The organism is Massilia sp. UYP34 (genome assembly GCF_056279385.1).
Genome location: NZ_JBWBRF010000003.1, coordinates 169,183 through 225,466, shown reverse-complemented (window position 1 = coordinate 225,466; position 56,284 = coordinate 169,183). Strand labels below are relative to the sequence as shown.

49 protein-coding genes and 1 riboswitch (2 of these 50 running past the window's edge) are annotated in these 56,284 nt (G+C 68.1%); of the genes, 31 read left to right on the top strand and 18 right to left on the bottom strand.

What is annotated here, in order from left to right; all coding sequences use genetic code 11:
- The 8 genes from nuoN to ACZ9AQ_RS07605 all read left to right on the top strand — a co-directional run.
- Positions 1–1,105, top strand: the 3' portion of a protein-coding gene (nuoN, locus tag ACZ9AQ_RS07640; RefSeq protein ID WP_429203161.1) for an NADH-quinone oxidoreductase subunit NuoN. The gene continues 410 nt to the left of window position 1, outside the view; the window shows 1,105 of its 1,515 coding nt (coding positions 411–1,515); its start codon lies off the left edge, out of view; it ends in the stop codon at positions 1,103–1,105.
- Between the two features lie 3 nt (positions 1,106–1,108).
- Positions 1,109–1,432: a DUF2818 family protein gene (locus ACZ9AQ_RS07635; protein WP_429203159.1), complete on the top strand. Its 324-nt coding sequence runs from the start codon at positions 1,109–1,111 to the stop codon at positions 1,430–1,432.
- Positions 1,433–1,623: 191 nt separating this feature from the next.
- A complete protein-coding gene (locus ACZ9AQ_RS07630; RefSeq protein WP_429203158.1) occupies positions 1,624–2,190 on the top strand; it encodes an NUDIX domain-containing protein in 567 nt (188 codons plus the stop codon).
- Between the two features lie 5 nt (positions 2,191–2,195).
- Positions 2,196–2,921 carry a hypothetical protein gene (locus ACZ9AQ_RS07625; RefSeq protein ID WP_429203156.1) on the top strand — a complete coding sequence of 242 codons (726 nt, stop codon included), beginning with the start codon at positions 2,196–2,198 and terminating at the stop codon, positions 2,919–2,921.
- The gene (gene ispD / locus ACZ9AQ_RS07620) at positions 2,918–3,664 is read left to right on the top strand and encodes a 2-C-methyl-D-erythritol 4-phosphate cytidylyltransferase (protein ID WP_429203154.1); all 747 of its coding nucleotides are present in this window, start codon (positions 2,918–2,920) and stop codon (positions 3,662–3,664) included. The genes ACZ9AQ_RS07625 and ispD overlap by 4 nt, the downstream gene beginning before the upstream one ends.
- Before the next feature lie 19 nt (positions 3,665–3,683).
- On the top strand, positions 3,684–4,199 hold the full coding sequence (ispF, locus tag ACZ9AQ_RS07615; protein ID WP_429203152.1) for a 2-C-methyl-D-erythritol 2,4-cyclodiphosphate synthase: 516 nt from the start codon (positions 3,684–3,686) through the stop codon (positions 4,197–4,199).
- A 208-nt stretch (positions 4,200–4,407) separates the two neighbouring features.
- The gene (locus tag ACZ9AQ_RS07610) at positions 4,408–5,709 is read left to right on the top strand and encodes an MFS transporter (protein WP_429203150.1); all 1,302 of its coding nucleotides are present in this window, start codon (positions 4,408–4,410) and stop codon (positions 5,707–5,709) included.
- A gap of 2 nt (positions 5,710–5,711) precedes the next feature.
- Positions 5,712–6,020 carry a hypothetical protein gene (locus tag ACZ9AQ_RS07605; RefSeq protein WP_429203148.1) on the top strand — a complete coding sequence of 103 codons (309 nt, stop codon included), beginning with the start codon at positions 5,712–5,714 and terminating at the stop codon, positions 6,018–6,020.
- A 40-nt stretch (positions 6,021–6,060) separates the two neighbouring features.
- Here the strand turns inward: ACZ9AQ_RS07605 and ACZ9AQ_RS07600 are convergent, their stop codons facing one another.
- Complete coding sequence (locus ACZ9AQ_RS07600; protein WP_429203146.1) at positions 6,061–6,246, bottom strand: hypothetical protein; 186 nt, start codon at positions 6,244–6,246, stop codon at positions 6,061–6,063.
- 6 nt (positions 6,247–6,252) lie between these two features.
- Positions 6,253–6,612 (bottom strand): NADH-quinone oxidoreductase subunit A, encoded by a 360-nt coding sequence (locus ACZ9AQ_RS07595; RefSeq protein WP_208277760.1) that lies wholly within the window; start codon positions 6,610–6,612, stop codon positions 6,253–6,255.
- Between the two features lie 300 nt (positions 6,613–6,912).
- On the opposite strand from ACZ9AQ_RS07595, the gene ACZ9AQ_RS07590 reads away from it, so the two are divergent.
- Positions 6,913–7,467 (top strand): NADPH-dependent FMN reductase, encoded by a 555-nt coding sequence (locus ACZ9AQ_RS07590; protein ID WP_429203144.1) that lies wholly within the window; start codon positions 6,913–6,915, stop codon positions 7,465–7,467.
- Between the two features lie 39 nt (positions 7,468–7,506).
- Positions 7,507–8,406: an ion transporter gene (locus ACZ9AQ_RS07585; protein ID WP_429203142.1), complete on the top strand. Its 900-nt coding sequence runs from the start codon at positions 7,507–7,509 to the stop codon at positions 8,404–8,406.
- A 50-nt stretch (positions 8,407–8,456) separates the two neighbouring features.
- Here the strand turns inward: ACZ9AQ_RS07585 and ACZ9AQ_RS07580 are convergent, their stop codons facing one another.
- Complete coding sequence (locus ACZ9AQ_RS07580) at positions 8,457–9,311, bottom strand: hypothetical protein (protein ID WP_429203140.1); 855 nt, start codon at positions 9,309–9,311, stop codon at positions 8,457–8,459.
- Between the two features lie 201 nt (positions 9,312–9,512).
- Between ACZ9AQ_RS07580 and ACZ9AQ_RS07575 the strand changes: the two genes are divergently transcribed.
- Entirely contained in the window at positions 9,513–10,112 is a 600-nt protein-coding gene (locus ACZ9AQ_RS07575; RefSeq protein ID WP_429203138.1) for a phasin family protein, read from the top strand.
- 10 nt (positions 10,113–10,122) lie between these two features.
- On the opposite strand, the gene ACZ9AQ_RS07570 is transcribed toward ACZ9AQ_RS07575, so the two are convergent.
- The 3 genes from ACZ9AQ_RS07570 to ACZ9AQ_RS07560 form a co-directional block, all read right to left on the bottom strand.
- A complete protein-coding gene (locus ACZ9AQ_RS07570) occupies positions 10,123–11,343 on the bottom strand; it encodes an acyltransferase family protein (RefSeq protein WP_429203137.1) in 1,221 nt (406 codons plus the stop codon).
- A 79-nt stretch (positions 11,344–11,422) separates the two neighbouring features.
- On the bottom strand, positions 11,423–11,890 hold the full coding sequence (locus tag ACZ9AQ_RS07565) for a LytR/AlgR family response regulator transcription factor (RefSeq protein WP_429203135.1): 468 nt from the start codon (positions 11,888–11,890) through the stop codon (positions 11,423–11,425).
- A 43-nt stretch (positions 11,891–11,933) separates the two neighbouring features.
- Complete coding sequence (locus tag ACZ9AQ_RS07560; RefSeq protein WP_429203133.1) at positions 11,934–12,209, bottom strand: hypothetical protein; 276 nt, start codon at positions 12,207–12,209, stop codon at positions 11,934–11,936.
- 129 nt (positions 12,210–12,338) lie between these two features.
- Between ACZ9AQ_RS07560 and ACZ9AQ_RS07555 the strand changes: the two genes are divergently transcribed.
- Positions 12,339–14,789: a hybrid sensor histidine kinase/response regulator gene (locus ACZ9AQ_RS07555; RefSeq protein WP_429203131.1), complete on the top strand. Its 2,451-nt coding sequence runs from the start codon at positions 12,339–12,341 to the stop codon at positions 14,787–14,789.
- Between the two features lie 48 nt (positions 14,790–14,837).
- Here the strand turns inward: ACZ9AQ_RS07555 and ACZ9AQ_RS07550 are convergent, their stop codons facing one another.
- The 3 genes from ACZ9AQ_RS07550 to ribA form a co-directional block, all read right to left on the bottom strand.
- On the bottom strand, positions 14,838–15,860 hold the full coding sequence (locus ACZ9AQ_RS07550; protein ID WP_429203129.1) for an FHA domain-containing protein: 1,023 nt from the start codon (positions 15,858–15,860) through the stop codon (positions 14,838–14,840).
- Complete coding sequence (locus ACZ9AQ_RS07545) at positions 15,857–17,320, bottom strand: S1 family peptidase (protein WP_429203128.1); 1,464 nt, start codon at positions 17,318–17,320, stop codon at positions 15,857–15,859. The genes ACZ9AQ_RS07550 and ACZ9AQ_RS07545 overlap by 4 nt, the downstream gene beginning before the upstream one ends.
- Positions 17,321–17,382: 62 nt before the next feature.
- Complete coding sequence (gene ribA / locus ACZ9AQ_RS07540; protein ID WP_429203126.1) at positions 17,383–18,108, bottom strand: GTP cyclohydrolase II; 726 nt, start codon at positions 18,106–18,108, stop codon at positions 17,383–17,385.
- A 239-nt stretch (positions 18,109–18,347) separates the two neighbouring features.
- On the opposite strand from ribA, the gene ACZ9AQ_RS07535 reads away from it, so the two are divergent.
- A complete protein-coding gene (locus ACZ9AQ_RS07535; RefSeq protein WP_429203124.1) occupies positions 18,348–20,630 on the top strand; it encodes an ATP-binding protein in 2,283 nt (760 codons plus the stop codon).
- Between the two features lie 17 nt (positions 20,631–20,647).
- Here ACZ9AQ_RS07535 and ACZ9AQ_RS07530 read toward each other — a convergent pair whose 3' ends face one another.
- From ACZ9AQ_RS07530 to ACZ9AQ_RS07520, 3 genes are all read right to left on the bottom strand, one after another.
- Entirely contained in the window at positions 20,648–21,955 is a 1,308-nt protein-coding gene (locus ACZ9AQ_RS07530; protein ID WP_429203122.1) for a hypothetical protein, read from the bottom strand.
- Positions 21,956–21,996: 41 nt separating this feature from the next.
- Positions 21,997–22,395, bottom strand: a complete 399-nt coding sequence (locus ACZ9AQ_RS07525) for a response regulator transcription factor (protein ID WP_429203121.1) — start codon at positions 22,393–22,395, stop codon at positions 21,997–21,999.
- Positions 22,396–22,624: 229 nt separating this feature from the next.
- Positions 22,625–22,846: a DUF3820 family protein gene (locus ACZ9AQ_RS07520; protein ID WP_429203119.1), complete on the bottom strand. Its 222-nt coding sequence runs from the start codon at positions 22,844–22,846 to the stop codon at positions 22,625–22,627.
- A 61-nt stretch (positions 22,847–22,907) separates the two neighbouring features.
- Between ACZ9AQ_RS07520 and ACZ9AQ_RS07515 the strand changes: the two genes are divergently transcribed.
- Positions 22,908–23,327, top strand: a complete 420-nt coding sequence (locus ACZ9AQ_RS07515) for a DUF1810 domain-containing protein (RefSeq protein WP_429203117.1) — start codon at positions 22,908–22,910, stop codon at positions 23,325–23,327.
- A 19-nt stretch (positions 23,328–23,346) separates the two neighbouring features.
- On the opposite strand, the gene ACZ9AQ_RS07510 is transcribed toward ACZ9AQ_RS07515, so the two are convergent.
- Entirely contained in the window at positions 23,347–23,772 is a 426-nt protein-coding gene (locus ACZ9AQ_RS07510) for a DUF7684 family protein (protein ID WP_429203115.1), read from the bottom strand.
- Positions 23,773–23,922: 150 nt separating this feature from the next.
- Positions 23,923–25,851, bottom strand: a complete 1,929-nt coding sequence (locus ACZ9AQ_RS07505; RefSeq protein WP_429203114.1) for a PAS domain-containing hybrid sensor histidine kinase/response regulator — start codon at positions 25,849–25,851, stop codon at positions 23,923–23,925.
- 390 nt (positions 25,852–26,241) lie between these two features.
- On the opposite strand from ACZ9AQ_RS07505, the gene ACZ9AQ_RS07500 reads away from it, so the two are divergent.
- The 10 genes from ACZ9AQ_RS07500 (at position 26,242) to ACZ9AQ_RS07455 (ending at position 43,246) form a co-directional block, all read left to right on the top strand.
- Positions 26,242–27,723 carry an NYN domain-containing protein gene (locus ACZ9AQ_RS07500; protein ID WP_429203112.1) on the top strand — a complete coding sequence of 494 codons (1,482 nt, stop codon included), beginning with the start codon at positions 26,242–26,244 and terminating at the stop codon, positions 27,721–27,723.
- Between the two features lie 114 nt (positions 27,724–27,837).
- A complete protein-coding gene (locus ACZ9AQ_RS07495; RefSeq protein ID WP_429203110.1) occupies positions 27,838–28,269 on the top strand; it encodes a hypothetical protein in 432 nt (143 codons plus the stop codon).
- A 103-nt stretch (positions 28,270–28,372) separates the two neighbouring features.
- Positions 28,373–29,845 carry a sodium:solute symporter gene (locus tag ACZ9AQ_RS07490; RefSeq protein WP_429203108.1) on the top strand — a complete coding sequence of 491 codons (1,473 nt, stop codon included), beginning with the start codon at positions 28,373–28,375 and terminating at the stop codon, positions 29,843–29,845.
- A gap of 34 nt (positions 29,846–29,879) precedes the next feature.
- Positions 29,880–31,736 (top strand): signal peptide peptidase SppA, encoded by a 1,857-nt coding sequence (gene sppA, locus ACZ9AQ_RS07485; protein WP_429203106.1) that lies wholly within the window; start codon positions 29,880–29,882, stop codon positions 31,734–31,736.
- Positions 31,737–32,109: 373 nt separating this feature from the next.
- Entirely contained in the window at positions 32,110–33,423 is a 1,314-nt protein-coding gene (locus tag ACZ9AQ_RS07480; RefSeq protein ID WP_429203104.1) for an efflux RND transporter periplasmic adaptor subunit, read from the top strand.
- Positions 33,424–33,571: 148 nt separating this feature from the next.
- A complete protein-coding gene (locus tag ACZ9AQ_RS07475) occupies positions 33,572–36,667 on the top strand; it encodes an efflux RND transporter permease subunit (protein WP_429203102.1) in 3,096 nt (1,031 codons plus the stop codon).
- Entirely contained in the window at positions 36,664–39,933 is a 3,270-nt protein-coding gene (locus tag ACZ9AQ_RS07470) for an efflux RND transporter permease subunit (RefSeq protein WP_429203100.1), read from the top strand. Before ACZ9AQ_RS07475 ends, ACZ9AQ_RS07470 begins: the two co-directional genes overlap by 4 nt.
- Positions 39,930–41,381, top strand: coding sequence for an efflux transporter outer membrane subunit (locus ACZ9AQ_RS07465; protein WP_429203099.1), 1,452 nt, complete (start codon positions 39,930–39,932; stop codon positions 41,379–41,381). The genes ACZ9AQ_RS07470 and ACZ9AQ_RS07465 overlap by 4 nt, the downstream gene beginning before the upstream one ends.
- A 61-nt stretch (positions 41,382–41,442) precedes the next feature.
- Positions 41,443–42,408 (top strand): HDOD domain-containing protein, encoded by a 966-nt coding sequence (locus ACZ9AQ_RS07460; RefSeq protein ID WP_429203097.1) that lies wholly within the window; start codon positions 41,443–41,445, stop codon positions 42,406–42,408.
- Between the two features lie 40 nt (positions 42,409–42,448).
- Positions 42,449–43,246, top strand: a complete 798-nt coding sequence (locus tag ACZ9AQ_RS07455) for an EcsC family protein (protein WP_429203096.1) — start codon at positions 42,449–42,451, stop codon at positions 43,244–43,246.
- Between the two features lie 104 nt (positions 43,247–43,350).
- Here the strand turns inward: ACZ9AQ_RS07455 and ACZ9AQ_RS07450 are convergent, their stop codons facing one another.
- The gene (locus ACZ9AQ_RS07450) at positions 43,351–44,649 is read right to left on the bottom strand and encodes a GGDEF domain-containing protein (RefSeq protein WP_429203094.1); all 1,299 of its coding nucleotides are present in this window, start codon (positions 44,647–44,649) and stop codon (positions 43,351–43,353) included.
- A gap of 158 nt (positions 44,650–44,807) precedes the next feature.
- On the opposite strand from ACZ9AQ_RS07450, the gene ACZ9AQ_RS07445 reads away from it, so the two are divergent.
- The 5 genes from ACZ9AQ_RS07445 (at position 44,808) to ACZ9AQ_RS07425 (ending at position 50,391) form a co-directional block, all read left to right on the top strand.
- Positions 44,808–46,946 carry a S46 family peptidase gene (locus ACZ9AQ_RS07445; RefSeq protein ID WP_429203092.1) on the top strand — a complete coding sequence of 713 codons (2,139 nt, stop codon included), beginning with the start codon at positions 44,808–44,810 and terminating at the stop codon, positions 46,944–46,946.
- A gap of 127 nt (positions 46,947–47,073) precedes the next feature.
- Positions 47,074–47,676 carry a nicotinamide riboside transporter PnuC gene (gene pnuC, locus ACZ9AQ_RS07440; protein ID WP_429203090.1) on the top strand — a complete coding sequence of 201 codons (603 nt, stop codon included), beginning with the start codon at positions 47,074–47,076 and terminating at the stop codon, positions 47,674–47,676.
- Positions 47,673–48,191 carry an AAA family ATPase gene (locus ACZ9AQ_RS07435; protein ID WP_429203088.1) on the top strand — a complete coding sequence of 173 codons (519 nt, stop codon included), beginning with the start codon at positions 47,673–47,675 and terminating at the stop codon, positions 48,189–48,191. Before pnuC ends, ACZ9AQ_RS07435 begins: the two co-directional genes overlap by 4 nt.
- Before the next feature lie 253 nt (positions 48,192–48,444).
- Complete coding sequence (locus ACZ9AQ_RS07430; RefSeq protein ID WP_429203086.1) at positions 48,445–49,389, top strand: HDOD domain-containing protein; 945 nt, start codon at positions 48,445–48,447, stop codon at positions 49,387–49,389.
- A 309-nt stretch (positions 49,390–49,698) separates the two neighbouring features.
- Positions 49,699–50,391 (top strand): hypothetical protein, encoded by a 693-nt coding sequence (locus ACZ9AQ_RS07425; protein ID WP_429203084.1) that lies wholly within the window; start codon positions 49,699–49,701, stop codon positions 50,389–50,391.
- 56 nt (positions 50,392–50,447) lie between these two features.
- Here ACZ9AQ_RS07425 and ACZ9AQ_RS07420 read toward each other — a convergent pair whose 3' ends face one another.
- Together ACZ9AQ_RS07420 and ACZ9AQ_RS07415 are read right to left on the bottom strand one after the other, a co-directional pair.
- Positions 50,448–52,589 carry a TonB-dependent siderophore receptor gene (locus ACZ9AQ_RS07420; protein ID WP_429203082.1) on the bottom strand — a complete coding sequence of 714 codons (2,142 nt, stop codon included), beginning with the start codon at positions 52,587–52,589 and terminating at the stop codon, positions 50,448–50,450.
- An 80-nt stretch (positions 52,590–52,669) separates the two neighbouring features.
- Positions 52,670–52,767, bottom strand: a riboswitch (TPP riboswitch).
- A gap of 57 nt (positions 52,768–52,824) precedes the next feature.
- Complete coding sequence (locus tag ACZ9AQ_RS07415) at positions 52,825–53,730, bottom strand: DUF535 family protein (RefSeq protein ID WP_429203080.1); 906 nt, start codon at positions 53,728–53,730, stop codon at positions 52,825–52,827.
- Positions 53,731–54,037: 307 nt separating this feature from the next.
- On the opposite strand from ACZ9AQ_RS07415, the gene ACZ9AQ_RS07410 reads away from it, so the two are divergent.
- A complete protein-coding gene (locus ACZ9AQ_RS07410) occupies positions 54,038–54,745 on the top strand; it encodes a glutathione S-transferase (protein ID WP_429203079.1) in 708 nt (235 codons plus the stop codon).
- Between the two features lie 60 nt (positions 54,746–54,805).
- Here the strand turns inward: ACZ9AQ_RS07410 and ACZ9AQ_RS07405 are convergent, their stop codons facing one another.
- Positions 54,806–56,011, bottom strand: a complete 1,206-nt coding sequence (locus ACZ9AQ_RS07405) for an MFS transporter (protein WP_429203077.1) — start codon at positions 56,009–56,011, stop codon at positions 54,806–54,808.
- A 112-nt stretch (positions 56,012–56,123) separates the two neighbouring features.
- On the opposite strand from ACZ9AQ_RS07405, the gene ACZ9AQ_RS07400 reads away from it, so the two are divergent.
- On the top strand, positions 56,124–56,284 hold the 5' end (the start) of the coding sequence (locus ACZ9AQ_RS07400; protein WP_429203076.1) for a LysR family transcriptional regulator. It continues 736 nt past the right edge of the window; 161 of the gene's 897 nt are visible here — the first part of the coding sequence; the start codon lies at positions 56,124–56,126; its stop codon lies off the right edge, out of view.

Below are 56,284 nucleotides of genomic sequence, written 5' to 3'. Positions count from 1 at the left end.
GGGTAACAGCATGCTGTCGATCTACCTGGGTCTCGAGCTGATGTCGCTGTCGCTGTACGCCCTCGTTGCGCTGCGCCGCGACCACGCGATCTCGACCGAGGCAGCGATGAAGTACTTCATCCTGGGCGCCCTGGCGTCGGGCTTCCTGCTGTACGGCATCTCGATGATCTATGGCGCGACCGGTTCGCTCGACATCACCACCATCGCCCAGGTGACCGCCGCCGAGGGTGCGAACCGCACCATCCTGGTGTTCGGCCTGGTGTTCGTGGTGGCGGGCCTCGCGTTCAAGCTGGGCGTGGTGCCGTTCCACATGTGGGTGCCGGACGTGGTGCAGGGCGCGCCGACCGCCGTGACCCTGTTGCTGGGCGGCGCGCCGAAGATCGCCACCTTCGCCATCGTGATCCGCCTGCTGGCCGAGGCGCTGCCGTCGATGGCCTTCGACTGGCAGCAGATGCTGCTGGTGGTCGCCGTGCTGTCGCTGGCCTTCGGCAACGTCACCGCGATCGCGCAGACCAATATCAAACGCATGCTGGCGTATTCCACAATCGCGCAGATGGGCTTCGTGGTGCTGGCCCTGGTGGTCGGCAACGTCGACGGCGACACCACCAATGCCGCCTCCGCCTACAGCGCCGCGATGTACTACACCATCATCTACGTGCTGACCACGGTGGGCACGTTCGGCCTGATCATGATGCTGGCGCGCGTCGGCCATGAGGCCGAACTGATCAGCGACTTCAAGGGACTCGGCAAGCGCAGCCCATGGTTCGCGGTCGTCGCCACGATCCTGATGTTCTCGCTGGCCGGCGTGCCGCCGATGGTGGGCTTCATTGCCAAGTATGCCGTGATCCAGGCCGTCGCCCAGGCCGGCATGGTGTGGCTGGCCGTCGTGGCCGTGATGTTCTCGCTGATCGGCGCGTTCTACTACCTGCGCATCGTCAAGACCATCTGGTTCGACGAGGCGGAGGACACGAACGTCATCGCGACCCCGACGGACATGCGCGTCATCATGTCGCTCAACGGCGTCGCCATCTTCGTGCTGGGCATGCTCCCGAGCGGCCTGCTGGCGGTCTGCTACAGCGCCATGCAGGCGACCCTGGCCAATTAAGCCATGGACAGCTCGCTGGCCGCATCGCTGGTGATTGCCCTCGCGCTGGCGGGGGCCAATCTGCCGTTCGTCAACGAGCGCCTGTTCGCTCTGGTGCCGGTCCCCGGCAAGGCGGTGGTGGGGGAGCCGCGCAACAAGGCCCTCGCGCTGCGCCTGCTCGAACTGGTGGTGCTGTACTTCGTGGTCGGGCTGGTCGCGCGGCTGCTCGAATCGCGCATCGGTTCGGTCTTCGCGCAGACCTGGGAGTTCTACGCGGTCACCGGCTGCATGTTCCTGGTGCTGGCGTTTCCGGGCTTCGTGATGCGGTACCTGCGCAAGCGGCGTTAAGCCAATAAAGTTAGAGCAAGCACGTCGTTCCCGCGCAGGCGGGAACCAAAGTTTCTCAGCGTATCGATGACGCATGCGAACTTGGGTTCCCGCCTCCGCGGGAACGACGTTTTTGGAGCCAACGAAAATGCCATGCGCCGGCTCCGCCGCCGACGCGTTTGGCTTATGATATTTCTACCTGCGTAACGAGAATGGAGCCCACAGTGTCGGAACTCAAAGAAACCCGCATCGACGGCGGCGTCGTCTACGATGGCCATTTCCTGAAGGTCGAGAAAGACCGCATCCGCCTGCCAGATGGTACGGAAAGCCAGCGCGAATTCTTCCGCCATCCGGGCGCGGTCGTGATCCTGCCGCTGCTGCCCGACGGCCGCGTGCTGCTCGAGCGCCAGTTCCGCTATCCGAACGCGCAAGTGTTCATCGAGTTCCCTGCCGGGAAGATCGACCCGGGCGAAGACCACCTGGAATGCGCCAGGCGCGAACTCAGGGAAGAGACCGGATACACGGCCGAGCGCTGGCGCTTCGTCTGCACCATCCATAACGCGATCGCCTATTCCGACGAGCACCTCGAGATCTTCCTGGCCGAAGGCCTGAGCGCCGGCGAGCAGCAGCTCGACGCCGGCGAGTTCCTGGAACTCTTCAGCGTCACCGTGCCCGAGCTGCTCGACATGGTGCGCAAGGGCGAGATCACCGACGTCAAGACCATCATCGGCGCCTTCTGGCTCGAGAAGATCCTGGCCGGCGACTGGACGCCTGCCTGACCATCATGCGGCCGCGTCGGAGCCTGGTTGCGCCGGCGACCGCGCTGGCGGCGGCCCTTGCAATCGTCGTGGCCGCCCCGGCCGCGGCCCAGGCCCGCACCCCGTTCCAGGCGTCGTGCGAGGACACCATCGGCGAGACGATTTCGGTGCTGTCCAGCCGCAGCGACGGCTACCGCATCGACAACACGCGCTCGTACTTCGACCTGACGCGCCTGAAGGGCAGCGTGCGCCGCGGTTCCTGGGTGCTGGGACTGACGCATACCGAGGCGCGGGTCAGCATCAAGGTCGGCGGGCGCATGCTGACGGACCGGGCCAGCGGCTATGAATGCGTGGCGCCGCGCATTGACGTCAACCTGTATTACGCGCCGATCGTGATCTATGTCAGCCGCGAATTCCCGCCGGGATCGTGTTCTTACCGGGAAGTGCTGGCCCATGAGATGCGCCACCTGCAGACCTACCAGGCGTTCCTGCCGCAGGCCGAAGCCATCGTGCGCGCGCGCCTGGCGGCGCGCTTCGCCGGCACGCCGTTGTATGCGCCCATCGGCCAGGCAAGATCCCTGCTCCAGCGCGAAGTGGACCGCAGCTGGATGCCCTACATTAAACGTGAGATGGAAAAGGTCGAAGTCTTGCAGGCAGCCATTGATACGCCGCAGGAATACGCCCGCCTGGGCAAGGTTTGCGCAGGTGAGGTACAGTCTTTGCTTAGACAGGCACCACGAAGCAGTTCATGACCACCGAACAAGCAAACGAGACGAATACGGCAGCGCCGCAGCATGTCGCCCTCATTCCGGCGGCCGGCGTCGGCGCCCGCATGGCGGCCGGCAGCCCCAAGCAATACCTGGCCATCGGCGCCAAGCCCATGCTGCGCCACACGGTCGACGCGTTTCTATCCAGCCCGCTGATCGCCCACACCTACGTAGTGGTCAGCGCCGACGACCCCTTCATCGACGGCGTGCTGCCCGACGCGGGGGAGCCGGCGGGCCGCGTCACCGTGCTGCGCTGCGGCGGCGCCACGCGCATGGAATCGATCCGCAACGGCCTCTATGCGCTGTCCGGCGCGCTCGGCGCGCAAGACCGCGTGCTGGTCCACGACGCCGCGCGGCCCGGACTGAACGCCGCGCTGATCGAGCGCCTGATCGTCGAAACCGGCGACCACGCGGCCGGCGGCCTGCTGGCGCTACCGGTGGTCGATACCGTCAAGCGCGGGGACGCGGCGAGCGGGGGCAGCGTCGCCACCGTTGCGCGCGACGGGCTGTGGCTGGCCCAGACCCCGCAGATGTTTTCCTACGCGCTGCTATGCCGCGCACTCGATGCGGCACTCGATCCGGCCGCGATCACCGACGACGCCAGCGCGGTCGAGGCGCTGGGCCTGGCCCCGAGACTGGTCGAAGGCCATCCGCGCAACCTGAAAGTCACGCTGCCATCCGACATCCGCATCGCCGAGATGTACCTGGCGCTCGATTCCACCATTTGAACGACACGAATTCCACATCATGGCACTCGCATCCTATAATCCCCATCCTCCGTTTCGCATCGGCACCGGCTACGACAACCACGCGCTGGTCGAAGGTCGCAAGCTGATCGTCGGCGGCGTCACCATTCCGCACCGCCTGGGTCTCCAGGGCCATTCCGACGCCGACGTGCTGCTGCATGCGATCATCGATTCGCTGCTCGGCGCGGCCGCGCTGGGCGACATCGGCAAGCATTTCCCGGACACCGACCCCATGTTCGCCGGCGCCGATTCGCGCACCCTGCTGCGCGAAGTCGCGCACCGGGTGCTGAACTCGGGCTACACCATCGGCAATATCGACGCCACCATCATCGCCCAGCAGCCGAAGATGGCGCCGCATATCCCGCTGATGGTCTCGCGCATCGCCGAGGACCTTGGGGTGTCGCCGCAGCAGGTGAACATCAAGGCCAAGACCAACGAGAAGCTCGGCTACCTGGGCCGCGAGGAAGGCATGGCGGCGCAATCGACCGCGCTGCTGATCCGCGCCGCAACGGACTGACGGGCACATCGAAAAACCTGCTGCGCGTTGCATTTTCGGTCGGCGATGCTCGCTGTACTCTAGTACAGCTGCGCTTCTCGACCTGCGCGGCCCAACCTGCGCGGCCCGACCTGCGCGGCCCGACCGAAACTGCTGCCGCTCGCGACGGTTTTTCGAGGTGCCCTGACGGGCTTCGGCAAAGGTCGAAAAGGCAATCTATAATTGCCGGATGACCGACGCCACCCCGACACTATCCGCGCGCGCGGCCTGGACCCTGATCCTGGTCGCCAGCGCCGTCATGATGATCACGATGGGCGCGCGGCTGACCAGCGGCCTGTTCCTGTCGCCGCTGAACACGGCGACCGGGCTCGGCGTGGCCAGCATCAGCTTCGTGATGGCGGTGGCCCAGCTGATGTGGGGCGCGGCCCAGCCGGTCTTCGGCGCCGTCGCCGACAAATACGGGCCGGGCAGGGTGATCGCCCTCGGCGGCCTGATGCTGGCGGTGGGCACCGCCGCCACGCCCTTCGTCGATTCGCAGTGGGCGCTGCTGCTCACGATGGGCTTTCTGTCGGCGGCCGGCGCCGGCGCCGGCAGTTTCTCGATCCTGATCGGCGCCACCGCCCAGCGCCTGCCCGTCGAGCGGCGCGCCTTTGCCTCGGGGTTCATTAACGCCGGCGGCTCGTTCGGCCAGTTCGTGTTCGCGCCGCTGATGGGCGCCATCATCGCCGGCGCCGGCTGGATCTGGGCCATGCTCACCATGGCCGCCGCCACCTTGCTGACCATTCCGCTGGCCTGGCCGCTGCGCGGCAGGAAAGCCGCCGCCGCTTCTGCCACCGTGCCTGCCGCCGCTTCTGCCACCGCTCCGGCTGCCGCTCCTGCCACCGCCCCAAGCGCCGCCGCGCCCGCTCCAGCCGCGATCTCGCTCGGCCAGCAGCTGGGCCAGGCCATGCGCGACCGCAGCTATATCTGCCTGCACCTGGGATTTTTCACCTGCGGCTTCCACATCGCCTTCCTGGTCACCCACCTGCCGGGCGAGGTCGCGCTGTGCGGCCTGCCGACCAGCGTCTCGGCCACCGCGCTGGCGCTGATCGGCCTGTTCAACATCGCCGGCAGCCTGGGCGCCGGGATGCTGGCCTCGCGCTACCGCATGAAGTCGCTGCTGTTCTGGATCTATGCCAGCCGCGCCGTGCTGGTCGGCGTGTACCTGCTGGCGCCGAAGACCGAATGGACTTTCTACCTGTTCGCGGCCGCGCTCGGCGCCACCTGGCTGGCCACCGTGCCGCCGACCGCCGGCCTGGTCGGCAAGCTGTTCGGCGTGCGCTACCTGGCCACGCTGTTCGGCATGACCCTGCTGTCGCACCAGATCGGCGGCTTCCTCGGCGCCTGGCTGGGCGGCCTGGCCGTGGTGCACACGGGCGACTACAGCTGGATGTGGTATGCCGACATGGTGCTGGCGCTGGCGGCGGCCCTGGTGAACCTGCCGATCCGCGAAGCGGCCGTGGTGCGTGCGCCAGGTCTGGCGGGAGCCTAGGGGTGGCGCGCGACGCCTGGGCTTACCGCGAGGTGGCGGTCGAATCGGCGTTCGATGCGCGCACCGGCAAGCCGCGCATCCGGCCGGTGTCGGGACAAGCCTTTGCGAGCGATATGCGGGTGCAGTGTTCGCGCAGCCTGCTCGATACGGCGCGCTATCCGGTGGGCACGCGCTTCCTGCTGTCGGTGCGGATCACCGACCGCCAGGGCGGCGCGCCGTTTCTGTATGCGTGGCATGGCGACCCGGTGGTCGTCATGAGCAAGGCGAAGGTAACGCGCTTCTTGCAGATGTACCGGCGCTTGCGCCTGTAGGGTGGACGAAAAAAAGGCCGCTGGTCGCGGCCCTGGATAGTCAGTCGACGCCGGGAGGAGGGACGCCGGCCCCGGCGGCCAGCACGAACAGGCTCAGGGAGATCCCGGCGCCGGCGATGGTCGCCAGCAGCGCCGCCGTGCGCGGCTTGGCGTTCTTGTGCGAGCGCCAGGCGGCATCGAGCAGGCCGATGCCGATCACCAGGTTCACGAACAGCATGGCGTCCATTGCGAATCAGTCCCAGTCCAGCGCGCCCTTTTTCCACTCGTAGGCCAGGCCGATCGTCAACAGGCCCAGGAACACCATCATGGCCCAGAATCCGGTCGAGCCGATGTCGGTGACGACCACTGCCCACGGCACCAGGAAGGCCACTTCGAGATCGAACAGGATGAACAGGATCGCGACCAGGTAGAACCGCACGTCGAACTGCATGCGCGCGTCGCCGAAGGCCTCGAAACCGCACTCGTAGGGGGACAGCTTCTGTTCATCGGGGCGATGCGGGCCCAGGACACGGCCCAGCACCTGGGGCGCGACACCGACCAGGATGCCGATGATGATGAACATGAGGACGGGGAAGTATTCTTCGAGGTTCATGGTTCTGCTGCGCGGTCAGGCGCGTGGGTTGATAAAGTCGGTGGTGCGGTGGTCCTGGAACGTCGCGCCGCGCTGGTCCGGCATCGGATGCGGCGCAGACGGGCGAAGTTGGGCCCGATTCTAACTGGATATGAACCTGTTGCCAACCGTGCATTTGCGCGCCGTTGCAATGCAGTTGCGGCGCTGACGCGGGTCGCTTACGAGGGTATTGACAGGTATTTTCCTTCCCCGACGCACCCGGCGGGCGAAAGCCGCTATCATCGGGGGTTGGCAAAACGACCTCACCCACCAAGGAATACCATGGCCTCGAAAAAGATCGCCGTCCTCGTCGGCAGCCTGCGCAAGGACTCGTACACCCGCCGCGTCGCCCATAGCCTGATCGCGCTGGCGCCGGAAGGACTGGAGCTCGCGATCGTCGAACTGCGCGACCTGCCGCTGTATAACGAGGACGACGAGACCGATCCGCCCCCAGGCGCGTTCGCGGCCTTTCGCGCCGCCATCCGCGAGGCCGACGGTATCCTGTTCTGCACCCCGGAATACAACCGCTCGGTGCCGGGTGCGCTGAAGAACGCGATCGACGTCGGCTCGCGCCCCTACGGCAAGGCGGCGTTCGCCGACAAGCCGTGCGCCATCGTCAGCGTCTCGCCGGGCGCGCTGGGCGGCTTCGGCGCCAACCACCACCTGCGCCAGATGCTGCCGTTCCTGAACATGCCGGCCATGCCGGCGCCGGAAGCCTATGTCGGCGGCGTCGCCGCCAAGTACGAAGAGGACCGGCTGGTCGACGAATCGTCGCGCGCGTTCTTCGGGAAATTCATGGCCGCCTTCGGCGCCTGGGTGGAGCAGCATGCCAGATAAGGGCCTGCGTTCGCGGGCGCCGGCGGAGCCACGCTGCCGATGATCCGCGCGACCGACAGCAGGATCCTGCCGACGCCGCCGCGCGACCTGCCCACGCTGCTGGGCCGCCCGCCGGACGGCTGGCGCGCGCGCATGTTCGACGTCATCTTCGGCACCGACACGCCGGCCGGCCGCCGCTTCGACATCGTGCTGGTGATCCTGATCCTGCTCAGCATCCTGGTCGTGATCCTCGACAGCGTGCCGTCCATCTACAGCCAGTACTCCGGCATCACCTCGGTGCTCGAATGGGGCTTCACCCTGCTGTTTACGATCGAATACATCGCGCGCCTGGTGTGCGTGCAGCGCCCGGTGCGCTATGCGCGCAGCTTCTACGGGATCATCGACCTGGTGTCGGTGCTGCCGACCTACCTGTCGCTGCTGCTGCCCGGCAGCCAGGTGTTCCTGGACGTGCGCATCCTGCGCCTGCTGCGCGTGTTCCGCATCTTCAAGCTGACCTTGTACATCGAGGAATACACCCGCCTGGGCGAAGCCCTGGTCTCCAGCCGGCGCAAGATCATGGTGTTCCTGTCGGTGGTGCTGATGCTGATCCTGATCCTCGGCACCGTGATGTACGTGGTCGAGGGACCGGAAAACGGCTTCACCAGCATCCCGATGTCGATGTACTGGGCCACGGTGACCATCACCACCGTCGGCTACGGCGACATCGTGCCGCACACGCCGGTGGGCAAGGCGATCGCCTCGTTCATGGTGCTGCTGGGCTGGGGCATCCTGGCGGTGCCCACGGGAATCGTCTCGGCCGAGATGACGTCGCAAAAGATGTCGCGCCACGCCCCGCGCGGCGCGCCGCGCGAATGCGGCGCCTGCGGCAGTGGCGACCATGACCCGCGCGCCCACTTCTGCAAGGACTGCGGCGCGCCGCTGGCGCCGGCCAGGGAATAGGGCGCGGCGCACGCCGCGCACCACGATGGCAGGCAGCGCACCGCGACCGGTCAGGCCATGGCCGCGTGCCGCGTGAACCGCGAAGGTGCATGCACTGGCCTATTCACTGGCCCACTCACTTGGCCATCCACTTGCCCATCCACTTGCCCACTGAGCGGCGCACGCGGCGGCGCCGGGCGCGCCAGCGTGACCGGCGGCGGCATGGCGGCATCGCGCTCGAGCCAGTAATTGAACTGGCCGAAGCTGGGCAGCGCGCCGGCGTCGACGTCCTGGAAGAAGTCCTCCAGCATCTGGCGGTAGGCGGCGCGGCGCGAAAAGCCGTCGTGGCTGGCCGCATAGCGCGCGGCGGCGGCGTGGAAGATCGCGCGCATCCGCTCGTCGGCATTGGTGCCAGTGCCCGCGCCCTTGCGCGGACGTCCGCGCTTGATGCCGGCGGTGACGGCGCGGGTGCGCCCCGGCGCGCCCGAATTGCCGTAGTCCGGCAGCAGGGCGTCGGGCGTCTGGCCGCGCTCCCAGTAACGGCGCAGGTAGCGCAGGATGCTCGATTTCGACATGCCGTGGGCGGCGGCGTAGCCGGCCATCAGCGTGGTGCGCTGGCGCGGATCGACCAGCGCCTGGCGGTCGGCATGCAGGGCGCGCACGGCCGACCAGGCCTTGGCCTGCAGGTTCAGGTAGCCCTGCGGCACCGGTTCGCGCGGCGGCGGCGCGGCGAACGGATCGACCAGCAGGCGCCGCGCCTGGCCGGACGTCAGCGCTTCTTCCAGCGCCGCCACCCGCACCGGCTCGGGCATGACCGCATGGCCGCCCAGTTGATAAGTCCAGGCCAGCGCCTGGTCGATCCACAGCACGCGGACGGTGCGCCCGGGCGTGCCTGCGAATTCGACTACATCGTTCGGTCCAATCATCTCTCTACCTCCCATAAAGCCTCGGAATCCAGGGTGCTTTCTGACATGCAAGGATCGGGCCAGCCCGGATGCGCGTGAGCCTGCACGTTTGGTGCACCTCAACCGTGCGGGTGTGGGAGCGCTTTAGTCTTCGTTGTTCGTGCCCAGGCACGCCACGTATTCATTTCACGTTCGATTCCATTTATTCAAAGAGAGGCCTGCATGTATCCGTTTCCCCAATCCGTGACTCCGGCCGTGCGCACCCATATGGACGCCCAGACCGCCTTCGTCAACGACATGTCCAAATCCCTGTTCCGTTCTTTCCAGCAGATGTGTGAGCTCAACATCCAGCTGGCCCAGAGCATGCTCGAGGAAACCACGCTGGCCAGCCGGCACGTGTTGAGCGTCGACCGCCAATCCGAACTGCTGGATGCGGCGTCGGCGCGGGCCCAGCCGGCGACCGAGAAGCTGCGCGCCTACCAGCAGCACGTCTCGCGCCTGGCCACCGACGCCCAGGTCGAGCTGGCGCGCGTGACCGAGCAGCACGTGCAGAACACCACCCGCACCGCACGCGCCGTGGTCGACGAAGTGGCGCGCACCTCGGCCGAGGAAGCCGAGCGCGGCATCCGTGGCCAGCAGGAGGCGCTGCGCACCATGGCCGACCCGTTCACGCGCGCCGATGGTGCGATGCACGCGCGCGGCGATGGCGCGGCGCAGCCGGCCCAGTCGCTGCAGCAGGCCGGCGAGCAGGTGGCCCAGCAGGTGGGCCAGCAGGTGGCCCAGGCCAGCCAGCAGGTGCGTCAAGCTGGCGCGACGCACTAGGCCGGCAGGTTCAGTGCGGCCACGGCGCCGCGCGTGGCGCCGTGGCCGCGGTGCTCACCGCGCCCGCCTGCGGCGCCAGGCCGAACAGCGGGCGCATCGGGCGCAGCCGGCGCACGGCTTCGTACAGCGCGAAGCTGCCGGTCGCGGTCAAGACCATCAGCAGCAGGGCTTCGATGCCGGGCGCCAGGTTCAACGGCTTGAAGGCATGCGCCATCATGACAATCAAGGTCTGGTGAGCAATATAGACCGGGAACACCGCATCGGTGAGGTAGCGGCGCGCCGGTCCGTCGCGGTCCAGGTGGCGGCGCGCGAAACCGCAGGCCGCGACGATGGCGCTCCAGGCGCACAGCGCGTACACGCAGCGCATGATCGGCGCCCAGGTCGCCATCATCTGCGCGCTGTGCGCATGGTGGGGCGCGGCGTACCATGCCACGAGCGCGGCCCAGCCGGCCAGCGCGCTGCCAAGCGCGATCCAGCGCACGCTCTCCATGCGGTCCCACACCGGACGGCTGCGCGCCACCACGGCGCCCAGCAGGAACAGCGGCAGGTAGGTGGCGTGGTTGAACCAGTCGTCGACCAGGGCGTGGGTGGTCGGGAAGCGGTCGGCCAGCAGGATGCGCACCGCGGCCAAGAACAGCGCCGGCAGCGCCAGCAGCTTCCAGCCGCCCAGGGCGGCGGCGCCGCGCGCGGCCAGCGCCTCGATGCGGGCATGGCCGAGCAAGGCCGCGCAGGCGGCCAGCACCAGCGTGTAGACCCACAGGTAGGCAACGAACCACAGGTGGTTCCAGGTCGGCAGGATCAGGCAGCCGTCCTGGCAGAAGCCGCCATAGCCGGACACATACAGCCGCATGAAGGCCATGAAGCCGTCGGCATAGCCGAGTTTCTCGACCACTTCCAGCCACGGCTGCGGCGGCACGACGACCAGCATGCCGAACAGCAGCGGCAGCAGCAGGCGCAGGCTGCGGCGGCGCACGAAGGCGCCAGGCGCCATCTTGCGCAGCAAGAAATGCGAGGCCGCGCCGGCCACGAAGAACAGCAGGCTCAGGCGCCACGGCGAGGACAGCAGCATGAACGGTTCCGGGCCGCTGCCGGCGTGCGGACTCTTCACGTGCCAGCCCCAGCTCACGTAAACCATCCCCACGTGATAGGCGATCAGCACGAAGAAGGCCAGGATGCGGACCCAGTCGAGGAAATACAGGCGTTGATTGCCGGTGGAAGTGTGTGGCTGCATGGCGCGCTCTGGTGATGACGGAGACGCCAGCATCGCGCGCACCAGGGCAGGCGGCCAGCGCCAGGGGGCGAACCGGGGCTTACGTGGGGCGAGCCGGCGCCAGGCGTGCGAGCAGGGAGGGACGGTACTGGCGGCTGCACGGCACCCGCGCGCCGCTGCGCAGCACCAGTTCGCAATCACCCTTGTCGAGCGGCTCGATGCGCACGATGGCCGACAGGCGCACCGCCGCGCGCCGGTGGCAGCGCGCGAAGGCGGTTTCCAGCTGGCCGAGCAGGGCGCCCAGGCTCTGGCGCAGCAGCGGGGCGCCGGCGGACGTGTGCAGCGCCACGTAGTTGTCGGCCGTCTCGAGCCACTCGATGTCGGCCACCTGCACCACGCGCGTCGCGCCGCGTTCGCTTACCAGGAGCTGGCGCGGCGGACCGGGCGCCGCCGCCGCCCCCTGCACGGGCGCGGCCAGGCGCGCGCGCAGCCGTTCGAGCGCCCGGTGCAGGCGGGCTTGGTCGGTCGGTCCAGGGTGGGTGCTCGTAGCGGGCGCCGGCCAGCGCATAGACGCCGTGGCGGAGCGCGAACACCATGGGCGTGAAGCCCAATCAGTACAGCGGCAGCCAGCGCAGCTGCCGGCCGAACCAGCGCCGGGGCGTGGCGACCAGCGCATCGTCGCCGCTGCTCAAGCGCCGCTGGAACAGGAACAGGAGCGTGGCCACCAGCGCGGACGAGGTCTCCCACAGCACCGGTTGCCAAGGGGCCGCGCCGCCGTCGCGCCGGTAGTCTTCGAGCGCGACCAAGACCATCAAGGTCCAGAACAGGATCCAGGCGATGCCGGCGACGGCGAGGCTGCGGTCTGCGCGCGCTGAAGAGAAGGGCACGGAAGTCGTTCCATCTGAGAAAGACCCGATCATCGTGCATCGGCCTGCGATTGTCAAAATGGCGCCATGGCGGAGGTGACAATTGGTGAGCATTGCCGTCCCTGCAAGCTCATCGTGCGACAATGCGGCATGAACACTCCTGGTCACCACAGCGACGATTCCGATCACCGGCAGCCGATGCGGAGCCTGCTTGCCGCCCACGACTGGTCGTCCTCCCCCATGGGAGCGCCGGACGGCTGGCCGGTGGAATTGCGGGTGGCGCTCGACCTGATGCTCGATGCGCCCCATCCGACCATGGTGTGCTGGAGCGGGCGCTACCTGATGCTGTACAACGACGCCTTCGCGACGCTGCTCGGCCCGGCCCATCCTGGCGCGCTCGGCAGGCCACTGAACGAGGTCATGCCCGCCATGTGGCCCGAGGTAAAACCGCTGGCCGACGCCGCGATGGCGGGGCGGCCCGGCCACGTCGAGCACCTGTGCGTGACGCTGCCGCCGGGAGACGAGCCATGCCAGCGCTGGTTCAGCGCGTCCTATGTGCCCTTGCGCGGCCTGCATGGCGCGGTCGGGGGCTTCGTCCATACCGCGTTCGAGACCACCGACCGCGTGCTCGAGGCGCGCCGCGCCGACCTGGCGCGGCGGGCGAGCGATGCGCGCCTGTCGGCCCTGTTCGACAGCCTGCCGGTCGGGGTTGGCGTCACCGACATCAACGGCATGATCGTGCTCGCGAACGACGCCATGGCGCGCTACCTGCCGACGGGCCTCATGCCGTCCCGCGATGAACAGGGCTCCGCGCGCTGGACGATATTCGGTGACGATGGCGTGCCGGTGGCGCGCGACGATTTCCCCGGCGCCCGCGCCCTGCGCGGCGAGCGTGTCGTGCCGGGCATGGAGGCGCTGTACCGCGAGGGCGAGGACCGGCGCGAGGTCTGGACCCACGTCAGTTCGGTGCCGATCCGCGATGCCGACGGACAGGTCACCGGCCAGGTCTCGGTGGTGACCGACATCGACCGCGTCAAGCGCACCGAGGCGGCCTTGCGCGAGTCCGAAGAAAAATACCGCAAGCTGTTCGAAGAGGTCGACGAGGCCTTCTGCATCCTGGAAGTGAAGTTCGACGCCGGCGGCGCGCCGTGCGACCTGGTGTTCCTCGAAGTGAACCCGATGTTCACGATCCAGAGCGGGATTGCCGATGCCAGGGGGCGCTCGGTGCACGAGCTGGCGCCGGGCCTCGAATCGGTCTGGCTGGAGCGCTACGGCGCGGTGGCGCGCACCGGCGAATCGATCATGTTCGAGGAATATTCGCCCAAGCTCGAACGCTGGTTCGAGGTCAATGCCTCGCGTATCGGCGCGCCCGAGGCGTGCCAGGTGGCGCTGGTGTTTCGCGATACGAGCGAACGCAAGCGCATCGAGGAAGACATGCGACGCCTGGCGCGCGAGGCCTCGGAGGCGAGCCGGCGCAAGAGCGAGTTCCTGGCGGTGCTGGCGCACGAGTTGCGCAACCCGATGGCGACCATCCGCACCGGCCTCGAGATCATGCGCCTGCGCGCCGACAGCCCGGACACCATGGCGCGCGTGCGCGAGATGCTCGAACGCCAGACCCACCAGCTGTCGCACCTGGTCGACGACCTGCTCGACGTCGCCCGCGTCAGCAGCGGCAAGATCGAGATCCGCAAGCAGCTGGTCGACCTCAACCTGGTGGTGACGAGCGCGGTGGAGACCAGCACGGCGGTCATCCAGGGCGCGCGCCACCGGCTCGACGTCAGGCTCTGGCATGAGCCGCTGTTGCTGGACATCGACCCGACCCGCGTCGCCCAGGTGGTGAGCAATCTCCTGACCAATGCCGCCAAGTACACCCCGCCCGGCGGCGACATCCGCCTCGACGTGAGCCGGGCAGCGCGCCAGGGCGCGGGCACGGGGGCGGGTGAGGCGGTGATTGCGGTGAGCGACAGCGGCGTCGGCATCCTGCCGGAACACCAGGAAGCGATCTTCGAGATGTTCAGCCAGGTCGGCAACCATGGCGGCCTGGCCCAGGGCGGGCTGGGCATCGGCCTGTCGCTGGTGCGCCAGCTGGTGGCGCTGCACGGCGGCGGCGTCGAGGTGCACAGCGCCGGCGCCGGCCAGGGCAGCGTCTTCACCGTGCGCCTGCCGCTCGCGCGGCCCGACGCCGGGCAGGGCGACGCGGCGCAGGCGCCGCGGCAGGAGCAGCGCGCGCTCCCGCGCCGGAGCTTGCGCATCCTGGTGGTGGACGACAATACCGATGCCGCCGAAAGCCTGTCGCTGCTGCTGCAGATAAACGCCCACGAGATCCGCGTCGCGACCAACGGCCGCGACGCACTGGCGCTGGTCTCCGACTTCACGCCCGACATCGCTTTCCTCGACATCGGCATGCCGGGCATGACCGGCTACGAGCTCGCGGCGCGGCTGCGCGCCATGCCGGCGCTGGCGCGTACGGTCATCGTCGCCGTGACCGGCTGGGGCGCGGAAGAAGACCAGCGGCGCGCGCGCGAGGCCGGTTTCGACCACCACTTCACCAAACCGATCGCGGCCGAGACGGTGAGCCGCCTGCTGGGCGGGCTCGGCTAGCGCGCCCGGTTGCGCCCGGTTGCAGCGCAGTCGCGGCGCAGTTGCCCCTCAGTTGCCCCCACCGCGCTCGGCGTCGATCTCCTTCTTCATCGCCCCGACCTGGTCGATGTAATCGGCCACCGGCACGTCCGGGCTGGCGCGCAGCTCGGGCGGCAGCAGCACCGGCATGTACAGCTCGTCGGCGGTGCGGCCGTGGCGCTGCATGTTCCCGGCCAGGATCAGGCTCGACGCCAGCACCGCCAGCGCGGCGCAGACCGGGCGCAGGCGGCGCCGGTACTGCGGCGTCACGGTGGCGAGGTGGAAGTAGACCGCCACCGCCGCCGTCGCCACCGCCGCGTGCGAGGCATAGGCGGTCAGCCATTCGAGCGACCAGGCATAGGCCACGACGCTGGCCAGCAGGCGCACGCCCACCAGCGCCGCCAGCGCGCAGCCATAGATGAACAGGTGGCGCCCGAGGCGCGCGCGGCGGCCGAACAGGCGGTTGCCGAAGGCCCACAGGCCGGCCCACGCCAGGCCGGCGCCGCCGGCCGCGGCCGGGAACAGGGCATAGCGCTCCAGGTCGTTGCTGGCGTCGGTCAGCCAGGCCACCAGCAGCGCCGCCAGCACGGCCAGCACGATGCCGGCGCCGCCCGGCAGCATGCCTTCCCAGCCGTGCATGGTGCGGTCGACCAGCTCCGGCGCGACCCGGTGCGCGGCGCCGCGGATGCGCAGCGACGTATGGCCCATGCGCACCACGGTGTCGCCGTCGATCGCCAGTTCGTCCTTGATGCGCCGGCTCTTGTGCACGATGCCGTTGCGGCTGCCGAGGTCGCGCAGCCGCAGGCGCCCGTCCGGCCCGGCCTCGACCACGGCGTGGTGGGCGGCCGCATAATCGTCGTCGACGATGAAGTCGTTGTCATAGGCGCGGCCCATGCGGATCGGCAGCGCCGCCACGCGATGGCGGTGCAGCACCTCGCCGTTGCGGGCCAGCGTCTCGATGCTCCATGGGCCGCGCAGCGGATCAAAGCCCGCCGGCGCGCTCGCCGGCGTGCTCGCCGCCGTGTCCAATGGCTGGCTGGCGTGCTCGCTCATCGCCGTCCACTGCGCCCGAAGGCGCCCAGGTAGGCGCGCGTGACGCGCAGGCCGTTTTCGTAGGAGACGCCGGACACGTCCAGGCGGCTTTGCAGGCTCGATTGCGAGGCGTCCGTGCTGGCGGTGAGCAGGGTGAAGTTGTACAGGCCCTCGAACTTGCGGTAGGCGCGCACGCAGGTCACGGCGCGCATCGGCAGGCTGCGGGTATGCACGAAGCGCTCGGTGCAGAACGGCTTGGTCAGGCGCGGGTCGCCCGTGCTGCCCAGGTTGTTGACCTGGAAGGTGTCGCTGGCCAGCGCCGCGAAGCGCATCGGATCCATGGTGCCGCTGCGGATGTACTGGTGGGTCATGGCCACGTTGCCGGTCTGCTGCACGTCCGACACGAACACCGCCGACTGCATCACGCAGCTCATCGAGTCGGTGCTGTAGACCGCGCCGCGGGCATTCGAACGTCCCCAGCAGCGCACCTCGCCCGATTCGCGCACCGGCACCAGGTACTGGCCCATGCCCTTGAGCGTGAGGGGTTCCTCGAGCAGCTTGTCGACCATATTGCCCTGGTGCGCCAGCAGCTGTTTGCCGATCAGCGGATTGAAGTCGGCCGGCGGAGCGGCCTGCTCGGCCACCTTGCGCAGCAGCTCCTGCGCATGCCTGACCGGCACCAGGAAACTGACCGATTCGCCGTCGCGCCGGCGCGAGACGTTGATGCCGGCTACCGTGCCGCTGGCGGTCACGCTCGGCCCGCCGCTCATGCCCGAGTTGATCGGGCCGGAAAAGATCAGGCGGTCGTAGAAGCTGCGCGTGAGCACGCCGTTATAGGCCCCTTCCGAGATCGCAAAGCCCAGGTCGAGCGGATTGCCGAGCGAGTACAGGCGCTGGCCCTGGCGCAGCCGCACCGGCTGTTCGGGCACCTTGAAGAAGCCGCTGCCGTTGCGGTTGATGCGCACCACGGCCAGGTCGTGCAGCACGTCGACCGCCATTAGCTCGACCGGGCCGGTATTGCCGTCGGTATCGATGTATTCGGCCGTATAGATGGCGGGGTCGAGCGCCATCTGCGACACCACGTGGTAATTGGTCAGCGCCAGGTTGCTGGTGCCCACCAGGAAGCCCGAGCCGACCGTCGACTGGGTGCGGCCGTTCTTGAGCAGCATGCGGATCTGCAGCAGGTCGCCGCGCGCCGAGTCGTACAGGTCCTGGGCCGCCAGCGAAGGTTCGGGCAGGGCGTCCTGGGCCTCGGTCTCGCCGGGCAACGGCGCGTTCGGGGTGGCTGCGGGCGCGGTGTCGACCGGCATCTGGGGCACGCCGGCGGCTGCCCCGGCCCCGGCCGTGTTCTGGGTCGCGCGCGGCGCGGGTTGCGCCAGATTCTGCGGCGAGGGCTGGGCAGCGGCCGGCGGCGACGTCGCCTCGAGGGCGGCGCCGATGGCGATGCAGGTCAGCAGAGATGCGAGGACAGCTCGTTTCATGCAATAGTTTGATGGCAGTATGAGTTGCTATCTTGCCACCGGATCAACGAGCGTTGCGCGCGTTAGCGCACGTTCGGGGGCAATGAGGAGGGCGAAGCCGACGCCGACGGCGCTGCGTCGGCCGGTTCGACCAGGGCCTGTTCTCCCTGCTCGACGGCGGTCAGCGGCGCCATCATGTGGCCCAGCTTGGCCTGCTTGGTGTTCAGGTAGCTGTTGTTGTAGACATTGCGGTTCACCAGCAGCGGCACGCGCTCGGCGACCGCGACGCCGATGCGGTTCAGGGCGTCGATCTTGCGCGGGTTGTTGGTCATCAGGCGCACCGACTTGATGCCGAACTGCGCGAGCATCGGACGGCACAGCTCGTAGTTGCGGGCATCGGCATGAAAGCCCAGCTGCAGGTTGGCCTCGACCGTGTCGGCGCCGGCTTCCTGCAGGCGGTAGGCGCGGATCTTGTTGACCAGGCCGATCCCGCGGCCCTCTTGACGCAGGTACAGCAGGATGCCGCGTCCTTCCTCGGCGATGCGCTGCAGCGCGCCCTCCAGCTGGGCGCCGCAGTCGCACCGCTGCGAGAACATCACGTCGCCGGTGAGGCATTCGGAGTGCACCCGCGCCAGCACTGGCTCGCCGGTCGACAGGTCGCCCAGGGCCATCGCCAGGTGTTCCTTGCCGGTGGCCGGCTCGACCCAGGCGTGCAGCGTGAACTGGGCCCACGGCGTCGGCAGCGCGCACGAAGTGGCATAGTCCAGCAGGGAAGGCGGCGCGGAAAGGGCAGGGGCGGTGGCTTGCATGACGGTGTTTCCAATCGATATCGATGTTCTTACAGCGGTGAAGTTTACCGGAAATCGGGCATGGCCGTGCGGAATCACCCGCATTTCGCCGGTCCCGCGCGGCGGCTGTGCCAGGCGGCGCGAGCGCCCGGCGAACGGTCGGGTTCGGCAAATGACCAGGTTGCGTATTGCCGTGTGTATTGCCGAGTATTAATGTCACCGTGGTACGCTCCGTCTCCACGACCGTTCTAGAGGCCTCCATGCCGCATTCCCGCCCTTTCCTGCATCGCTTGAGCCCGCGCGGTCTCGGGGCCTGGCTCGCGCTCGCATTCTCGGTGCTGACCGTGGTCCTGACCCTGCTGCTGGTCGAAGTGGTCGAGCGCGCCGCCACCGACCAGGTCAAGAGCAGCATCGGCAACGGGCTGGGCGAGATGGCGATGCAGACCGCCGACAAGCTCGATCGCGGCATGTACGAGCGCTATCGCGAGGTGCGGCTGATGGCGCGCCGCGGCGAGCTGGTGGGGCCGTCGGCGACGCGCGCCGAGCGCCGCCGCATCCTGAGCGACATGCAGTCGACCTACGGTTATTACGAATGGATCGGCATGGCTGGCCTGGACGGCACGGTGCTGGCCGAGGCGCGCGGCCTGCTGGAAGGGAACAACGTGGCCGAGCGGCCGTGGTTCATCAATGCCCTCAAGGGCACCTACGTCGGCGACGTGCACGAGGCGGTGCTGCTGGCCAAGCTGCTGCCGGTGCAAAAGGGCGAGCCGCGCCGCTTCGTGGACGTGGCCTTTCCCTGGATGGACGCGAACGGCAAGCCGGCCGGGGTGCTGGGCACCCACCTGTCGTGGGAATGGGCGCGCGACGTCGAGCGCTCGATCATCGCGCCGGTGGAGACGCGCCACCAGGTACAGGCCCTGATCGTCAGCGCCGAAGGCGTGGTGCTGCTGGGTCCCGACGGTTTGCAGGACACCACGGTCAACCTGTCCAGCCTGGACCACGCGCGCAAGAAGCGCACCGGCTACGTGGCCGAGCGCTGGCCCGACGGACGCGACTACCTGGTCGGCTACGCCGCCACGCACCCGGTGGGCGATTATCCGGGCCTCGGCTGGCACGTGCTGGTGCGCCAGGAACTCGAGGACGCCTACCGCCCGGTGCGCGAGCTGCGCGCGCGCACGCTGTGGAGCGGCGCCGTGCTGGCGCTGCTGTTCTCGCTGGCCGGCCTGCTGCTGGCGCGCCGCATCACGCGGCCCCTGCAGGCCCTGGCGGCGTCGGCCGACCGCCTGCGCCGCGGCGACAGCCAGGAGCTGGTGCCGGCGCAGCGCGGCTATACCGAGGTGCGCCAGCTGTCGGGCGCGCTCAATGCGCTGGTGACGGCGCTGGTGCACCGGCGCGCCGAGCTGCAGGTGCTGAACGACACCCTCGAGCTAAGGGTCGAGCAGCGCACCCTGGAACTGGAACGCGCGCTGGCCTCGGTGCGCGCCAGCGAGCAGCGCATCGCCGCCATCGTCGGGGCGGCGCAGGACGCCTTCATGGCGGTCGACCAGCGCGGCATGATCCTCGACTGGAATCCGGCCGCCGAACGCATGTTCGGCTGGAGCCGCCACGAGGCGGTAGGCTGGCCGCTGGCCGAGATGATCCTGCCCGAGCGCTACCGCGCCAGCATCGCCAAGGCGCTGCGCGGCTTTCATCAGGGTGGTGAGTTTTCGTATGGCCGGCGCCTGGAGCGGATCGTGGTCAACCGCCAGGGCACGGAATTCATGGTCGAGACCACGGTGGCGCTCGCGGGCGAGGGCGAGGACGCCTTCTTCAGTATCTTCCTGCACGACATTTCCGAGCGCAAGAAGATCGACCGCATGAAGAGCGAATTCGTGTCCACCGTCTCGCACGAACTGCGCACGCCGCTCACGTCGATCCACGCCTCGCTCTCGCTGCTCGACACCGGCATGGCCGGCGCATTGCCGCCGGACGTGGCCGAGCTGATCCACATCGCCAACCAGAGTTGCGATCGCCTGATGCGGATGGTAAACGACGTGCTCGACATCCAGAAGATCGAGGCGGGCCAGATGGAATACCGGCGCAGCGTGCAGCCGCTGGCGCCGGTAGTGCGGCACGCGACCGAGGCGATGCAGGGCCAGGCGCGCCAGGCCGGCGTCGCGCTGCGTCTCGACCTGGCGCCGGGCGCCGAAGCGGTGCGGGCCGCGATCGACCACGACCGCGTGGTGCAGGTGCTGAGCAACCTGCTGTCGAACGCGATCAAGTTCACGCCGTCCGGCAAGGCGGTGACGGTGGGCCTGGCGCAGCGGCCGGGTTGGGCGCGCCTGAGCGTGACCGACGAGGGCCCGGGCATCCCGCCCGCATTCGAGGGCCGCATGTTCGAGCGCTTCGCCCAGGCCGATGCCCACGACACGCGCCAGCGCGGCGGCACCGGGCTGGGGCTGAGCATCAGCAAGGCGATCGTCGAGGAGCACGGCGGCACGATCGGTTTCGAGACCCGGGCCGGGATGGGAACGCGGTTTACGGTGGAGCTGCCGCTGGGGTAACCGGCTCCACGGTAGTTCTAGCGCAGCGCGTGCACCGCCATTCCGCCAAAGCTCTTCCACGCGCCGAAGCCGCTTTCCAGCTGCGGCAGCAGGCGCATCAGCGCGGGCTTGTCGAAGTGGAAGGTGGTGTCCGAGCCGGCGATGCCGCGCCGGTCGGCCAGCGCATACGCCTGCGCCTCATCCTGCGCCGCGGGCACCTTCAGCAGCATCAGCACCTTCTGCCCGTCCAGGTCGAACATCAGGAGGTCGCCCTTGGCGTCCGGCCCCAGGCGCCGGTAGTGGCGTTCCACGCCGGCGCCGGCCGGTCCGGCCTCGAGCGCGATGCGCACCCGCTTGCCGTGCCTGACGCCCCAGTCCAGGAAGGGCGCCGCATGGCGCCGTATCTCATCGGGGTCGGTGCGGTAGTTGCGCACCGTCAGCACGTCGACATGGCGCGCCAGGCCGCGCAGCAGCGCGTCCTCCTGGCTCCAGGCGGCCGGCGCCACGACCTCGAGCCGCATCTTGCCGGCGGCCTCGCGCAGCGCGGCGAGCAGGTCGAGGTAATGGCCGTCGCGCGCCGCCTTCGGCAGCTTGTCGGGATCGAGCAGCTGGGGCTGGACGTCGAACTGGACCCCCTTCAGGCTTTCCCCGGCGCCCGCCCGCGCGTTGTAGGCGGCATAGGCGCGCATGCGGCCGACGGCGTCGGCGCGCGCGGTCGGCAGGATCAGGTCGGGCCCGTCCTCGAAGGCGGTCAGCGCGATGCCGCGGCCGTGCGCCTGGCGCACGAAGGCCGCCAGCGCCTGCGGCTCGGCGACCTCGCCGGCGCGCACCGGCACATTGATGAACAACTCTCCCATGCCTTGGCCGGCGGCCCAGTCGAGCATGGCGTCGGCGCGTTCGCGCCAGGCGTTCGGGCTCCAGGCCCAGGCGGCGCGCGGCGCGCGCCGGCGCACCTCGGCGGCGTCGAGCGGTTGTCGGGTGGACAGGCCCGGCTGCGGCGCGGGCGGCGGCGGCTGTGCGCCCAGCGTGTGGCCGGTGACGGTGAATTCCTTGCCCCGTTGTTCGCCGTGCAGCAGGATCGTGTCGCCCGGCGCCGCGTCCGGCGGCAGGAAGTGCAGGGCCTGGACGCCGCTGGCGGCCACCTTGAGCGGCACGGCGCGGCAGCCGGGATCGGGCTTGCCCGGCGCCTCGGTGACGATGGCGCGCATGCGCGCGCCCCTGGCGGTGGTGTAGTCCTCGGTCACGGCGCCGGGCGAGGCGAGCGGGGTGCCGGGGCACAGCAGCAAGGTGGCGGCCTGGGCCGGCAAGGACAGCAGGAGCGGGAGCAGGAAAATGGAGCGCGACATGCCCCGAGTGTAAGCGAGCCGGGCGATTCGTAGCGCCCGGTTCAGGCGGCCGGCAGCAGCAGGCGCCGCACGCGCGCCAGCAGTTCGTTGGGCTGGAACGGCTTGCCGACGAAGTCGTTGGCGCCGGCGTCGAGCGCGCGCACGGTGTCGCGCTCGGTGTTCTTGGCGGTCAGCATGAGGATCGGCACCGCCGCCCAATCGGCGCGCGCACGGGCCAGGACGACGATCTCGTAGCCGTCGAGATGGGGCAGCATCACGTCCATCAGCACCAGGTCGGGGATCTCGGGACTGGCGGCGACGTACTCGCTCGCGGCGCGGCCGTCTGCCAGGTGCAGGACGCGGTAGCCCTGGCGTTCGAGCATGAAGCGCAATACCTGGGCGATGTGGTCGTCATCCTCGACCACCAGCACCAGGGGTGCGGGAACGTGTTCGTTGAGCATGGTGAATTCTTCGTTGAATATTCGATTATACCGATGCCTGCGCGGATATTGGCGTGGTTGTTGCTAAGAACCTATCCCGGTAGGTGAGGGTCGTTCCTGCCGCGCCTGGCAAGCGTGCGCTGCGTTGCTCGTCGTTGCATGGCTCGCCATGCGGCCTCCTCGCGCCTTGCTCACACTCGCCATGCATCGACATGAACTTCCCCTCACCTACCGGGATAGGTTCTAAGTATCACCTGGCCGATGGCCGACGCAGCGGATCGAGCAGGCCGCGCAAATCATTGTGGTCGAGTTCATACATCAGGGCCAGCAACTGGCCCAGCTCGCCGCGTGGGAAGCCTTCGCGCGCGAACCAGCCCAGGTAGTGGCCGGGCAGGTCGGCCAGCTTGCGGCCTTTATATTTCCCGTACGGCATTTCGCGGACGAGGAGGAGGGAGAGGTGTTCAGCGTTCATCGTGCGGCACTTTAGCAAACAACGATGGCGTTGTAGCATTTCGGTGACAAGGGGAGGAAACATGATGGATGACTTCAACCTGGCGCGCTTCGTCGAGGCGCAGGAGCCAATCTACGCCGGCGTGCTGGCTGAATTGCGGGCCGGGCACAAGCGCAGCCACTGGATGTGGTTTGTCTTTCCGCAGTTCAAGGGGTTGGGCAGCAGCGAAATGGCGCGGCGGTATGCCATCGGCTCCGAGGACGAGGCGGCCGCCTACCTGGCCCATCCGGTCCTGGGGCAGCGCCTGCGCGAATGCGCGGGCATCGTCGCCGCGCTCGACGGGCCGTCGGCGCACGAGATCTTCGGCCACCCGGACGAGCTGAAATTCCGCTCGTCGATGACCCTGTTCGCCGAGGTGGCGCCGGACGAGGCCGTGTTCCAGGCCTGTATCGACAAGTATTTCGACGGCGAGGCCGACCCGGAAACGCTCGCGCGACTGTAAGGTGCTGAAAAACGCCGGTTCAGGCGTCGGCGAACTGCGCCAGCAATTCGTCCGGCCGGCCGCGCATGGCCACGTGCAGGATCACCGCGGTGGAAAAGCGCAGCGCCGGATGGCTGGCGCGGTGGCGGGCGAACCAGAACGCTTCGTCCAGGTCGTCATCCTCGTGCGCCGTCGTCAGCACTGCCTGTTCCGGCGCGACGTCTTCGTAGTCGAACGCTTCCAAGGCGGCATCCTCGACTGCCTCGTTCCAGCTCGCGCACTCCTTGCCCCAGGCCAGCATGTAGCGGCAGCCGGAATCGACCAGCCAGCGCGCGACGTCCCAGCGCCACATTTCGTCGCTGTCGTCGTCGATCACGACCACGGCCATGAACGGGGCCAGGTGCTTCAGGTCGGGCAGGGCGTCGTGGGGACGCAGTTGCAGGTAATGGGCTTTGTGTGCTTGCATGATGTCGATGCCGGAAAAAGGTTGGCGGCATTATCGCCGCCCGGCGCCGATCGTGCCAGCCGTCCGCGGTGCCAGCGTTTCGCGCGGGATCTGGCGCGCTTCGTGCAGGGCGCCGCGTTGCGCGGGGTTGCGCCGGGTTGCGCCGCGCCGCTAGGCCGCCGTGTCGCAGCGCTCGTCGAGCACCGCATACAGACGCCCGGTGTCGATCGGCTTGACCAGGTGGTGGTCGAAGCCGGCGCCGAGAATCTGGTCGCGGTCGCGCGCCTGGCCGTAGCCGGTGACCGCGACCAGCATCGCGCCCCTCGTTTCCGGCAGCCCGCGCAGGCGGCGCGCGAGTTCCAGCCCGTCGATCCCGGGCAGGCCGATGTCGAGCAGGCAGGCGTGGGGCCTGAAACCGCGCGCGCACTCCAGCGCCCGCAAGGCGTCGTGCTCCACCGCGACCCGATGGCCGCCCGACTCCAGCAGCATCGACAGGGTGACGGCCGCATCGACGTTGTCGTCCACGATCATCACGCGCAGCGATCCAGACTGTGCGGCGCCGCGCAATTCTTCTCGTGGCGGGGCGGCGTCGACCCGGCGTTCCAGCAGCGGCAGGCACACCGTGAACCGGCTGCCGAGGCCCGGGCCGGCGCTGTCGCAGGCGACCTCGCCGCCATGCAGTTCGACCAGGTTCTTCACCAGCGCCAGGCCCAGCCCCAGGCCGCCCGAGGCGCGGTCGGATGAGCGTTCGGCCTGGGCGAACAGCTCGAAGGCGCGCGCCGCCAGCTCGGGCGCCATGCCGATGCCGTTGTCGCGCACGTCGATGCACAGGCGCCGTTCGGCATCGATGTTCGATGCGACCTCGAGACGCCCGGCTTCCGGCGTGTACTTGGCGGCGTTGTCCAGCAGGTTGGCGACCACCTGCACCAGGCGCTTGCGGTCGCCGGCAATCTGCGTGTCCGGCGGCGGCAGGTTCAGCGTCAGGTCGTGGCGGCGGGCCTGGATCAGCGGCATGACCTGTTCCACCGCCTCGTGCAGCATGGCGCCGACGTCGAGCGGCGCGGTGTCCAGCTCGACGAGGCCGCGCGTGACGCGCGAAACGTCCAGCAAGTCTTCGATCAGCGCCGTCATGTGACCGACCTGGCGCCCGATGATCTGGCTGGTGCGCTTGACGATCGCCTCGTCCAGCTTCATGCGCTGCAGCAGCTCGGCCGCGGCGCCGATCGGCGCCAGGGGATTGCGCAACTCGTGCGCCAGCATGGCCAGGAATTCATCCTTGCGGCGGTCGGCCTCGCGCAGCTTTTCTTCCGCCGCCTTGCGCTCGGTGATGTCGCTGGCGGTCCCGATCCATTCGTAGACCGCGCCGGCGGCGTCGAACATCGGCACCGCGCGCGACAGGGTCCAGCCGCTGCTGCCGTCGGCGCGCCGCACCCGGTGCTCGAGCTCGAAGACCGAGCCGTCGCGGATGGCGCGCGCGACCGCCTGGTGCACGCGCTCCTGGTCCTCGGGCGGGATGTATTCCTCCAGCCAGAAGCGGTTTGGGTCGTCCGTGTCCTTCAGGAAGCCGCGGCCTTCGAGATGGCGCAGCTGGGTCCAGTCCGGGTTCATGCGATAGATGACTTCGGCCGTCGCATTGGTCAGCGCGCGGAAGCGCTTCTCGCTTTCGCGCACGGCGGCCTCCGAGCGCAACTGGGCGGTGACGTCGTTGTTGCTGTGCGAGATGCAGACCAGCTCCCCGCCGGGACCGAAGATCGGCGTGCTGGTCGCGGTCCAGAAGCGTTCCTCGAACATCGTCTGGCCATTGGGCAGCACCACGGGAATCGGATAGCGCACCGCCGGCAGGGTGTCGGGCAGGCCGGTCGCGCGCACCTTGGCGAGCGAGGCGCGCAGGTCCGCTTCGCCGGTGTCTTCGGGATCGTCGGGGTTGCCGGGGAAGGCCTTGAACAGGCTGGTCCCGACCAGTTCCTCGCGGGTGCGCGACGATGCCTTCAGGAACGCATCGTTGACCGCAAGGATGATCGCATCAGGCGTGGGCGACAGCAGGTAGTGCCCGAAGGGCGAGCTGTTGAAGGCTGACTCGAACAAGGTGGCAGGAAGCATCGTCGAAGACCGGTCGCAGGAGACGAAATTATAGGGCAGAAGTGGGCATGTTGAACGGACGATTGAACCGGTCGCAATCCTCGTATGCATGGTCGTGTTTACGTCGGCACGGCATTGTTGCGGATAGCCGCAGATGGTTTCCCCACGCTGGTGGGGATCTTCTTTTATGGGGTTGAGTTTCACAGACATCGAGGAGCTCGCGTATCGGTGCGACTTGCTGTCCCTGGCGTCGAGCACAGCCGGCCGCAGCGATCAGCCTCATTCCTCCATATGCTGGTGCGGCCGGAGCCCGGAACCCGGGACACCGCGGCAAACAAGACAACGGCAAAACGCTCGCGTTGCGTATAATCGCCGGTAGCCTGTCCACTCATTACCAGAAAACAACAACTCATGGCCTCATCTTCCGACAACATCAGCATGGCGGTGTTCTGCGACTTCGAAAACGTCGCATTGGGCGTGCGCGACGCCAACTACGAAAAATTCGACATCAAGCCGGTGCTGGAGCGCCTGCTGCTCAAGGGCAGCATCGTGGTCAAGAAGTCGTACTGCGACTGGGATCGCTACAAAGCCTTCAAGGCGGGCATGCACGAGGCGAACTTCGAGCTGATCGAGATCCCGCACGTGCGCCAGTCGGGCAAGAATTCGGCCGACATCCGCCTGGTCGTCGACGCCCTCGACCTGTGCTACACCAAGTCGCACGTCAATACCTTCGTCATCATCAGCGGCGACTCCGACTTTTCGCCGCTGGTCTCCAAGCTGCGCGAGAACGCCAAGCAGGTGATCGGCGTCGGCGTCAAGCAGTCGACCTCCGACCTCCTGGTGGCCAACTGCGACGAATTCATCTTCTACGACGACCTGGTGCGCGAAAAGAACCGCGCCACCGCCAAGCGCAAGGAAGAGCAGGAGGCGCGCAAGGGGCAGCCGGGACGGCGCTCGGGCGCCGCGGCGGGCGCCGGCGACGACAAGCGCAAGGAAGAACTCGAGGCGCGCAAGGTGCAGGCGCTGGACATGGTGGTCGAGACCTTCGACGCCCTGGTGCTCGAGCGCGGCGACACCGGCAAGATCTGGGCTTCGCTGCTGAAAGACACCCTCAAGCGCCGCCGTCCGGACTTCTCCGAGACCTATTACGGCTTCCGTACCTTCGGCAACCTGCTCGAAGAAGCGCAGACCCGCGGGCTGTTCGAGTTCGGCCGCGACGAAAAGTCGGGCACCTACGTCTATCGCAGCGCGAATGCGCCGGTGCTCGTGCCGGTTGCCGAGTTCGCGGTGCAGGATGACGTCGAGGTCCCGGACGCCGCAGGCCAGGACGGGATCGAGGCAGCCGCCCCGGTCGAGACCGCGCCGGAAGAAGGCGTCAAGCCGGACACCCGCCGCGGCCGCGGTCGTGGCGGACGCAAGGCGGGCGCGCGCGGCGAATCGGCCTCCACCTCGGCGCCGATCCCGGCCTGGCTGGAACCGGTCCCGATGGAGAGCGACGCCACGGCCGCGGCCGATCTCGAGGCCATCGAGCAGCCGGCATCGCAGCCGACGCTGGTCGTGACCGAGGCCCCGGCGCTTGAAGCAGGCGAGGAAGCGCCGGCCCCGGCCAAGGAACGCCGCCGTGCGCCGCGCAAGCCGTCGGCCAAGAAGCTGGCCGAACAGGCCGCGCTGGAAGCCGCCCGGGCCGAGTCCGAGACGCCGGCCGAACCGGAGTTCGATGCCGTCGCGGCCATGGCCGACGATGCCAGCGAGGCCGGGGCCGAGGCCAAGCCGGAGCGCAAGAAGGGCGCGCGCCCGGCCCACAAGGCTCCGGCCCCCAAGGCGCCGGCCCGCAAGGCGGCGCCGCGCAGCCGTCGCCCGGCCAAGCCGAAAGCCGGCACTGACAACGGCTGACCGTTGGCGACGCGCGGCGCGGCGCGTGCGCCACGCCGCCATCGGCGATGCCATAATGGCATGGCCTGCCCGAGCCCGGGCAGGCCTCATCCGCCCGGGTCGAAGGAGCTCGCCATGCGCATAGTTGCCAGCCTGTTGCTGTTGTCCCTGTCGGTCGCCTGCGCGCCAGCGCTGGCGCAGAAGGGGCCGGCCGCCGACCATCCGATCCTCGGCATCTGGCGCCTCGCGGTGCCCGACACCAACTGCCTCGAGACCTACCGCTTCCGCGCCGACGGCACCACGCTGGTCACCAGCGCCGCCGAGATTTCCGAGAGCGTCTACACGATCCCGAACCAGCCCGATCGCGACGGCTTCTATCGCCTGACCGACCGCGTCACCAAGGACAACGGCAAGCCCGATTGCTCCGGCAACGTCATGAAGCCGGGCGCCAGCGTCACCCATTTCGTGCGCTTCCATCCGTCCGGCAAGCTGTTCCTGCTGTGCGCCGACGCCTCGGGCGAGGCCTGCATCGGCCCCTTCACGCGGGTGCGCGGCGAAGAAATCTGAGCGCTTTTTCGCGCAGGCGCCAGGGGCAGGGCGCGGCGCCGGCCCTTGGGCCGGGCTGGAACACGGTGTATATTGCTGAGCGAAACGTCAACCTCGGCACGCCATGTCCCCGCTACTCCTCTTCTGCATCCTCATCGCTTATTTCGCACTGCTGCTCGGCGTCGCCTGGGCCACCTCGAGAGGCGCCAACAACGACAGCTTCTTCATCGGCAACAAGAGCAGCAACTGGATGCTGGTTGCCTTCGGCATGGTCGGCACCACCCTGTCCGGCGTGACCTTTGTCAGCGTGCCGGGCGCGGTCGGTGTCGACGGCTTCGGCTATGCCCAGATCGTGATCGGCTACGTGATCGGCTACCTCGCCGTGACCTATGTGCTGCTGCCGCTGTACTACCGCCTGCAGCTGACCTCGATCTACCACTACCTCGACGTGCGTCTGGGCCGGCGCGCCTACCAGAGTGGCGCCGGCTTCTTCATCATCTCGCGCCTGCTGGGCGCCACCGCGCGTCTTTACCTGGTGGTAAACATCCTGCAAGCCATCATCCTCGACAGCCTGGGCGTGCCGTTCTGGCTCAGCACCCTGGTCGTGCTGGGCATGATCCTGCTGTACACCTACCAGGGCGGCGTGAAGACCATCGTCTGGACCGACACCCTGCAGACCAGCTGCATGCTGTTCGGCCTGTTCGCCTGCGTCTGGATCCTGCTGGGCGAATTGAACATGTCGATTCCCGAAAGCCTGAACCAGATGCAGGCGCAGGGTCTGGCCACCATCTTCACGCATGACATCGACAGCCCCAATTTCTGGCTCAAGCAGATCGTCGCCGGCGCCCTGATCACGATCACCATGACCGGCATGGACCAGGAAATGATGCAGAAGACCATCTCGGTCAAGACCCTGAAGGATTCGCAAAAGAACATGCTGGCCCTGACCGCGGTGCTGGTCGTGGTGCTGCTGTCCTTCGTGTTCCTGGGCGGCCTGCTGTACCTGTATGCGCCCATCGCCGGCGTGACGGCCGTCGGGGACAAGATCTTCCCGGCGGTGGTGATGGGCCATCTGCCGGCGGCCCTGCAGATCATCTTCCTGATCGCGCTGATCTCGGCCCTGTTCCCCAGCGCCGACGGGGCGATCACGGCGCTGACCTCGTCGACCTGCATCGACCTGCTCGGCATCAAGCGCCGCACCGACCTGACCCAGGCCCAGGCCGAAAGCCTGCGCCGCCGCGTGCACCTGGGCTTCGCCTTCCTGTTCCTGCTGCTGGTGCTGGGCTTCAAGGCGGCCGACAACCCGAACATGATCGGCGTGATCCTCAAGCTGGCGGCGTATACCTACGGTCCCTTGCTCGGCCTGTTTGCCTTCGGCATGCTGACCGCGCGCATGCCGAACGACCGCCTTGTACCGCTCGTGACGATCGGCGCGCCGGTCCTGTGCGCGATCCTTGAGTACAATCAGGCCTATCTGCTCGGCGCCTACCGCCTCGGGCTGGAATTACTCTTGATTAACGGCATACTGGTGTTTGCCGGCTTGTATGCGATTTCGCGCCGCCAACCCGGCCTTGCCGGGGCCGGGCAGGTCGCCTGATCGCTTCGTTTCATTGACTTTGACTGGAGTTCCGATGGCCTTCAAGCCCCTGAGCGCCTTGCGGCGCGGGTTCGTGTTTCTGTGGACCGCGCTCGACGTGACCCGCCGCACTTTCTTCAACCTGTTGTTCTTGCTGATCCTCATCCTGGTCATCGCGACGTTCTTCGGCGGCGGCGTCAAGCCGCTGTCGAGCAAGACCGCGCTGGTAGTCGAGGTCAAGGGCGACCTGGTGGAACAGTACGAAACCACCTTGCGCGACACGTTGCTCGACAACGTGGGCGGCGACAGCAAGCGCACCGTGCGCCTGCGCGACGTGACCCAGGTGCTGGACAATGCCGCGCGCGACCCCGACATCACGAGCGTGGTGCTGCTGCTGGACGAAATGAACGGCGGCGGCATGGCCATGCTGCGCGAGTTCGGCGCCGCGGTCGAGCGCGTCAAGAAGGCCGGCAAGACGGTCGTGGCCTGGAGCGGCCAGTACGACCAGAAGCGCTACCTGGTCGCCTCGCACGCCAGCGAGGTCTACGTGCACCCGATGGGCATGGTGCTGATCGAGGGCTTCGGCGGGCGCCGCAACTACTATCGCGACGCGCTCGACAAGGTCGGCGTGACGGTCAACCTGGTCAAGGTCGGCACCTACAAGAGCGCGGCCGAGCCCTATATCGCCAACGGCCCGTCGGACGCCGCGCGCGAGGCCGACGCCTTCCTGTACAACGCGATGTGGTCGGGCTACACGGGCCTCGTCGAAAAGAACCGCAAGCTGCCCGACGGATCGCTGGCCAGCATGATCGACACGCTGCCCGAGCGCATGGAAGCGGCCGGCGGCAGCGCCGCCAGGGTCGCCCTGCAGGCCAGGCTGGTCGACGGCCTCAAGACGCGCGACGAGTTGCGCGCGCTGATGATCAAGCGCGGCGTCTACGAAAAAGACATCAAGTCGTTCCGCCAGATCGGCATGCACGAATACCTGGCGCGCCATCCGCAAAAAGCCTTCGGCGACGCGGTCGGCGTGATCGTTGCCTCCGGCACCATCACCGACGGCGCGGGCGGCCCCGGCGTGGTGGGCGGGCGCGCCACGGCCAACCTGATCCGCCAGGCGCGCGAGGACGATTCGATCAAGGCCCTGGTGCTGCGCGTCGATTCGCCCGGCGGCAGCGCCTATGGCTCCGAACTCATCCGGCGCGAGCTTGAACTGACGCGCGCCGCCGGCAAGCCGGTGGTGGTGTCGATGGGCAGCGTGGCGGCGTCGGGCGGCTACTGGATCTCGATGGCGTCCGACGAGGTCATCGCCGACCCGGCCACCATCACCGGCTCGATCGGCGTGTTCGCGCTGCTGCCGACCGCCCACAAGGTGGCCGACAAGCTGGGCGTGCGCACCGACGGCGTGACCACCACCTGGCTGGCGGACGCCTACAATCCGCTGCGCCCGCTCGATCCGCGCTTCGAGAAGCTGGTCCAGCAAAGCATCAACCACGTGTATGCCGACTTCACCAGCAAGGCGGCGGCGGCGCGCAAGACCACCCAGGCGAAAATCGACGAGGTGGGGCAGGGCCGCGTCTGGACCGGCGCCCAGGCCAAGGAGCGCGGCCTGGTCGACCGCCTGGGCAGCTACAACGACGCCCTGGCCTCGGCCGCCGGCCGCGCCAAGCTGGACCCGGACTACCGCGTGGTCTATGTGGAGCGTCCGGTCACGCGGGTGGAGCGCTTCCTGCAAATGGCCGGCGCCTCGGCGGCGCAGGCGCTGACGATCCAGGTCAAGCTGGGCCTGGTCGAACAGGCGATTCCGGCCGGGCCGGTCGGCCAGGTGGCGCAAGACATGGCCTTTTTGTCCGAACTGACGCAGGAACGCAAGCCGTTCGCGGCGGTGGCCCACTGCTTCTGCGGCGGTTGGTGACCACTGACGGCGTTTCATGCCGGCAGTTTGTAACTGATTAATACAATGTTTCAACGGGCGCGAGCGACGGTTCGCGCCCGTTTTTCGTTTACTTCGGCTAAATAGCGCCGAACTGTGTAAATCGGCGTTAAGGCGACTTTGACAACGTTGATTCCACGGCATCTCAATGTACGTTACGAAACATTGTGAGTGAAACGGCCATGCTAAAGTCAGCGTGACACGTATTGTGCAGTAAGAACCTATCCCGGTAGGTGAAGGTCGGGCCGAGAGCGCGTTGATCACGCTCTCCATGCATCGGCATGAACTTCCTTCCACCTGCCGGGATAGGTTCTTGGCACGGCTTTGCGCACATCCATATCGAACAAGGACAAGCATGGACCAGCATCTCCCGCCCCATTCAATCACCGACCGTCCCGCCCGCACCCGGCGTTCCCGCCTCATCGGCGGCGTGATCGCCGTGCTGTCGATGGTGGCGCTGGGTGGCCTGGCCTGGTGGCTCACCCACCAGCCGGCGGGCGGGCCGGGTGGCCCGGGGATGGCGGCCGGCGGTCCTGGCGGCGGGCCCGGCGGGGGACGGGGCCGTCCGGCCACCACGGTCGGCGTCGCCACCGCCCAGCAGGCCGATCTGCCGGTAACCCTGGACGCGCTCGGCACCGTGGTCGCGGCCGCGACCGCCACCGTGCGTCCGCAGGTGTCGGGCGTGGTCCAGAAAATCCATTTCGCCGAAGGCCAGCTGGTCAAGCAGGGCCAGGTGCTGGCGACGATCGATCCGCGCCCGTTCCAGATGGCCCTGCTGCAGGCGCGCGGCCAGCGCCAGCGCGACGAAGCCCAGCTGGAAAGCGCGCGCCTGATGCTGTCGCGGTACCGCACGCTGCTCGAGCAGGATTCGATCGCGCGCCAGGAGGTCGATACCCAGGCCGCGCTGGTCAAGCAACTCGAAGGCACGGTGATGACCGACAAGGCGGCCGAAGGCACGGCCCAGCTGAACCTGGATTATGCGACGGTGCGCGCGCCGATCAGCGGCCGGGTCGGCCTGCGCACGGTGGACGTGGGCAACCTGGTCGGCAGCGGCGATGCGAACGGCATCGCCGTCATTACCCAGCTGTCGCCGATCGACGTTGAATTCGCCGTACCGCAAGACCAGCTGCCGATGCTGCAGGGCCGCATCGCGCAGGACGCCAGGCTGCCGGCCACCGCGCTGGACCGCACCCGCACCGAGGCGCTGGCCAGCGGCAGCTTCATCGCGCTCGACAACCAGGTCGACACCCAGACCGGCACCGTGCGCGCCAAGGCCCGCTTCGCCAACGGCGACAACAAGCTGTTCCCCAGCCAGTTCGTCAACCTGCGCCTGACCGTCGATACCCTGCGCGACGCGGTGGTGGTGCCGGTGACGGCGCTGCGCCACGGCGCCAACGGCGACTTCGTCTACGTGCTCGACCCGCAAGCGCGCACCGTGGCGCTGCGCACCGTCACGCGCGGCCAGGCGAGCGTGGACAAGGTGCAGATCGCCAGCGGCCTGAAGGTGGGCGAGCAGGTGATCACCGAAGGCGCCGACCGCCTGCGCGATGGCGCCAGCGTGGTGTTGCCGGGCGATCGTCCGGCCGGCGCGCGTGGCCAGGGGCAGGGGCAGGGGCGTGGCCAAGGGCGCCCGGCTGAGGGCCGCCCGGCACAAGGGGCGCAGCAATGATGGTGGCTCCGGCGACCCGCGCCCCCAGCCCGTCGTTCCCGCGCAGGCGGGAACCTGAGTTTGCCGGCGTCGACGCTGCGCACGCGGTACTTGGGTTCCCGCCTGCGCGGGAACGACGTGGCGGCGGTGCTGGCATTCCGGGGCAGGCATGAGCCCCTCCACTCCCTTCATCCACCGCCCGGTCGCCACCGCCTTGCTGATGCTGGCGATCGTGCTCTCGGGCCTGGTCGGCTACCGCTTCCTGCCGCTGTCGGCGCTGCCGCAGGTGGATTTTCCGACCATCCAGGTGCAGACCCTGTACCCGGGCGCCAGTCCCGAGGTCATGGCGCGCACCGTCACCGCGCCGCTGGAGCGCCAGTTCGGCCAGATGGCCGGCCTGACCCGCATGAGTTCCACCAGCGCCGCCGGGGTCTCGATCGTCACCCTGCAGTTCGCGCTGGGCGAGACGCTCGACGTGGCCGAGCAGGAAGTGCAGGCCGCGATCAACGCCGGCGGCTCGCTGCTGCCGACCGACCTGCCGGCGCCGCCGGTCTACGCCAAGGTCAACCCGGCCGACGCGCCGGTGCTGACCCTGGCCATCACCTCCGACACCCTGCCGCTGACCGAGGTGCAGAACCTGGTGAACACGCGCCTGGCGCTCAAGATCAGCCAGGTCTCAGGCGTGGGCCAGGTCTCGCTGTCGGGCGGCCAGCGGCCGGCGGTGCGGATCCAGGCCGACACCGAGGCGCTCGCGTCCTACGGCCTGGGGCTGGACACGCTGCGCACCGCGATCAGCGCCGCCAACGCCAACAGCGCCAAGGGCAGCTTCGACGGCCCGACACGCTCGTATGCGATCAACGCCAACGACCAGCTGGTCACCGTCCCCGACTATGAAAACCTGATCGTCGCCTACCGCAACGGCGCCCCCGTGAAACTGACGGAGGTGGCCAACGTGGTCGACAGCGCCGAGAACGTGCGCCTGGGCGCCTGGGCCAACATGAAGCCGGCGATCATCCTCAACGTGCAGCGCCAGCCCGGCGCCAACGTGATCGCCACCGTGGACGCGATCAAGGCGCGCCTGCCCGAGCTGCAGGCCGGCCTGCCGACGGCGCTGCGCATGGACGTGCTGAGCGACCGCACCACCGGCATCCGCGCCTCGGTCAAGCACGTGCAGATCGAGCTGCTGCTGGCCGTGGCGCTGGTGGTGCTGGTGATCTTCGCTTTTCTCCACAGCCTGCGCGCGACCATCATCGCCAGTCTCGCCGTGCCGATCTCGCTGATCGGCAGCTTCGGCGTGATGTACCTGCTCGGCTACAGCCTCAACAACCTGTCGCTGATGGCGCTGACGATCGCCACCGGCTTCGTGGTCGACGATGCGATCGTCATGATCGAGAACATCGCGCGCTACATCGAAAAAGGCGAAAAGCCGATGGCCGCCGCGATCAAGGGCGCCACCCAGATCGGCTTCACCATCATCTCGCTGACCGTGTCCCTGATCGCGGTGCTGATCCCGCTGCTGTTCATGGGCGACGTGGTCGGCCGCCTGTTCCGCGAATTCGCCGTGACGCTGGCGATCACGATCCTGATCTCGGGCGTGGTTTCCTTGACCCTGGTGCCGATGATGTCGGCGCGCTGGCTGCGCAGCCATGAAGAAGAAAAGCCGGGCCGGTTCGCCGTCAGGTTCCAGGCGTTCTTTGATCGCGTCATCGCCCGCTACGACGTGATGCTGGGCTGGGTGCTCGCGCGCCAGGGACTGACCCTGCTGGTGGCCGTGGGCACCCTGGTCCTGACCGCCCTGATGTGGACGGTCATCCCGAAAGGCCTGTTCCCGACCCAGGACACCGGCCAGCTGCAGGCCCGGGTGCAGGCGCGCCAGTCGATCTCGTACACCGAGATGGCCAGGCTCCAGCAGGAAGCGGTGCGCCAGATCATGCTCGATGCCGAGGTCGCCTCGGTGGCGTCCTACGTGGGCGTCGACGCCGCCAACAACACCATGCTGCACACCGGGACCATGCTGATCAACCTGAAGGCCGACCGCGGCGACCCGCTCGAGACCATGCAGCGCCTGCGCCAGCGCGTGGCCAATGTGGCGGGCCTGCAGCTGTTCCTGCAGCCGACCCAGGACCTGACCATCGACGCCGAGAGCGGCCCGACCCAGTACCGGCTGTCGATCGAGGGCGCCGACGAGGCCACCGTCAACGAGTGGGCGCGCCGGCTGACGCAACGAATCGGCAGCCTGCCCGAGCTGCGCACGGCGATCACCGACGCCGGCGCGGCAGGCGCCGCCGCCTTCATCGACATCGACCGCGACACCGCCGCGCGCCTGTCGATCACGGCCGCCTCGATCGACGACGCGCTGTACAGCGCCTTCGGCCAGCGCATCGTCTCCACCATCTTCACCGAGACCAACCAGTACCGTGTGATCCTGGAAGCGCAGCAGGACGAGGCGATGTCGATCGCCGCGCTCGGCCGCCTGCAGCTGCGCACCGGTTCCGGCCAGCCGACGCCGCTGTCGGCGATCGCCACCATCAGCGAGCGCCAGGCGCCGCTGCAGGTGATCCACGTGGCCCAGTATCCGGCGGCGACGGTCGGCTTCGACACCGCGTCCGGCACCTCGCTGGGCCAGGCCGTGAGCGCGATCCGCGCCGCCGCCGAGGAGATCGGCATGCCGGCCTCGGTCAGCATGACCTTCCTCGGCGCCTCCGGCGCCTACGAGGCTTCGCTGTCGAACCAGCTGTGGCTGATCCTGGCCGCCGTCGTCTGCGTCTACATCGTGCTGGGCGTGCTCTACGAGAGCTACATCCACCCGCTGACGATCCTGTCGACCCTGCCGTCGGCCGGCGTCGGCGCGCTGCTGGCGCTGTGGGTCAGCGGCCAGGGCCTGGGCGTGATCGGCATCATCGGCATCATCCTCCTGATCGGCATCGTCAAGAAGAATGCGATCATGATGATCGACTTCGCGATCGAGGCCGAGCGCGAGGAGGGCAAGTCGCCGCTCGTGGCCATCAGGCAGGCCGCGCTGTTGCGCTTCCGCCCGATCCTGATGACGACCCTGGCGGCGCTGTTCGCGGCCATCCCGCTGATGCTGGGCACCGGCGAAGGCGCCGAGCTGCGCCGGCCGCTGGGCCTGGCCATCTTCGGCGGCCTGATCCTCAGCCAGCTGCTGACGCTGTTTACCACGCCGGTGATCTACCTGGCCTTCGACCGCACGGCGCGGCGCTGGACCGGCAGGGCGCCCCACAAGACTGAAGGGGCGGGCGCATGAATCTGTCGCGCCCTTTCGTGGAGCGCCCGATCGCCACGGTCCTCTTGACCCTGGGCCTGGCGCTGGCCGGCATCGCCGCCTATTTCGTGCTGCCGGTGGCGCCGCTGCCCCAGGTGGACTATCCGACCGTGTCGGTCTCGGCCTCGCTGCCGGGCGCCAGTCCGGAAACCATGGCCTCGAGCGTGGCCACGCCGCTGGAGCGGCGCCTGGGCGTGATCGCCGGCGTCAACGAGATGACCTCGAGCAGCAGCACCGGTTCGACCCGCATCAGCCTGCAGTTCGAACTGAACCGCCAGATCGACGCCGCCGCGCGCGAGGTGCAGGCGGCGATCAGCGCCTCGCGCGCCGACCTGCCGGCGACCCTGCGCAGCAACCCGACCTACCGGAAAGCCAATCCTTCGGACGCGCCGGTGATCATCCTGGCCCTGACCTCGAAGACCAAATCCCCGGCCCAGATCTATGAATCGGTGTCGAACCTGGTCCAGCAGCGCCTGGCGCAGGTGAAAGGCGTGGGCGAAGTGGAAATCGGCGGCGGCTCGCTGCCGGCGGTGCGGGTCGAGCTGGTGCCGTATGCGATGAACCGCTATGGCGTCTCGAGCGAGGACGTGCGCGCCGCGATCCAGGCCAGCAATCCGAACCGTCCCAAGGGCGAAATCGAGGGCAACGGCAACCGCCTGCAGATCTACTCGCAGCCGGCCGGCGGCGACGGCCGCAGCGCCAGCGACTACCAGGACCTGGTGGTGGCCTGGCGCGACGGCGCCGCGGTGCGCCTGTCGGACGTGGCCACTGTGTTCGACGGCCCCGAGAACGTGTACACGCTGGGCCTGTTCAACGGCCAGCCGGCGGTGATCGTGCTGGTCACGCGTCAGCCCGAAGCCAACGTGATCGAGACCGTGGACGGCATCCGCGACCTGCTGCCTTCGCTGCAGGCCCAGCTGCCGGGCGACATCAGCCTGGCGGTGGCCTCGGACCGCACCAACTCGATCCGCGCCTCGCTGCACGAGATCGAGTTCACGCTGGTGCTGTCGATCGTGCTGGTGGTGGCGGTGGTCAGCGTGTTCCTGCGCTCCTTGCGCGCCACCGTGGTGCCGGCGGTGGCCACCGTGGTGTCCCTGCTGGGCACCTTCGGCGTGATGTACGCGCTCGGCTTCTCGCTCAACAACCTGTCGCTGATGGCCCTGACGGTGGCCGCCGGCTTCGTGGTCGACGACGCCATCGTGGTGCTGGAAAATACCGCGCGCCATATCGAGAACGGCATGGACCGCATGCAGGCCGCGCTGCTGGGCGCGCGCGAGGTCGGCTTCACCGTGCTGTCGATCTCGCTGTCGCTGGTGGCGGTGTTCATTCCGCTGCTGTTCATGGGCGGGCAGGTGGGACGGCTGTTCCGCGAATTCGCGGTGACGCTCTCGGCGGCGGTGCTGATCTCGCTGGTGATCTCGCTGACCACGACGCCGATGATGTGCGCCTGGCTGCTGCGCAAGGAGGATCCGGACAAGCGGCCGGGCCGGCTGGCGCGCTGGTCTGAACGTGGCTTCGCGCGCGTCCTGCGCGTCTACGAGCATGCGCTCGACTGGGCGCTGGACAGTAAACTCCTGGTGATGATCATCCTGCTGTTTACGGTGGCGCTGAACGTCTACCTGTTCTCCAGCGCCCCGAAGGGTTTCTTCCCGCAGCAGGACTCGGGCCAGATGAATGGCGGCATCCGCGCCGACCAGAGCATCTCGTCGCAGGCCATGCAGAAGAAGATCTACCAGCTGGTGGAGATCATCCGCAAGGATCCGGCGGTCGAGACGGTGGTCGCCTTCACCGGCGGCGGACGCGCCGGCGGCGGTTTCATGTTCGTCAACCTGAAACCGGTGCGCGAGCGCGACGTCGCGGCCCAGGCCGTGATCGCGCGCCTGCGCCCGCAGATGGCCAAGGTCACCGGCATCACGATCTTCCTCAATCCCGTGCAGGACCTGCGCATGGGCGGGCGCTCCAGCAACTCGACTTACCAGTACACGCTCAAGAGCGACAATGCCGAAGACCTCAAGGCATGGGCGACGCGCCTGGCCGAGTCCATGAAGGCGCAGCCGGCGCTGGTCGACGTCGACACCGACCAGGCCGAGAACGGCGTCGAGACCTACGTCACCATCGATAAGGAATCGGCGGCGCGCCTGGGCATCACCACGCGCGACGTCACCAATGCCCTGTACAACGCCTTCGGGCAGCGCCAGGTGGCGAACATCTACGATGAGCTGAACCAGTACCACGTGGTGATGGGCGTGGCCCAGAAATACGCGCAGTCGCCCGAGGCGCTGAAGGACGTCTACGTGCCGGCGCGGCCGACCGGCGGGGCCGCGAGCGCGGTGGCCACCGGTACCGGCACGCCCGCCGCCGCGGGCGCCGCCGGCGCGGCGGCCTCGGCGACCGGCTACCTGACCGCGGCGCGCGACCCGTCCGGCGGGCAGGCCCTGGCCAGCGCCGCCGCCACCATGGTGCCGCTGTCGGCGATCGCGCGCTTTGCCGAAAGCGCCACGCCGACCTCCGTCAGCCACCAGGACGGCGAACTGGCGACCACGGTCTCGTACAACCTGAACCCGGGATTCACCCTGGCCGACGGCGAGGCCGCGGTGCGCCAGGCGGAAGCCGACATCGGCATGCCGAGCAATGTGCGCGGCAGCTTCCAGGGCACGGCCGCCGCCGCCCAGGCATCGAGCCAGGAACAGCCGCTCCTGATCCTGGCCGCGATCGTCGTCATCTATATCGTGCTGGGCATCCTCTACGAAAGCCTGGTGCACCCGGTGACGGTGCTCTCGACCCTGCCGTCGGCCGGCGTCGGCGCGGTGCTGGCGCTGCTGCTGTTCAAGATGGAGTTCTCGATCATCGCCCTGATCGGGGTATTCCTGCTGATCGGCATCGTCAAGAAGAACGCGATCCTGATCATCGATTTCGCGCTCGAAGCGGAGCGCGCGCGCGGCCTTTCCGCCACCGAGGCGGTGCGCGAGGCCTGCATGCTGCGCTTCCGCCCGATCCTGATGACGACCCTGGCCGCGGCCCTGGGCGCGCTGCCGCTGGCGATCGGCTTCGGCGAAGGCTCGGAGCTGCGCCGCCCGCTGGGCATCGCCATCATCGGCGGCCTGGTCGCGAGCCAGCTCCTGACCCTGCTCACCACGCCGGTGGTCTACGTCCTGCTCGACAAGCTGCGCACGCGCAAACCCGATGAACACAACCTGACCCGTCACCCCCATGAAGCCGAGGGCGGCCCGTCCCTGGCCAAACCATGACCACTATGCGACAACAGCTTCCATTCCGTTTTTCCCTGCTCGCCCTCGCCCTTGCTGCGGCCTTGGCCGGCTGCGCCGTCGGCCCCGCCCATGAACGGCCCAGCCCGCTTGTCGCCGACGCGGCGCTGCCGGGCGCCTACAAGGAGGCCGAAGGCTGGGTTCCGGCGGCGCCTGCCGATGCGCTCGAGCGCGGCCCCTGGTGGACCCTGTTCGAGGACCCCGAGCTCGATCGCCTGGCGCAGCAGGTGCAGGCCGCGAACCAGAACGTGGCGGTGGCGCTCGCCAATTACGACCAGGCGCGCGCGCTGGTGGCGCAGCAGCGCGCCTCGCTGTTCCCGGTGGTGTCGCTGGGAGCCGGCGCCGACCGCATCGGCGGGGGCGACGACAGCGTCAACCGCGGCGCGAACAGTTCCTATCGCCTGCAGATCGGCGCCAGCTGGGAGCCGGACGTGTTCGGCCGCCTGAGGAGCGCCGTGACCGGCGCCGAGGCCAGTGCCCAAGCCACCGCCGCCGACCTGGCCAGCGCCGTCCTCGCGGCCCAGGGCGAGCTGGCGATCAACTATTTTTCGCTGCGCCAGACCGACGCCCAGCGCGAAATGCTGGCCTCGACCATCGAAGGGTACGAGCGCGTGTTGCAAATCACCTCGAACCGGTTCGAGGCGGGCATCGCGGCGCGCTCCGACGTGCTGCAGGCCCAGACCCAGCTCGCCAATGCGCGCAGCGAGGCGCTCGGGCTGCAGAACCAGCGCGCCCAGCTCGAGCACGCGATCGCGGTGCTGGTCGGCCGGACCCCGTCGAGCTTTTCCTTGCCGCCGGCGCCCTGGCATGTGTCGGTGCCGGACGTGCCGGTCGGCGTGCCCTCGACCCTGCTGCAGCGCCGTCCCGACATCGCCGCCGCCGAACGCGACGTGGCGGCGGCCAATGCCGACATCGGCGTCGCGCGCTCGGCCTACTTCCCGAACTTTGGCCTGTCCGCTTCCTATGGCAACACCAGCAACCGCGTGGGCGACCTGTTCTCGGCGTCCGCCGCGGCCTGGTCGTTCGGCCTGTCGGCGGCCCAGACCATCTTCAATGCCGGCGCCACCCGCGCCAGCGTCGCAGGCGCCGAGGCGCGCCACCGGGCGACCGTGGCGCGCTACCGCCAGGTGGTCCTGGACGCCTTCGGCGCCGTCGAGAACGGCCTGGCCGCCACCCGCGTGCTGGAACAGCAGCAGCAGCTGCGGGCCGAGGCGGCCGAGGCGGCCGGGCTGGTCGAAGAGCAGATCCTGAACCGCTACAAGGCGGGGCAGGTGGGCTATACCGAGGTGGTGCAGGCCCAGGTGACGGCGCTGTCCGCGCGCCGCTCGCTGGTGCAGGTGCAGGCCGACCGTCAGACGGCGGCGGTGTCGCTGATCCAGGCGCTGGGCGGCGGCTGGCAGGAACAAACGCTGGCCGACGCCGCGCGGTAAGAGGTGCAAGGGATGCGTGAGGCATTACAATGCTGCGATTATCGATAGTCAGGCACTCGCCATGAAAAACTGGATCAATCGCATGTTGAGCGGCGCCGACAGGGCGCCCGACCCCGCCGACGCCGCCGTGCGGGCGGACGAGATGGAGGATGACTATGGCGTCCAGGTCGACGCCGCCTATTACCGCTGGCTGACCGTGTCCGGCGGATTCCAGGCGGGAGCGGAGGTCGAGGAGCACATCCTCGACCTGGTGCGCACCCTGGCGGCCGACCCGCTGGCCGCCAGCGGCCTGGTGCCGCGCGTGCCCGAGCTGATCCCGAAGCTGCTGCGCGACCTGGCCGGCGACGAGGTCTCGACCGGAGACCTGGCGCGCCAGGTCGAGCAGGACCTGGTGCTGGTGGCCGAGGTGATCCGCGAGGCCAACAGCGCCTACTATCGGCCGCTGCAGGCGGTGAAGTCGCTCGACGCCGCCCTGATGATGATCGGCCAGAACGGCCTGCGCATGCTGCTGGCCCGGATCGCCTTCCGGCCCCTGATCAGGATGGCCGACCAGGGCTTCGCACGCCATGCGGCGCCGCAGGTATGGAACCAGTCGGAGAAATGCGCGCTGGCCGCGAGCCTGATGGCGCCGGGCCTGGGCGCCGGCGTGTTCGAAGCCTACCTGGCCGGGCTGATGCAGAACCTGGGGCTGGTGGTGGCCTTCCGCCTGGCCGAGCGGGCGGTCGAGAGCGGCAAGATCCCCGGCTCCAGCGACTTCGGCCGGCGCCTGTTCGACGTCAGCCGCGGCCTGTCGTCGACCATCGCCGCCCACTGGGAGTTCCCGTCCGAGGTGGTGGAAGGGATCGCCGGCGTCGGCCGCCCGGACGCCTCGCCGCTGGCGCGCACGCTCGAGCGCGGCGACCGGATCGCCAAGCTGCGGATACTGCTCGACGCCCATGTGGTGCCTGACGACGACGTGCTCGTCACCGAAGGACTCGATAGTTTCGAGCGCCGTTGCCTGGGCAAGCTGACCGATTTGCCGGGCTGAGACGCTGCATCGCATCGCCTTTTTTCGAGAGGAGACTGCCATGAACATGAACGCCGAACACCTGGCCGAGCTGCACGAGGCCAAGCGCCTGCTGGAGAACCCCGGCTTGGCCGCGCGCATCAGCAACCTGGTCGGCTCGCCGATCGAATCAGCCATCGGGCGCCTGCCGGCGGCGTGGCAAAAGCGGGTGGGCGGGGCCACCGAGCATGCGCTGCAGTACGCGATGACGGGCGCGCTGTCGACGCTGCCCGAAGACGGCACGCGTATCGCGTATCCGCGCCTGCACAAGCTCGCGGCCGGCGTGTCGGGTGGCGTGGGCGGTGTCTTCGGCCTGCCGGGACTCCTGGTCGACCTGCCGCTGTCCACCGTCATCATGCTGCGCTCGATCGCCGAGATCGCGCGCGCCAATGGCGAACGCCCGCAGGACGTCGAGACCCGGCTGGAATGCCTGCGCGTGCTGGCCATGGGCGGACCGGGCGGCGCTGACGACGCCGCCGAGTCGGGCTACTTCACGGTGCGCATCGCGCTGGCGCGGGCGGTGAGCGAAGCCGCCCAGGCGCTGGCGACCAGGTCGGTCAATGCCGCCACCACGCCGGCCCTGCTGCGCCTGATCGCCGCGGTGGCGGCGCGCTTCCAGGTGCAGGTGACGCAAAAGGCGGCCGCGATGCTGGTGCCGGCCCTGGGCGCCGTGGGCGGCGCGACCATCAACCTGCTGTTCGTCGACCATTTCCAGAACATGAGCCGCGGGCATTTCGTGGTGCGGCGGCTGGAGCGCCTGTATGGCGAGGAGGATGTGCGCCGGCAGTACGAGGCGATCGAGCTCGCGGTTCTTGCGTAGGGTCGGCGGCTATGCCGCCGACGCGGCGATTGTTTGCGGCGCCGATTTCGCGCCGAATGATCTGGCGGCCAACCATCACCGCGTCGGCGGCGAAGCCGCCGACCCTACGGACAAATCCTGTTACGGCCGGCCTCCTTGGCGGTGTATAACATCGCATCGGCCCGCAGGAACAGCGCGTTTTCGCTGCGGTATTCGGGAAACGCGGCCAGGCCGCCGCTGAACGAGAAGCGCCGCGCCTCGCCCGGCGCGACCTCGAAATCGATCGCGCAAAAGGCCTGGCGCTGCGCGTCGAGCCGGCGCCGGGCCGCGTCGAGCGTGCAGTTCCAGAAGACGACCACGAATTCCTCGCCGCCGAAGCGCGCCAGCAGGTCGCGCTCGCCCATGTGCGGCGCCAGGCACAGGCACAGGCGCTTGATGACGATATCGCCGAAGTGGTGGCCCCAGGTGTCGTTGACGGTCTTGAACTTGTCGATGTCGATCACGCCGAACGCGAGCGGCTTGTCCTCGAGCGTGGCCTGCCGGATCAGCTCTTGCGTCTTGCGCTGCAGGCCCACCTTGTTCAGGAGGCCCGTGGCGCGGTCATTGCCGATCAGGTCCTTGCTGACGCGGATCCGGGCGGCGCGGTTGGCCAGCTGGGCCTCGACCAGGCCGGCGGTGGCCTGCAGGACGGTGTCGAAGCCGTCGCCGAGCGCGCGGCGCGCCAGAACGTCGTCGGGGCGGCGCTGGAGCAGCACGATCTCGCGCACCGGATCGGCCGCGATGTTCTTCTTCATGACCCGCGCCAGCGCGTCCAGGCGCCGGTATTCGTCATCGGGAATCACGACCAGGTCGGGCTGCAGCGCATTGACGCGCAGGTGCAGCGTGGTCGCGTCCGGGTGGTGGACCACGTCGACCCGCTGCGCGAGCAGCGCCGCCGCGTCCAGGCCGCCGGGCGCGCCGAGGTAAACCAGCGACACCGGGTCGCCGCGCTTGGCGCGGACGAACAGGTTGAACAGCCGGTCGACCAGGACGTCGTTGGCGATCGGCTTTTCGGCATACGCCAGGCAGTTGCTGTCCACCAGGCGCTGCTGGAGCAGGAAGCGGCTGCCCTGGCGGCCCGATTGCAGATAGACGTACGCGTGCTGGCGCGGCAGCCGTTCGAGCAGCTCGCCCAGCATCAGGGTCTTGCGGCCGTCGTGCAGGTCGGCCTGCATATTGTGCAGGGCGTCCAGGTCGATCACGAACAGGCTGGCGCCGTGGTCGGCCGCGACGGCGGCGGTGAATTCGGCCACTTCGCTGAAAAAACGGATGTCAAAATCATATTTATGCGCGTGCAGCAGCAGTTCGGCGCGGTTGTCCTTGATGAAGAAGCTATGGGAGAGGAAGAGGACCTGGTGCCGGTACAACGGAGCCTCGGTGCGCATGTCTGCCTGCCTTGTTTCTGCGTGATGGGACATCTTGCCACGCCAATTTGACGCGATATTGACGCCGCAGGAACGGCCGTCAATACCCGAGAAAATCACACGGCCATGACCCACGGGGCTATACTCGCGCATTGCTTTTTTCATGTCGAGGACTTGTCTTGTTCAAATCGATCGTCCTGCCCGTCGCCCTCCTGGGCGCGGCGAGCGCCGCCTTCGCCGACGAAGGCCAGTGGCAACCGCACCAGCTGCCGCAGCTGAAATCCGAACTGAAACGCATCGGCATCGCCATGCCGGCCGAGAAGCTGGCCGACCTGGGCAAGCATCCGATGAGCGCGATCGTCTCGCTGGGCGGGTGCTCGGCGTCCTTCGTGTCGCCCGAGGGCCTGGTGGTGACCAACCATCACTGCGCCTATGGCGCCATCCAGCGCAACGCCACGCCCGAGAAGAACTACATCGTCGACGGCTTCCTGGCCAGGACCCGCGCCGACGAACTGCCGGGAGGCCCGAACACGCTGGTGTACGTCACCGAGAAGGTCGAGAACGTGACCGGGCGCGTGCTCCAGGGCCTCACGCCGGCCATGTCGGGCCGCGAGCGCCACGCGCTGGTCCAGTCGCGCATCAAGGCCCTGGTGGCCGAATGCGAACTTGACAAGTCGACGCGCTGTTCGGTGCCGGCCTTTCACCGCGGCCTGGAGTACTACCGCATCAAGCAGCTGATGATCCGCGACGTGCGCCTGGTGTACGCGCCGTCCGACCGCATCGGCAATTATGGTGGCGACATCGACAACTACGAGTGGCCGCGCCACGTCGGCGACTACGCCTTCTACCGCGCCTACGTCGGCAAGGACGGCCGTCCGGCCGATCCGTCGCCCGACAACGTGCCCTACAAGTCGAAGGACTTCCTGGTGGTGTCCGCCGAAGGGCTGGAGAACGGCGATCCGATCCTGCTGGCCGGATATCCCGGCCGCACCAGCCGCTACAAGCTGCCGAGCGAGATCCGTTTCGCGCGCGACGTCGACCTGCCGGCCAAGGCCGCGAGCATCAGCGCCGACCTGGCGGTGATCGCCGCCGCGACCCAGGGCAATCCGGCCTGGGGCGTGGCGTATGCGAGCGTCGACAAGGGCCTGAACAACGTGCTCAAGAAGACCAGGGGCCTGCTCGACGGTTTTGCGCGCAAGGACATCGCCGCCATCAAGGACGTGCAGGACGCCGGGTTCCGCGCCTGGCAGAAGGCGCATGCGGACGGCAACGCCGGCCTGCTGTCCGAACTGGACGCGGTGATCGCCCAGGACATGGCGCTGCAGCGCCAGGAAGCCGCCTGGCTCGAAGCGACCCACAGCGACCTGCTCAAGAGCGCGCGCACCCTGTACCGCCTGGCGCTGGAACGCGGCAAGCCCGACGCCGAGCGCGAAAGCGGCTACCAGGAACGCGACCTCGGTTTCATCAAGGCGCGCCTGACCCGCCTGGAGCAGTCGTTCGTGCCGGGCGTGGACCAGGCGCGCTACGCCGCCGCCCTGGCGCGCTATGCCCGCATCGACGCCGAGGTACGCCCGCAAGGCCTGGACGCGCTGCTGCCGGCGCCGGATGCGCTGCCTGGTATGTATAAGGCCAGCGCGCTGTCGGATACCGCCACGCGCCTGGCCTGGATCGGCAAGGACGTCGACGCCTTCCGCCAGTCGAGCGATCCGTTCATCGCGCTCGCGGTGCGCCTGCACGACGCCGGCATGGCGCTGGAAGAGCGCCGCAACGAGATCGACGGCAACCTCGAACGCGTGATCCCGCGCTACATGGCGGCCGTGATCGCATGGAAGAAATCGCAGGGCAAACCGGTCTACCCGGACGCCAACTCGACCCTGCGCGTGACCTACGGCACGGTGTCGCCTTTCTCGCCGCGCGACGGCCTGGTCAAGGGACCGTTCACCACGCTCGAAGGCATCCTGGAGAAGGAGACCGGCAAGGATCCGTTCATCGTGCCGGCCGCGCTCAAGGAAGCGGTTCAGGCCAGGCGCTACGGCGTGTTCAAGGACCCGGCGCTGGGCACGGTGCCGGTCAACTTCCTGTCGAGCGCCGACACCACCGGTGGCAACTCGGGGTCGGCCGTGATGAACGGGAAGGGCGAACTGGTTGGTCTGAACTTCGATTCGACCTATGAATCGATCACCAAGGACTGGTACTTCGACACCGCCATCACGCGCGCGATCCACGTCGACATCCGCTACATGCTGTGGGTGATGAAGGAAGTCGACCATGCCGACAACCTGCTCAAGGAAATGACGATCAAGTATCCGAAGAAGTGATTTCGGCCACAATCATCTGCACGTCGTCCCCGCGGAGGCGGGGACCCAATTTTGCAAGCGTTGCGACTGCGCCTGGAGCACTTGGGTCCCCGCCTGCGCGGGGACGACGGTTGTTCTGTCGACAAGAATGAACGAACCCCTTATCCTCGCCGGCCTCACGACTTCGCCCCTGGAGCTGATCTCGTTCCTGCTGGCCGCCACCACCGTGGTGCTCAACATCTTCCAGAAGCACTGGGCCTGGCTGTTCTCGATCGCCTCCTCCGCGACCTATGCGGTGGTGTTCTACGAGGCCCGCCTGTACGGCGACATGGGGTTGCAGTTCGTGTTCATCGCGGCCTCGGTCTGGGGCTGGTACCAGTGGCTGCATGGCGCCGCAGGGGCGGTTGCGGCGCCGCTGCGCCCGGCCTTCCTGAGACCGAACGGGCGCGCCTGGTCGCTGGCCGCCTGGCTGGCCGGCTTCGTGCTGCTGTCGACCTTCCTCGACAACTTCACCGACACCGACGTGCCGCACGCCGACGGCTTCCTGACCGCCGGCAGCCTGGTCGGCCAGCTGCTGCTGGCGAAGAAGAAGGTCGAGAACTGGCATGTGTGGATCGCGGTCGATATCCTGTACGTGGGCCTCTACCTGTATAAGGGCCTGGTGCTGACCGCCGTGCTGTATGGCGTGTTCGTGCTGCTGGCGATCGCCGGCCTGCGCACCTGGCAGGCAGCGGCGCGCGAACAATCATGAACGCGGTGCAGCGGGTCGCCATCCTCGGCGCCGAGTCGTCCGGCAAGTCGACCTTGTCCGAAGCCCTGGCGCGCCATTACGGCACGCTGTGGGTGCCCGAATACCTGCGCGAGTTCGTCGACACCCTGGGAAGGGTGCCGTACGAAGAAGACCAGTACCGCATCGCGCTGACCCAGCGCGCGCACGAGGACGCGGCGGCGGCGGCGGCAAGCCGCCTGCTGTTTTGCGACACCACGCCCCTGATGACGGCGCTGTACAGCCGTGTGTACTGGGGCAGGGTGGATGCGCAGCTGGCGCGGCTCGATGCGCGCCACGACTACGCCTGGACCTTCGTCACCGCGCCCGACACCCCGTGGGAGCCGGACGGCCTGCAGCGCGAATCGGAAGCCGTGCGCCAGATGGTGCACCGGATGCTGGTCGAGACGCTGGCCGCACGCGGCATCGCCTACACCTTGCTGGCGGGCGCTCTGCCGCACCGGATGCGGCAGGTCCAAGGGCTGCTCGGCCGGCCTTGACGGCCAGCCCTGGAACGCAGACGCTTGTCGGCATCGGTTTTTGAACGATAAAAGTTATCATTTTTATGACGTTGTTTAACTGTTTGACAGCGATTGCTTGATCTGGCGCACAGGAGTTGTCGCGAACGGGTTTCCGATGTCACAACAGACAATAATTCTTTGCCGCATGATGATTATTTATTTCTAGAAGGCATTACAATCATCGGATTCGAATGTACGGCGGGGCGCTATGAAAAACTGGATAGGACGCTTGTTGGGCGGTTCAGAAAAAGAGACACCAGCCGCGCCGAGCGTCGGCGCGACGGCGACGATCGAACACGACGAGGACATGGCGAACGACGTCGACGGCACTTATTATCGCTGGCTCAGCGCTTCGAGCGGCTTTAACGCCAGGCCCGACCAGGAAGCGCAGATCCTGGAAGAAGTGCGTTTGCTGGCGAACGATCCGGTCTGCGCGTCCGGCCTGGTGCCGCGCATCCCCGAGCTGGTGTCGCAGCTGCTCACCGCGCTGTCCGACGAAAACATCTCGACCACCGCGCTGTCGGCCCAGGTCGGGCGCGACCTGGTGCTGGTGGCCGAAGTGATCCGCGAAGCCAACAGCGCCTACTATCGGCCGATGACGCCGATCGAGACCCTGGAAGGCGCGGTGACGATGCTCGGCCTGAACGGCTTGCGCATGCTGCTGGCGCGCATCGCGTTCCGTCCGCTGGTGCGGGTCAAGGTGCAGGGCGTGGCGCGCCAGGTGGCGCCGAATGTGTGGAAGCATTCCGAACGCTGCGCATTCGCCGCCAGCGTGATGGCGCCGGGCCTGGCGGCCGGCGTGTTCGAATCCTACCTGGCCGGCCTGATGCAGAACCTGGGCCTGCAGGTCGCGTTCCAGGTGGCCGACCGCATCTGCGAAGGCAGGGTGCCCGGCTCCAGCGAATTCGGCGTCGAACTGTTCGCGGTCAGCCGCCGGCTGTCGTCGGTGATCGCCAACCACTGGGACTTCCCGTCCGAGGTGGTGGAAGCGATCGAGCAGGCCGGTGAGCCGGATGGTTCGCACCTGGCGCAGGCGCTGGCCCAGGGCGACCGCATCGCCAAGCTGCGGCTGCTGCTCGACGCCGAGGTGATCGAGGAGGATGACGTTCTCATTACCCGCGGCTTGAATGGATTCCAGCGGCGGTGCCTGGGCAAGCTGGTGGATTTGTCGGACTGAGTGAAGCGCCGGCATCTGCAGTGCCGCCGTGCTTGAAGTTCAGCCTCCGGTCAGTCGGCTCGGCTTGGCCCTGTCTGGCAAACACGACAGGGCGTTCGCGTCTCGATGCGAGGACCGATCTTTTTTTGTGCGCATTTCGTCCTGCATCAAACTTTCTCCATGTCGGATTCAGCCTGCATCGACAATGGTGAGGGTCATCTATACCATTCCTGTCGACATATCCATCAAGTAACGTTCGCTTGGGCACAGCTATGGCGGATGCATCAGCGCGACTTCTGTTTCGTCCGCTTGCACAATCATGGAGGGGGAATGGTCAAGAAACTCTTCGCGGCAGCTGGCTCGGCGGTGGCATTCGGTAACGCGGCGGATTCGGTCGGCCTCCATGGCCCGTATGCGGAGCCGCACGTCAACTTCATGTACAACCTGCTGTTTTGTGACGATCTGGCGCTGTTCAAGAATGAGGATGGATCGGGGGATGGTGGGGCGCTGGCGTTATCTGTTGCTGAGACTATGGACGAGGCAACCCTTTTGGACATTGCCCGCGACGACGGGAACGAGGGCAGGATACGAGCGATCGCTTACCACCGCTTGCGCATGATGGGCGCAGTAATTCCTCAAAAAGAGCTGCTGGGAGTCATCGTCGAGGTTCCTCTCGCCGAGGGACTGGATGTGCTGGCAGCGTTCAGCGAAGGAGGTGTGCGTTACCTGAATCAATCGGGGAAGGTGCTTGTCATCGAAGGTGGGGGCACGCCCATTGCACTGCGGGCCAGGGAATTGATTTCTGTTGCACGTCCCGTCATCGACAAAATTGGCCCATGGGAAGAGCAGCGTCTGCCCCCACCGACATCAGGAAACATCCGTATTACCTTCCTGGTCTCGGACGGGCTTTACTTCGGTGAAGGCCCCGCGTCGTCCTTGCAGAACGATGACATGGCCGGCCCTGTGCTGTCGAAGGCCGTGCAGCTACTTCAGGAAGCCATCGCGCTGGGTTCCGGCAATTAGCGAGCATGTCCTCGCGCCTATCGTTTGGGCGCGAGGACATCGCAGTCATCCCAGGATCAGAAATCGATCTGCGCCGACAACCTGAACGTGCGCGGCGCCCCCGCCAGCAGGTAGCCGCCCAGCGATTGCGTTACATCACGCCAATAGAACTTGTCGAAGGCATTGTCCACCCGCGCGCGGATGACCGTGTTCAGTCCACCCGCGCGCAGCAGGTAGGACGCCCCGAAGCCCGCCACGTGGTATCCCGGCACCTTTACCCGATTGGCCGGATCGAACACCTTGTTGCCCGAATACTGCCACTGCGCGTCGAGCTTCAGCCCGGCCACCTGCGGCACCGCGTATTCGATCCAGGCGGTGGTGCGCAGTTCCGGCACGTTGGTCACGCGCTTGCCTTCGGTGGCGGCGTCGCCCGTGTCCTTCTGGTCGGTGTCGAGCGCCATCAGCGACAGGCTGTAGTTCAGGTCCTGGGTGGCGCGGCCCATCGCCGACAGTTCGACGCCGCGGTGGGTCTGCTCGCCGGCGCGCACGAAGGTGTTGGCGGCGTTCGTGTATTCCAGCCCCTGGCGAATCTCGAACAGGGCCCCCGACAGCGCCAGCTGCTCGTTGACGTTGCGCTTGACGCCGAACTCCAGCTGCTTCGAGCGGCTCGGCGGCAGGGCGGTGTTCTGGTTGGTGGTTTCCATCGGCGCGATGCCGCCATACTGCAGGCCATGGCTGATCGAGCCGTAGACGCGCCAGTCGCGCGCCGGCGCATACACCAGCGCCACGTTCGGCAGCGCGAACGAATCCTTCGCGCGCACCCAGCCGGCCTCGATTTCTTCCAGTGCGTCGAGCTTGAGCTTCACGTAGCGCACGCCGGCGTGCAAGGTGAGCTGGGGCGACAAGGTCATCACGTCCTGCACGAACAGCGAGCGCTCTTCGGTGCTGCGGCGTTCCATGACCGGGCCGGTCACGCGGTCGCCGGCGACCGGCGGCACCGTGGTCGGGTTCCAGATGTTGCTGGAGCCGACGTAGTCGTAGACGTATTCGCCGAAGCTGTCGCGGCGTTCGGCATACGAGCCGCCCACGGTCAGGGCGTGGCGCACCGCGCCGGTGTCGAAGCGGCCCTGCAGCATCGCCTGCAGGCCCCACGGCGTCTTGCGCTCGCCCGTGCTCTGGTAGTCGTACACGTCGTAGTCGCCGTTCGAGCAGTAACCCGGATAGTAGCCGTCGCCCTCGTTGCTGCAGCCGTAGGGGAAGGCCGTGAAGTCGTCGCGCTTGAACCAGTGCTTGTTGGCGCTGACGGTGGCGCGCCAATCGTCGCTGAGGCGGTACTCGAAGCGCAGGCCGAGATTGCTGCTGTCGGTGTCGACCGGCCTGGTCCACGGCTGGTCGTTGAGCAGGATCTTGGGCGACACGCCGGTCGGCAGGACTTCGCCGCGGATCAGCTGGTAGCCGGGCGCCGTGATCTGCGCCTTGTGCTGGTGGTCGAGGTCGATCTGGAGCAGCGCGTCCGGCGTGACCTGCCAGTCGAACGCCGCGGACGCGAACTGGCGCTCGCCGTCGGCGCCGCGCACGTACGATTTCAGGTCTTCGGCAGCGGCGTTGATGCGGTAGCCGAAGCGGCGGTCCGCGAAGCGGCCGCCCAGGTCGACCGCGCCATACACGGTGCCGCGCTCGCGCACCTCCACCGTGGCCTGGCGCAGCGGCGCGTTGGTCGGGCGCTTGGTGACGAAGTTGATCATCCCGCCCGGCGCCGCGACGCCGGCCTGCAGGCCGGCCAGGCCGCGCAGGACCTCGATCCGTTCCTTGTTCTCGAGGGGGATCTGGGTGTCGCCAGAGATCGCGATCATGTCCTTGCGGTAGCTGGTGGCGTTGTCGAGCGTGAAGCCGCGGATCGAGAACTGCTCGGCATAGCCGACCGCATTGTAGGCGTCGCCGATCGAGGCGTCGTAGCGCGCGGCGTCGGTGGCGCTGCGGATCGACAGGTCCTGCATCTGGGCCTGGCTGATCGAGGTGATCGAGGCCGGGGAGTCGAGCAGCGGCGCGTCGGTGAAGCCGCCGACGCTGGCGCGGTCGAAGGCGATCCACTTGCTGCCGGTGACGACGACGGACGATACGGCTGGCTGGGCGGTCTCTTGCGCGAAGGCCTGGGACGACAGGGAAAACGCCTGCACGATGGCGCAGGCGAGAATGGTGTGCTTCGAGGTGAATGTCATGGTGTGCTCGTTTTCGCGCGCCACGCGGCGCGCCGCTTTGTTCAAAGCCGGAGCCAACGTGGGGGAAGGGCAAACGAGGGGAGTGCTGCTTTGCGCTTTCCTTCGCTGGCATTATCCAGATCAGGTACGAAGGGTGTGTCTCACCCGGAACAGCGTTCCAGGACCCCTAGCGAGTCGCGAGTGTATCACGGCGCCGGGCCGCCGTGGCGAATCTGTCAAGACGGAATGGCGCCGCTCAGGCTTTCGCGGTCGACGGCGCCTCGGCCGCCGCGGGCCGGGTGGCGGCCGGCGTCACCATATGGCGCAGCAGCGCGACGCGGGCCGCGTCGCCGATGGCGCGCCAGTGTTCGCGCCGTTGCGCCGCGCGCTTGCGGTGCTTCGATGGCATGTCCTGCAGCGGCTTGAGGTAGAACGGCAGCGGCACCACGAAGCTGCGTGCGTCCAGCTCGGCGCCGCCCAGGATGCGCCAGAAGCCGTCGTAGGCGTTCTCGAAGGCCTTGTCCTGCGCCGCCTCATAGGCCACGTGCGCGCTGGCGCGCACCGCGACCACCCGGTCGAAGCCGAGGGCCTGCGCCGCGCCCTGCAGGGCGGCAAAGCAGAAGAAGCTCGGAGAATTGTTCGGGAATACGCGCTCGAAGGCGTCGAATGCGCCCCCGGCATCGCGCCACAGGCCGGCGTTGCGGGTGACGAAGGGAACGATCGGCAGGTCGACGCCCACCACCGCGCCCTCGACCCAGGTCCAGGACAGGCGGTGCAGCACCGTGCCGTCGACGACCAGGGACAGCGTCAGCTCGCCTTGCGGATCGATGCGCGGCGCATGTTCGAGCCGCATGATGAAGTTGCCTTCGCTACCCTCTTGCCCGCCCCGGTGCTGCCACAGGACCAGGCCGCCATGGGTTGCAGCTTGCCGGTAGGCGCTGTCGAAGGTCGCTTCTTCGAAGCGGTAGTGGGCCAGCACGCAGCGCATGCGCTCGCGCACTTTCATGCCGCGGGCCAGGTAGTCGCGGCCGCTCACCTTGCGGAACAGGTCGTTGTCGGGCGCGGTACCGAGGGGGCGCACCAGCTTGAGACGGGACAGGGACTGGTGCTCGCGCCAGTAGCGCAGGGCATGCCAGCGTTGGGTAAGTCGAGCGAAGATCATCGAGCGCTCCATTCGGCGTAAAGGGGCTTGGTCGTGCCGGGCCGCGCGCGCTGCGGGCAATGCTCGGCAAGAACAACAAATAATTCTGTTTTGTAATTATGTGCCGAATTGCCAACTCGTGCCCGGACGAAGTGCAAACAGCGCTTGGGAACCAAGGCGGGCGTGATCAGTCATGGGGGCTCTCTCTGGACGGTTTGACTATTGGTTATTTTTAGGCGTGCACGACAAGACTACCATGTTTGCTGCGCGCCGCACTTCGTCATTCATCATCGATAATGCCGGAACCAACCAGCAAGGGAGGAAGCAGATGGCGTATGAACTGTTTTATTGGCCGAACATCCAGGGACGCGGAGAATTCGTCCGCCTGGCGCTGGAAGAGGCGGGTGCCGACTACGTCGACGTGGCGCGCCGCGAGGGCGGCGTCGACCTGTTGATGGCGGCGCTCGACGTCGAGGAGTATCCGGCCTTCGCGCCGCCCTTCCTGAAGGCGGGCGAGCTGGTCATCGGCCAGGTGGCCAACATCCTGCTCTACCTGGGCGAGCAGCACGGCCTGGCGCCGCGCACCGATCCGGGCCGCCTGTGGGTGCACCAGCTGCAGCTGACCATCGCCGACCTGGTGACCGAGGTGCACGACACCCATCACCCGATCGCGTCGGCGCTGTACTACGAAGACCAGAAACCCGAGGCGCTGCGCCGTTCGGCCGACTTCGTCGAGTCGCGCATTCCCAAGTTCATGGCCTATTTCGCGCGCCTCTTGTCCAACCCCGAGCCGCGCGACTACCTCACGGGCGAGAAGGCGACGTATGCCGACCTGTCGCTGTTCCAGGTGATCGAAGGCCTGCGCTATGCCTTCCCGAACGCGATGAAGAAGATCGAGCAGGAGCATCCGGTGCTCACTGGCCTACGCAACCGGGTGGCCGCGCGGCCGAACATCGCCGCCTACCTCGCGTCCGAACGGCGCATCCCGTTCAACCAGGAAGGCATCTTCCGCCGCTATCCCGAACTGGACCGGTAAGCCGGACCGGTAAGCCGCCACGGGCCGGCGCGAAATCCGGGCTGACCCGGCTCGCCATCGTCAATGGGTGGTGGCGGCGCCGCGCACGGCCGCCCCGGCCGGCATGCCGTCGCGCCGGTCGAGCCAGCCGGCCAGGGTGGTGAGCAGCAGCGCGCCGACGACGACCAGGGCGCCGATCCACGGCGTGGCCATCAGGCCGAGGTGGGCGACGATCAGGCCGCCGCCCCAGGCGCCCAGGGCGATGCCGACGTTGAAGGCGGCGATGTTCAGCCCCGAGGCGACGTCCACCGCCTGCGGCGCGTCACGCTCGGCGCGCTGCACCACATACACCTGCAGGCCGGGCACGTTGCCGAAGGCCACCGCGCCCCAGGCCAGCACCGTGATCAGCACGAGCGGTTTGCTCGGCGCGGTGAAGGCGAGCGCCAGCAGCACCACGGCCAGCAGGGCGAACACGATCTGCAGCGCCGGCACCGGCCCGTGGCGGTCGGCCAGCCTGCCGCCCCAGATGTTCCCGGCCGCGACCGAGACGCCATATACCAGCATCACCAGGCTGACGGTCGACGCCGCGAAGCCCGAGACTTCCTGCAGCACCGGTGCCAGGTAGGTGAAGGCGATGAAGCTGCCGCCGTAGCCGAGCGTGGTCATGGCGTAGACCAGCAGCAGGCGTGGTTTCCTGAGCACCGCGAGCTGGGTCAGGAGGCTCGCCGGTTTGCTGCCGGCGATATCCGACGGCACCAGGATGGCGCTGCCGACCACGGCGATCACGCCCAGCAGCGACACGGCGAGGAAGGTGGCCTGCCAGCCGAAGTGCTGCCCGATGAACGTCCCGAGCGGCACGCCGGTGACCAGGGCCACGGTCAGGCCGGTGAACATCAGCGCGATGGCGCTGGCGGCCTTTTCCTTCGGCACCAGGCTGGTGGCGATGGTCGAGCCGATCGAGAAGAACACGCCGTGCGCCAGACCCGTGAGCACGCGCGCGGCCATCAGCGCTTCGTAGTTCGGCGCCATCCAGGCCACCAGGTTACCGAGCGTGAACAGGACCATGAGGCCGAGCAGCAGGTGCTTGCGCGGCACCCTCCCGGTGAGGGCGGTGAGCACCGGCGCGCCGATGGCGACGCCCAGCGCGTACAGGCTGACCAGGAGGCCGGCCGAGGGCACCGATACGCCCAGGCTGGCGGCGATGGTGGGAATCAGGCCGACGATCACGAATTCGGTCGTCCCGATGGCGAAGGCGCTCAAGGTAAGCGCCCAGAGTGCGAGTGGCATGCGATTCTCCTTGTTGTTGCATGGCGGGGTTGTTCAGGGCATGCAGTGTGCCGTGCGCGCAGGCAAGAAAAAATAGCCCGCTGTACAATGGAATTTTGACCTGGAGTCAATAATGATCGATGTGGATGCATTGATTGTATTTGTCGCAGTCATAGATTCGGGCTCGTTCTCGGCTGCCGCCGGGCGCCTGGGGCAGACTCCGTCCGGGGTCTCGCGCACCATATCGCGGCTCGAGGATGGCCTGGGCATGACGCTGATGCGCCGTACGACGCG

Bases quoted from the DNA above. Each gene is read 5' to 3' on its own strand.
- ACZ9AQ_RS07630 (WP_429203158.1), top strand. From the start codon at position 1,624: ATGGAGCCCACAGTGTCGGAACTCAAAGAAACCCGCATCGACGGCGGC.
- ACZ9AQ_RS07610 (WP_429203150.1), top strand. From the start codon at position 4,408: ATGACCGACGCCACCCCGACACTATCCGCGCGCGCGGCCTGGACCCTG.
- ACZ9AQ_RS07545 (WP_429203128.1), bottom strand. From the start codon at position 17,320: ATGAAACGAGCTGTCCTCGCATCTCTGCTGACCTGCATCGCCATCGGC.
- ACZ9AQ_RS07600 (WP_429203146.1), bottom strand. From the start codon at position 6,246: ATGGACGCCATGCTGTTCGTGAACCTGGTGATCGGCATCGGCCTGCTC.
- ACZ9AQ_RS07495 (WP_429203110.1), top strand. From the start codon at position 27,838: ATGCGCATAGTTGCCAGCCTGTTGCTGTTGTCCCTGTCGGTCGCCTGC.
- ispD (WP_429203154.1), top strand. From the start codon at position 2,918: ATGACCACCGAACAAGCAAACGAGACGAATACGGCAGCGCCGCAGCAT.
- ACZ9AQ_RS07580 (WP_429203140.1), bottom strand. From the start codon at position 9,311: ATGATTGGACCGAACGATGTAGTCGAATTCGCAGGCACGCCCGGGCGC.
- ACZ9AQ_RS07625 (WP_429203156.1), top strand. From the start codon at position 2,196: ATGCGGCCGCGTCGGAGCCTGGTTGCGCCGGCGACCGCGCTGGCGGCG.
- ACZ9AQ_RS07595 (WP_208277760.1), bottom strand. From the start codon at position 6,612: ATGAACCTCGAAGAATACTTCCCCGTCCTCATGTTCATCATCATCGGC.
- ACZ9AQ_RS07455 (WP_429203096.1), top strand. From the start codon at position 42,449: ATGAACATGAACGCCGAACACCTGGCCGAGCTGCACGAGGCCAAGCGC.
- ACZ9AQ_RS07415 (WP_429203080.1), bottom strand. From the start codon at position 53,730: ATGATCTTCGCTCGACTTACCCAACGCTGGCATGCCCTGCGCTACTGG.
- ACZ9AQ_RS07530 (WP_429203122.1), bottom strand. From the start codon at position 21,955: ATGTCGCGCTCCATTTTCCTGCTCCCGCTCCTGCTGTCCTTGCCGGCC.
- ACZ9AQ_RS07410 (WP_429203079.1), top strand. From the start codon at position 54,038: ATGGCGTATGAACTGTTTTATTGGCCGAACATCCAGGGACGCGGAGAA.
- ACZ9AQ_RS07520 (WP_429203119.1), bottom strand. From the start codon at position 22,846: ATGAACGCTGAACACCTCTCCCTCCTCCTCGTCCGCGAAATGCCGTAC.
- ACZ9AQ_RS07450 (WP_429203094.1), bottom strand. From the start codon at position 44,649: ATGCGCACCGAGGCTCCGTTGTACCGGCACCAGGTCCTCTTCCTCTCC.
- ACZ9AQ_RS07475 (WP_429203102.1), top strand. From the start codon at position 33,572: ATGAGCCCCTCCACTCCCTTCATCCACCGCCCGGTCGCCACCGCCTTG.
- ACZ9AQ_RS07635 (WP_429203159.1), top strand. From the start codon at position 1,109: ATGGACAGCTCGCTGGCCGCATCGCTGGTGATTGCCCTCGCGCTGGCG.
- ribA (WP_429203126.1), bottom strand. From the start codon at position 18,108: ATGCAAGCCACCGCCCCTGCCCTTTCCGCGCCGCCTTCCCTGCTGGAC.
- ACZ9AQ_RS07435 (WP_429203088.1), top strand. From the start codon at position 47,673: ATGAACGCGGTGCAGCGGGTCGCCATCCTCGGCGCCGAGTCGTCCGGC.
- ACZ9AQ_RS07535 (WP_429203124.1), top strand. From the start codon at position 18,348: ATGCCGCATTCCCGCCCTTTCCTGCATCGCTTGAGCCCGCGCGGTCTC.
- ACZ9AQ_RS07555 (WP_429203131.1), top strand. From the start codon at position 12,339: ATGAACACTCCTGGTCACCACAGCGACGATTCCGATCACCGGCAGCCG.
- ACZ9AQ_RS07515 (WP_429203117.1), top strand. From the start codon at position 22,908: ATGATGGATGACTTCAACCTGGCGCGCTTCGTCGAGGCGCAGGAGCCA.
- sppA (WP_429203106.1), top strand. From the start codon at position 29,880: ATGGCCTTCAAGCCCCTGAGCGCCTTGCGGCGCGGGTTCGTGTTTCTG.
- ACZ9AQ_RS07585 (WP_429203142.1), top strand. From the start codon at position 7,507: ATGATCCGCGCGACCGACAGCAGGATCCTGCCGACGCCGCCGCGCGAC.
- ACZ9AQ_RS07525 (WP_429203121.1), bottom strand. From the start codon at position 22,395: ATGCTCAACGAACACGTTCCCGCACCCCTGGTGCTGGTGGTCGAGGAT.
- ACZ9AQ_RS07590 (WP_429203144.1), top strand. From the start codon at position 6,913: ATGGCCTCGAAAAAGATCGCCGTCCTCGTCGGCAGCCTGCGCAAGGAC.
- ACZ9AQ_RS07425 (WP_429203084.1), top strand. From the start codon at position 49,699: ATGGTCAAGAAACTCTTCGCGGCAGCTGGCTCGGCGGTGGCATTCGGT.
- ACZ9AQ_RS07500 (WP_429203112.1), top strand. From the start codon at position 26,242: ATGGCCTCATCTTCCGACAACATCAGCATGGCGGTGTTCTGCGACTTC.
- ACZ9AQ_RS07505 (WP_429203114.1), bottom strand. From the start codon at position 25,851: ATGCTTCCTGCCACCTTGTTCGAGTCAGCCTTCAACAGCTCGCCCTTC.
- pnuC (WP_429203090.1), top strand. From the start codon at position 47,074: ATGAACGAACCCCTTATCCTCGCCGGCCTCACGACTTCGCCCCTGGAG.
- ACZ9AQ_RS07490 (WP_429203108.1), top strand. From the start codon at position 28,373: ATGTCCCCGCTACTCCTCTTCTGCATCCTCATCGCTTATTTCGCACTG.
- ACZ9AQ_RS07510 (WP_429203115.1), bottom strand. From the start codon at position 23,772: ATGCAAGCACACAAAGCCCATTACCTGCAACTGCGTCCCCACGACGCC.
- ACZ9AQ_RS07405 (WP_429203077.1), bottom strand. From the start codon at position 56,011: ATGCCACTCGCACTCTGGGCGCTTACCTTGAGCGCCTTCGCCATCGGG.
- ACZ9AQ_RS07570 (WP_429203137.1), bottom strand. From the start codon at position 11,343: ATGCAGCCACACACTTCCACCGGCAATCAACGCCTGTATTTCCTCGAC.
- ACZ9AQ_RS07480 (WP_429203104.1), top strand. From the start codon at position 32,110: ATGGACCAGCATCTCCCGCCCCATTCAATCACCGACCGTCCCGCCCGC.
- ACZ9AQ_RS07460 (WP_429203097.1), top strand. From the start codon at position 41,443: ATGAAAAACTGGATCAATCGCATGTTGAGCGGCGCCGACAGGGCGCCC.
- ispF (WP_429203152.1), top strand. From the start codon at position 3,684: ATGGCACTCGCATCCTATAATCCCCATCCTCCGTTTCGCATCGGCACC.
- ACZ9AQ_RS07575 (WP_429203138.1), top strand. From the start codon at position 9,513: ATGTATCCGTTTCCCCAATCCGTGACTCCGGCCGTGCGCACCCATATG.
- ACZ9AQ_RS07565 (WP_429203135.1), bottom strand. From the start codon at position 11,890: ATGCGCTGGCCGGCGCCCGCTACGAGCACCCACCCTGGACCGACCGAC.
- ACZ9AQ_RS07465 (WP_429203099.1), top strand. From the start codon at position 39,930: ATGACCACTATGCGACAACAGCTTCCATTCCGTTTTTCCCTGCTCGCC.
- ACZ9AQ_RS07470 (WP_429203100.1), top strand. From the start codon at position 36,664: ATGAATCTGTCGCGCCCTTTCGTGGAGCGCCCGATCGCCACGGTCCTC.
- ACZ9AQ_RS07550 (WP_429203129.1), bottom strand. From the start codon at position 15,860: ATGAGCGAGCACGCCAGCCAGCCATTGGACACGGCGGCGAGCACGCCG.
- ACZ9AQ_RS07420 (WP_429203082.1), bottom strand. From the start codon at position 52,589: ATGACATTCACCTCGAAGCACACCATTCTCGCCTGCGCCATCGTGCAG.